The sequence below is a fragment of the Minwuia thermotolerans genome (assembly GCF_002924445.1).
GTDB classification, from domain to species: domain Bacteria; phylum Pseudomonadota; class Alphaproteobacteria; order Minwuiales; family Minwuiaceae; genus Minwuia; species Minwuia thermotolerans.
In genome coordinates, this window is the sequence record NZ_PIGG01000010.1 from 1 (window position 1) to 55,169 (window position 55,169).

At 67.4% G+C, this 55,169-nt stretch carries 55 protein-coding genes, 1 tRNA gene and 1 pseudogene (1 of these 57 running past the window's edge); 17 read left to right on the top strand and 40 right to left on the bottom strand.

The genetic code is table 11. From position 1 onward, the window contains the following. A pseudogene (locus CWC60_RS23430) lies at nt 1-915 on the top strand (hypothetical protein); the annotation flags it as partial. A 199-nt stretch (nt 916-1,114) separates the two neighbouring features. On the opposite strand, the gene CWC60_RS01125 reads toward CWC60_RS23430, so the two are convergent. Then, nucleotides 1,115-1,191 (bottom strand) — tRNA-Ile (locus CWC60_RS01125). 138 nt (nt 1,192-1,329) lie between these two features. On the opposite strand from CWC60_RS01125, the gene CWC60_RS01130 reads away from it, so the two are divergent. Both CWC60_RS01130 and CWC60_RS01135 read left to right on the top strand, forming a co-directional pair. Further along, nucleotides 1,330-3,129: a L,D-transpeptidase family protein gene (locus CWC60_RS01130; RefSeq protein ID WP_109792219.1), complete on the top strand. Its 1,800-nt coding sequence runs from the start codon at nt 1,330-1,332 to the stop codon at nt 3,127-3,129. Nucleotides 3,130-3,132: 3 nt separating this feature from the next. Further along, nucleotides 3,133-4,074, top strand: coding sequence for a D-Ala-D-Ala carboxypeptidase family metallohydrolase (locus tag CWC60_RS01135; protein ID WP_206419704.1), 942 nt, complete (start codon nt 3,133-3,135; stop codon nt 4,072-4,074). Between the two features lie 76 nt (nt 4,075-4,150). Here CWC60_RS01135 and CWC60_RS01140 read toward each other — a convergent pair whose 3' ends face one another. Next, the gene (locus CWC60_RS01140; protein WP_109792220.1) at nt 4,151-5,323 is read right to left on the bottom strand and encodes an acetyl-CoA C-acetyltransferase; all 1,173 of its coding nucleotides are present in this window, start codon (nt 5,321-5,323) and stop codon (nt 4,151-4,153) included. Between the two features lie 153 nt (nt 5,324-5,476). Between CWC60_RS01140 and CWC60_RS01145 the strand changes: the two genes are divergently transcribed. Continuing rightward, entirely contained in the window at nt 5,477-6,748 is a 1,272-nt protein-coding gene (locus CWC60_RS01145; protein ID WP_109792221.1) for an MFS transporter, read from the top strand. 52 nt (nt 6,749-6,800) lie between these two features. Beyond that, nucleotides 6,801-7,100, top strand: coding sequence for a putative quinol monooxygenase (locus CWC60_RS01150; RefSeq protein WP_164516305.1), 300 nt, complete (start codon nt 6,801-6,803; stop codon nt 7,098-7,100). 18 nt (nt 7,101-7,118) lie between these two features. Here CWC60_RS01150 and CWC60_RS01155 read toward each other — a convergent pair whose 3' ends face one another. Beyond that, nucleotides 7,119-7,631: a CinA family protein gene (locus CWC60_RS01155; RefSeq protein ID WP_241147882.1), complete on the bottom strand. Its 513-nt coding sequence runs from the start codon at nt 7,629-7,631 to the stop codon at nt 7,119-7,121. After that, nucleotides 7,628-8,230 (bottom strand): hypothetical protein, encoded by a 603-nt coding sequence (locus CWC60_RS01160; RefSeq protein ID WP_125182702.1) that lies wholly within the window; start codon nt 8,228-8,230, stop codon nt 7,628-7,630. Before CWC60_RS01160 ends, CWC60_RS01155 begins: the two co-directional genes overlap by 4 nt. A gap of 141 nt (nt 8,231-8,371) precedes the next feature. Between CWC60_RS01160 and CWC60_RS01165 the strand changes: the two genes are divergently transcribed. Both CWC60_RS01165 and CWC60_RS01170 read left to right on the top strand, forming a co-directional pair. Further along, nucleotides 8,372-8,650, top strand: coding sequence for an ElaB/YgaM/YqjD family protein (locus CWC60_RS01165; protein WP_109792224.1), 279 nt, complete (start codon nt 8,372-8,374; stop codon nt 8,648-8,650). 7 nt (nt 8,651-8,657) lie between these two features. Continuing rightward, nucleotides 8,658-9,116, top strand: coding sequence for a hypothetical protein (locus CWC60_RS01170; protein ID WP_109792225.1), 459 nt, complete (start codon nt 8,658-8,660; stop codon nt 9,114-9,116). Here CWC60_RS01170 and CWC60_RS01175 read toward each other — a convergent pair. Next, on the bottom strand, nt 9,110-9,493 hold the full coding sequence (locus CWC60_RS01175) for a DUF4112 domain-containing protein (RefSeq protein WP_109792226.1): 384 nt from the start codon (nt 9,491-9,493) through the stop codon (nt 9,110-9,112). The genes CWC60_RS01170 and CWC60_RS01175 overlap by 7 nt on opposite strands. Before the next feature lie 33 nt (nt 9,494-9,526). Between CWC60_RS01175 and CWC60_RS01180 the strand changes: the two genes are divergently transcribed. Continuing rightward, nucleotides 9,527-9,706: a hypothetical protein gene (locus CWC60_RS01180; RefSeq protein WP_109792227.1), complete on the top strand. Its 180-nt coding sequence runs from the start codon at nt 9,527-9,529 to the stop codon at nt 9,704-9,706. A gap of 136 nt (nt 9,707-9,842) precedes the next feature. Here the strand turns inward: CWC60_RS01180 and CWC60_RS01185 are convergent, their stop codons facing one another. From CWC60_RS01185 to CWC60_RS01195, 3 genes are all read right to left on the bottom strand, one after another. Further along, entirely contained in the window at nt 9,843-10,103 is a 261-nt protein-coding gene (locus CWC60_RS01185; RefSeq protein WP_109792228.1) for a hypothetical protein, read from the bottom strand. Further along, complete coding sequence (locus CWC60_RS01190) at nt 10,103-10,339, bottom strand: hypothetical protein (protein ID WP_109792229.1); 237 nt, start codon at nt 10,337-10,339, stop codon at nt 10,103-10,105. Before CWC60_RS01190 ends, CWC60_RS01185 begins: the two co-directional genes overlap by 1 nt. Nucleotides 10,340-10,420: 81 nt before the next feature. Then, nucleotides 10,421-11,488, bottom strand: a complete 1,068-nt coding sequence (locus CWC60_RS01195) for an MBL fold metallo-hydrolase (protein ID WP_109792230.1) — start codon at nt 11,486-11,488, stop codon at nt 10,421-10,423. Between the two features lie 170 nt (nt 11,489-11,658). On the opposite strand from CWC60_RS01195, the gene pqqB reads away from it, so the two are divergent. Next, nucleotides 11,659-12,585, top strand: a complete 927-nt coding sequence (gene pqqB, locus CWC60_RS01200; RefSeq protein WP_109792231.1) for a pyrroloquinoline quinone biosynthesis protein PqqB — start codon at nt 11,659-11,661, stop codon at nt 12,583-12,585. Continuing rightward, nucleotides 12,582-13,730 (top strand): cell division protein ZapE, encoded by a 1,149-nt coding sequence (gene zapE / locus CWC60_RS01205; protein WP_109792232.1) that lies wholly within the window; start codon nt 12,582-12,584, stop codon nt 13,728-13,730. Before pqqB ends, zapE begins: the two co-directional genes overlap by 4 nt. A gap of 14 nt (nt 13,731-13,744) precedes the next feature. Here the strand turns inward: zapE and CWC60_RS01210 are convergent, their stop codons facing one another. The 4 genes from CWC60_RS01210 to CWC60_RS01225 all read right to left on the bottom strand — a co-directional run bounded on the left by CWC60_RS01210 (nt 13,745) and on the right by CWC60_RS01225 (nt 16,372). Beyond that, nucleotides 13,745-14,176: a CBS domain-containing protein gene (locus CWC60_RS01210; RefSeq protein WP_109792395.1), complete on the bottom strand. Its 432-nt coding sequence runs from the start codon at nt 14,174-14,176 to the stop codon at nt 13,745-13,747. Nucleotides 14,177-14,387: 211 nt separating this feature from the next. Continuing rightward, entirely contained in the window at nt 14,388-14,771 is a 384-nt protein-coding gene (locus tag CWC60_RS01215) for an acyl-CoA thioesterase (protein WP_109792233.1), read from the bottom strand. Nucleotides 14,772-14,895: 124 nt separating this feature from the next. Further along, nucleotides 14,896-15,408 carry a peroxiredoxin-like family protein gene (locus CWC60_RS01220; RefSeq protein ID WP_109792234.1) on the bottom strand — a complete coding sequence of 171 codons (513 nt, stop codon included), beginning with the start codon at nt 15,406-15,408 and terminating at the stop codon, nt 14,896-14,898. A gap of 58 nt (nt 15,409-15,466) precedes the next feature. Continuing rightward, nucleotides 15,467-16,372, bottom strand: coding sequence for an RNA polymerase factor sigma-32 (locus CWC60_RS01225; RefSeq protein ID WP_109792235.1), 906 nt, complete (start codon nt 16,370-16,372; stop codon nt 15,467-15,469). A gap of 201 nt (nt 16,373-16,573) precedes the next feature. On the opposite strand from CWC60_RS01225, the gene CWC60_RS01230 reads away from it, so the two are divergent. From CWC60_RS01230 to pdeM, 3 genes are read left to right on the top strand one after another with little or no spacing between them, the layout of a single operon-like run. Continuing rightward, nucleotides 16,574-17,125 (top strand): MarR family winged helix-turn-helix transcriptional regulator, encoded by a 552-nt coding sequence (locus CWC60_RS01230; RefSeq protein WP_164516306.1) that lies wholly within the window; start codon nt 16,574-16,576, stop codon nt 17,123-17,125. Nucleotides 17,126-17,166: 41 nt separating this feature from the next. Continuing rightward, complete coding sequence (locus CWC60_RS01235) at nt 17,167-19,599, top strand: ligase-associated DNA damage response DEXH box helicase (RefSeq protein WP_206419705.1); 2,433 nt, start codon at nt 17,167-17,169, stop codon at nt 19,597-19,599. Between the two features lie 17 nt (nt 19,600-19,616). Next, the gene (gene pdeM / locus CWC60_RS01240) at nt 19,617-20,360 is read left to right on the top strand and encodes a ligase-associated DNA damage response endonuclease PdeM (protein WP_109792238.1); all 744 of its coding nucleotides are present in this window, start codon (nt 19,617-19,619) and stop codon (nt 20,358-20,360) included. Here the strand turns inward: pdeM and pelG are convergent. From pelG to CWC60_RS01285, 9 genes are all read right to left on the bottom strand, one after another. Continuing rightward, nucleotides 20,292-21,671, bottom strand: coding sequence for an exopolysaccharide Pel transporter PelG (gene pelG / locus CWC60_RS01245; RefSeq protein ID WP_109792239.1), 1,380 nt, complete (start codon nt 21,669-21,671; stop codon nt 20,292-20,294). The genes pdeM and pelG overlap by 69 nt on opposite strands. Then, on the bottom strand, nt 21,671-23,236 hold the full coding sequence (pelF, locus tag CWC60_RS01250) for a GT4 family glycosyltransferase PelF (RefSeq protein ID WP_164516307.1): 1,566 nt from the start codon (nt 23,234-23,236) through the stop codon (nt 21,671-21,673). Before pelF ends, pelG begins: the two co-directional genes overlap by 1 nt. After that, nucleotides 23,229-24,374: a tetratricopeptide repeat protein gene (locus tag CWC60_RS01255; protein ID WP_109792241.1), complete on the bottom strand. Its 1,146-nt coding sequence runs from the start codon at nt 24,372-24,374 to the stop codon at nt 23,229-23,231. The genes pelF and CWC60_RS01255 overlap by 8 nt, the downstream gene beginning before the upstream one ends. Continuing rightward, the gene (locus CWC60_RS01260) at nt 24,371-25,882 is read right to left on the bottom strand and encodes a GAF domain-containing protein (protein ID WP_109792242.1); all 1,512 of its coding nucleotides are present in this window, start codon (nt 25,880-25,882) and stop codon (nt 24,371-24,373) included. Before CWC60_RS01260 ends, CWC60_RS01255 begins: the two co-directional genes overlap by 4 nt. Continuing rightward, nucleotides 25,882-27,993 carry a tetratricopeptide repeat protein gene (locus tag CWC60_RS01265; protein ID WP_109792243.1) on the bottom strand — a complete coding sequence of 704 codons (2,112 nt, stop codon included), beginning with the start codon at nt 27,991-27,993 and terminating at the stop codon, nt 25,882-25,884. Before CWC60_RS01265 ends, CWC60_RS01260 begins: the two co-directional genes overlap by 1 nt. A gap of 199 nt (nt 27,994-28,192) precedes the next feature. Further along, a complete protein-coding gene (locus CWC60_RS01270; protein WP_109792244.1) occupies nt 28,193-29,119 on the bottom strand; it encodes a homoserine O-succinyltransferase in 927 nt (308 codons plus the stop codon). Between the two features lie 8 nt (nt 29,120-29,127). Beyond that, complete coding sequence (locus CWC60_RS01275; RefSeq protein ID WP_109792245.1) at nt 29,128-30,036, bottom strand: ATPase; 909 nt, start codon at nt 30,034-30,036, stop codon at nt 29,128-29,130. A 98-nt stretch (nt 30,037-30,134) separates the two neighbouring features. Next, nucleotides 30,135-34,091: a tetratricopeptide repeat protein gene (locus CWC60_RS01280; RefSeq protein ID WP_109792246.1), complete on the bottom strand. Its 3,957-nt coding sequence runs from the start codon at nt 34,089-34,091 to the stop codon at nt 30,135-30,137. A gap of 9 nt (nt 34,092-34,100) precedes the next feature. Continuing rightward, complete coding sequence (locus tag CWC60_RS01285) at nt 34,101-36,326, bottom strand: polysaccharide deacetylase family protein (protein ID WP_109792247.1); 2,226 nt, start codon at nt 36,324-36,326, stop codon at nt 34,101-34,103. Nucleotides 36,327-36,413: 87 nt separating this feature from the next. Here CWC60_RS01285 and CWC60_RS01290 point away from each other — a divergent pair, with 87 nt between their 5' ends. After that, on the top strand, nt 36,414-37,733 hold the full coding sequence (locus CWC60_RS01290; protein ID WP_109792248.1) for an MFS transporter: 1,320 nt from the start codon (nt 36,414-36,416) through the stop codon (nt 37,731-37,733). Here the strand turns inward: CWC60_RS01290 and CWC60_RS01295 are convergent. The 3 genes from CWC60_RS01295 to hppD all read right to left on the bottom strand — a co-directional run bounded on the left by CWC60_RS01295 (nt 37,721) and on the right by hppD (nt 41,048). Then, entirely contained in the window at nt 37,721-38,737 is a 1,017-nt protein-coding gene (locus CWC60_RS01295; RefSeq protein WP_109792249.1) for a fumarylacetoacetate hydrolase family protein, read from the bottom strand. The two genes, CWC60_RS01290 and CWC60_RS01295, sit on opposite strands and share 13 nt — an antisense overlap. Then, nucleotides 38,734-39,900, bottom strand: a complete 1,167-nt coding sequence (locus tag CWC60_RS01300) for a homogentisate 1,2-dioxygenase (RefSeq protein ID WP_109792250.1) — start codon at nt 39,898-39,900, stop codon at nt 38,734-38,736. Before CWC60_RS01300 ends, CWC60_RS01295 begins: the two co-directional genes overlap by 4 nt. Nucleotides 39,901-39,968: 68 nt before the next feature. Further along, nucleotides 39,969-41,048, bottom strand: coding sequence for a 4-hydroxyphenylpyruvate dioxygenase (gene hppD, locus CWC60_RS01305; RefSeq protein ID WP_109792251.1), 1,080 nt, complete (start codon nt 41,046-41,048; stop codon nt 39,969-39,971). A 70-nt stretch (nt 41,049-41,118) separates the two neighbouring features. Between hppD and CWC60_RS01310 the strand changes: the two genes are divergently transcribed. Further along, nucleotides 41,119-41,553, top strand: a complete 435-nt coding sequence (locus CWC60_RS01310; RefSeq protein WP_109792252.1) for a MarR family winged helix-turn-helix transcriptional regulator — start codon at nt 41,119-41,121, stop codon at nt 41,551-41,553. Between the two features lie 6 nt (nt 41,554-41,559). Here the strand turns inward: CWC60_RS01310 and CWC60_RS01315 are convergent, their stop codons facing one another. The 7 genes from CWC60_RS01315 to CWC60_RS01345 form a co-directional block, all read right to left on the bottom strand. Continuing rightward, nucleotides 41,560-42,030, bottom strand: a complete 471-nt coding sequence (locus CWC60_RS01315; protein WP_109792253.1) for a PAS domain-containing protein — start codon at nt 42,028-42,030, stop codon at nt 41,560-41,562. A 102-nt stretch (nt 42,031-42,132) separates the two neighbouring features. Continuing rightward, on the bottom strand, nt 42,133-42,516 hold the full coding sequence (locus tag CWC60_RS01320) for a DUF1499 domain-containing protein (RefSeq protein WP_164516308.1): 384 nt from the start codon (nt 42,514-42,516) through the stop codon (nt 42,133-42,135). A 16-nt stretch (nt 42,517-42,532) separates the two neighbouring features. Next, the gene (locus CWC60_RS01325) at nt 42,533-42,958 is read right to left on the bottom strand and encodes an HIT family protein (protein ID WP_109792255.1); all 426 of its coding nucleotides are present in this window, start codon (nt 42,956-42,958) and stop codon (nt 42,533-42,535) included. Continuing rightward, the gene (locus CWC60_RS01330) at nt 42,959-43,717 is read right to left on the bottom strand and encodes an HpcH/HpaI aldolase family protein (RefSeq protein ID WP_109792256.1); all 759 of its coding nucleotides are present in this window, start codon (nt 43,715-43,717) and stop codon (nt 42,959-42,961) included. Next, nucleotides 43,714-44,781 (bottom strand): Ldh family oxidoreductase, encoded by a 1,068-nt coding sequence (locus CWC60_RS01335; RefSeq protein ID WP_109792257.1) that lies wholly within the window; start codon nt 44,779-44,781, stop codon nt 43,714-43,716. Before CWC60_RS01335 ends, CWC60_RS01330 begins: the two co-directional genes overlap by 4 nt. A 14-nt stretch (nt 44,782-44,795) precedes the next feature. After that, complete coding sequence (locus CWC60_RS01340) at nt 44,796-45,257, bottom strand: DUF3237 domain-containing protein (RefSeq protein ID WP_109792258.1); 462 nt, start codon at nt 45,255-45,257, stop codon at nt 44,796-44,798. Between the two features lie 10 nt (nt 45,258-45,267). Next, entirely contained in the window at nt 45,268-45,729 is a 462-nt protein-coding gene (locus CWC60_RS01345; protein ID WP_109792259.1) for a DUF3237 domain-containing protein, read from the bottom strand. Nucleotides 45,730-45,805: 76 nt separating this feature from the next. Between CWC60_RS01345 and CWC60_RS01350 the strand changes: the two genes are divergently transcribed. After that, complete coding sequence (locus tag CWC60_RS01350; protein WP_109792260.1) at nt 45,806-46,177, top strand: EthD domain-containing protein; 372 nt, start codon at nt 45,806-45,808, stop codon at nt 46,175-46,177. Between the two features lie 206 nt (nt 46,178-46,383). On the opposite strand, the gene CWC60_RS01355 is transcribed toward CWC60_RS01350, so the two are convergent. Together CWC60_RS01355 and CWC60_RS01360 are read right to left on the bottom strand one after the other, a co-directional pair. Further along, on the bottom strand, nt 46,384-47,361 hold the full coding sequence (locus tag CWC60_RS01355; RefSeq protein WP_109792261.1) for an NADPH:quinone oxidoreductase family protein: 978 nt from the start codon (nt 47,359-47,361) through the stop codon (nt 46,384-46,386). 55 nt (nt 47,362-47,416) lie between these two features. Then, complete coding sequence (locus CWC60_RS01360; RefSeq protein ID WP_109792262.1) at nt 47,417-48,430, bottom strand: asparaginase; 1,014 nt, start codon at nt 48,428-48,430, stop codon at nt 47,417-47,419. Nucleotides 48,431-48,467: 37 nt separating this feature from the next. Here CWC60_RS01360 and CWC60_RS01365 point away from each other — a divergent pair, with 37 nt between their 5' ends. After that, nucleotides 48,468-49,019: an RNA methyltransferase gene (locus tag CWC60_RS01365; RefSeq protein WP_206419707.1), complete on the top strand. Its 552-nt coding sequence runs from the start codon at nt 48,468-48,470 to the stop codon at nt 49,017-49,019. A 75-nt stretch (nt 49,020-49,094) separates the two neighbouring features. On the opposite strand, the gene CWC60_RS01370 is transcribed toward CWC60_RS01365, so the two are convergent. From CWC60_RS01370 to CWC60_RS01400, 7 genes are all read right to left on the bottom strand, one after another. Then, nucleotides 49,095-49,736, bottom strand: a complete 642-nt coding sequence (locus tag CWC60_RS01370; RefSeq protein WP_109792263.1) for a class I SAM-dependent DNA methyltransferase — start codon at nt 49,734-49,736, stop codon at nt 49,095-49,097. A gap of 70 nt (nt 49,737-49,806) precedes the next feature. Further along, nucleotides 49,807-51,390, bottom strand: coding sequence for a lysine--tRNA ligase (locus CWC60_RS01375; protein ID WP_109792264.1), 1,584 nt, complete (start codon nt 51,388-51,390; stop codon nt 49,807-49,809). Between the two features lie 77 nt (nt 51,391-51,467). Then, nucleotides 51,468-52,322 carry a hypothetical protein gene (locus CWC60_RS01380; RefSeq protein WP_109792265.1) on the bottom strand — a complete coding sequence of 285 codons (855 nt, stop codon included), beginning with the start codon at nt 52,320-52,322 and terminating at the stop codon, nt 51,468-51,470. After that, entirely contained in the window at nt 52,319-52,681 is a 363-nt protein-coding gene (locus CWC60_RS01385; protein ID WP_109792266.1) for a DUF6285 domain-containing protein, read from the bottom strand. The genes CWC60_RS01380 and CWC60_RS01385 overlap by 4 nt, the downstream gene beginning before the upstream one ends. 20 nt (nt 52,682-52,701) lie before the next feature. Continuing rightward, complete coding sequence (locus CWC60_RS01390) at nt 52,702-53,640, bottom strand: TAXI family TRAP transporter solute-binding subunit (RefSeq protein WP_109792267.1); 939 nt, start codon at nt 53,638-53,640, stop codon at nt 52,702-52,704. Further along, complete coding sequence (locus CWC60_RS01395) at nt 53,637-54,974, bottom strand: aspartate aminotransferase family protein (protein WP_109792268.1); 1,338 nt, start codon at nt 54,972-54,974, stop codon at nt 53,637-53,639. Before CWC60_RS01395 ends, CWC60_RS01390 begins: the two co-directional genes overlap by 4 nt. Before the next feature lie 10 nt (nt 54,975-54,984). Next, nucleotides 54,985-55,169: the 3' end of a DSD1 family PLP-dependent enzyme gene (locus CWC60_RS01400; RefSeq protein ID WP_109792269.1), read on the bottom strand. 931 nt of this gene lie beyond the right edge of the window; 185 of the gene's 1,116 nt are visible here — the last part of the coding sequence; the start codon falls outside the window, past its right edge; the stop codon is at nt 54,985-54,987.

Consider the following 55,169-nt stretch of genomic DNA (forward strand, 5'->3'; position numbering starts at 1 on the left):
CAGCAGAAGCTGGATGCCAGCGCCCGGTTCCACATCGCGTCATCTGCCCCATCAGATACCCACCTCTTCAGGAAACGCTTCGTCGATGGCGCCGGTCGCCCTCTTCACGCCACGAAAACCAGCAAGAACGGCAGGCACTACTTCTATTACACATCACGAGGCCTCATGGTTCCCGGCGGCGAGAAGGAACGGGGCTGGCGGGTTCCGGCCGGGCAGCTCGATACCCTGATCATCCGGCAGCTGGCCAAAGCGCTGGGCGATCCCATCGAACTCGCCCGGCTGCTTGACCCAGAAGACATGCTGGGCCTGGAGCCAGCCGTCATCGCTGATCGATCGACCTGCATTCGTGACGTCTTGAGCAGGCCGAACGACGCCCCTGCACGGAACCTGCTGGCGTTGCTGGTCAGGCGCATCCGCCTGCTGGATGACGGTATCGAGATTGAACTCTGCCGCGACCAGCTTTGCTCAGGCGCGGGCGAGGCAGAGCGCTCACAACGTGGCGAAGCGTGGTCAGACCGCCAGGGCTCGGCAGAACAATCCCCCACAGTTCTCCTCCGCCTTCCGGTCCGGCTGGGCCGCCGTTCGTCCGGCGCGCGCCTGCTGGTTGATGCATCGCCCGAGCGGCAAGCGTGCCCGGACCAGGCGCTGATCGAACTGGTTGCCCGGGCCCACCGCTGGAACCGGATGCTCGGGACCGTTGAGGCCGCATCGATCCGGGATATCGCCGCCCGCGAACATGTCGAGGAAAGCGAGATCAGTCGCGTCATCGCCCTCTCCTGCCTCGCGCCTGACATCATCGATGCCATTCTGGACGGCCTTCATCCGCCGGACCTTACCGCGAACAGGCTGAAGCGGATGAGCAGGCTGCCGCTGGACTGGTCAGCGCAGAGGCGGCTTCTCGGCTTCGAGACCTGAGAGCTTCCCCCAGGGTTCCAATTAATGATGGTTTGGACGCCCAATTCGCGCCGGAGAGACCCGTGACCTTTTAGTGGCTCTACGGACCACGAGGATCGTCTCTGGCACCAATTCGTTCAGCGAGAGAACCCCGCAAAGGCCCGGAATTGGGGCGCCTTCGCGGCTCTGCAGTCTGGACGCGAGGGTGCGTGAGAAGAAATGGTGGGCCCGGCAGGACTCGAACCTGCAACCAGACCGTTATGAGCGGCCGGCTCTAACCAGTTGAGCTACAGGCCCGTTGGGGAACGTGCGAGCGGTTCAGTTACACCAGCGTCTTCCGGATCGTCAATCGGCGCGACAGATCGTCAATTGGCGCGGCCGGTGACCGTCCCCACCTGAGCAACAACGTCACCAACAAAAACAATACGAGTGACCATGTACAAGAACCGGATATCCGACACCGCCGCCCTGCGCGACGGAGGGCGCATGACGCCCTTGCGGCTGGCCTCCGCCGGCCTGCTCGTCCTGACCGCGGCGGCGCTTGCCGCCGGCCAGGCCCAGGGTCAGCACCGGCCGCCACCCGGCATGGAGATCACCGCCGCGCCGGCCGTCGAGGACAAGATGCTCGGCGCCCCGCCCTCCGAGCCGATCCGCAGAGAAATCGAGGATCTTGTCACTGCCGAAGGCGTCGAAGCGCGTCTGGAGGGCGAAGTCGGCCATGGCGCGATGACCGCCATTCGTCAGGCCTATGCGCGGCATGTCTTCGAACCGATCTGGACACGCAAGGGCGCCTTCGACTTCTACGACGCCGTCGCCAGCAATTTCGACCGCGGTCTGGTCGTGGAGGCAGTCACCCTGCAGGCGCTGGACGGAATGATCCGCGCGCGCTTCGGCGACGGGCCGGAACGGGCCGCCGAAGCCGACGTCGAACTGACCACCGCATTCGTGCGGCTGGCCGCGCTGGTCAGCGGCGGACTGAGCGACGAGGGCAAAGCGGTCCGGCCGCGCCGGCACGGACCCAACCGCGCCCTGCTGACCGAACTCATCATGCGCGCCGGCGCCGGCGACGCCGATGCGGCCCTTGGCGAGGTGGAACCCGGGCACAGTCAGTACGACCGGCTGAAAGATGCGATGAAGCACTACCGTGAAATCGCCGCGGCCGGCGGCTGGCCGGCCATCCCGCAGGGCGAACTCGTCTACCGAGGGCAGCGCGACCCGCGCATCCCGGCCCTGCGTGAACGTCTGGCGGCCGAGGGCTTCCATGCCCTTGGCCAAACCCCCGGGCACCGTCTGGATCGGCTCGACTGGCAACTTGCGGTCGACCTGAAGGAGTTCCAGCGCCGCCACGGACTGAAGCCGGACGGCGTGGTGGGTCCGAACACGCTCGAGGCGCTGAACGAAAGCGTTGAATCCAAGCTCGACCGCATCGCGGACGCCATGCACCGCTGGCGGCTGCAGGGCGACATGGGCCGCCGTCACCTCTGGGTGAATGTGCCCTCCTTCACTGCCGAAGGCTGGAACGACGGCCACCGCGAAATCAGCATGAAGACGATCGTCGGGCGACCCGACCGCCGGACGCCAGTCTTCAGCGACCAGGTCGAGTATGTCGTGACCAATCCCGAGTGGAACGTGCCCGTGAGCATCGCCCGCAAGGACAAGCTGCCCAGGCTGCAGCGCGATCCGGGCTATGCCCGACGCGGCAATTACAAGGTCTTCGACCGCGAAACAGGTGATCAGGTCAGCCCCTACAACGTGAACTGGCACGATCCGGAATCCGCCGAGCGCTACAAGATCGTCCAGGGACCGGGCGACGCCAACGCCCTCGGCCGGCTGAAGATCATCTTTCCCAACCAGTACTCGGTCTACATGCACGACACGCCCGACAAGCACCTGTTCGAGGAGGCGCAGCGCGCCTTCAGTTCGGGCTGCGTGCGGCTGCAACGGCCGGTCGCCATGGCGCGCTGGATTGCCGGCATCGACCCCCAGCTCTCCGATGAGGAGATTGAGGAGAAACTGGCGAGCCGTGAGAACGACTGGATGCCGGTCAAGGAGCCCGTTCCGGTGCACATCACCTACATCACCGTGACCGTGGACGACCAGGGCCGGGCCCATTTCTGGCGCGACATCTATGATCGGCAGGACGGAATCCGGGCAGCGACGCGCATGGCGCCGCTTCACGCCCCCCATTCCCGCAATATCTCCGAAGCCCCCGGAGACTTCCGAAACAACGGATAGGGCATGAAATTCAGGCTGATAACAACAACATTGGCGGTGTTGCTTCTGGCGGGCGGCATAGCTGCGGTCGCACAGAAGCAGCCCCCCTTTCTGTCATCGGGGAAGACAGTCGAAGCCGGCACGGCTGTCCGGGTTCAGGGGGCCATCCTGCCCCACGACCTCTGGTTCGCGACGACGATGCCCGGTGACGAAGTGGCCTTTCACCTCCCGCCCGGCTTCGCCATGCGCATAGACGGCCATTTCGTTCCCCGGGAGGGCCGGGTGACCGAATGGCTGGCGCCGCAGAAGGCCGGCGTCGCCTCCGTGGTCATCGAGCAGCCGAACGGCCGGACGGCCCAAGAGATCACGCTTTTCGTCCTGGAGCCGGCAGACAGGATCCGCAAGGGGCGGCTGAACGGCTACCGGATCGGCAGTTTCCCGGCCAACAGGCCGGAAGGCTTCATCGCGCTCGACGGACCGGGCGACATGGATGTCCCCGTTTCGCCGCACTTCACCATCGGGCAGTTTCTCTGCAAGCAGCAGCCGGACCACTGGCCGAAATACCTGCTGTTGACGCCGGACCTGATCACACGTCTGGAGACGGTGCTGGCCGGCTTGCATGAGACCGGGCGAACCGAGGCGGAAACGCTGTTCGTGATGTCGGGCTTCCGCACGCCGTTCTACAACACGGCCATCAACGGAGCCAAACGCTCGCGCCACATGTACGGCGACGCCGCCGACGTCTACATCGATCACGATCCGACGGACGGCATGATGGACGATCTCTCCGGCGACGGGCGGGTGACGAAGCAGGACGCCAACTGGCTCTACGACTTCTCCGCCAGCGCCATTTCCGACCGACCGGAACAGCCCAGCGGCGGACTCGGCGCCTACCGCGCCAATGCCGTGCATGGCCCGTTCGTCCATATCGACGGCCGCGGACAGGCAGCGCGCTGGGGCCGCTGAGGGCGGAGCACCTACGGATAAAGGGCGGAGCCTCGCGGCCCCGCCCTTTCCCGAACCCCGCAAAGGGGACTGCTGACTACTGCAGCGATTCGACGATGGTGACGTTCGCCAGGCCGCCGCCCTCGCACATGGTCTGCAGGCCGTACTTCGCCTTGCGGCCCTTCATGGCGTTGAGCAGCGTCGCCATCAGCTTGGTGCCGGAGGCGCCCAGCGGGTGGCCCAGCGCGATGGCGCCGCCATTGACGTTCAGCTTCTCGTGGTCCGCGCCGATCACCTTCATCCAGGCCAGAGGCACCGGCGCGAAGGCCTCGTTGACCTCGTAGAGATCGATATCCTCGATCTTCATGCCGGCCCGCTCCAGCGCGCGCTTCGTCGCGCCGATCGGCTCCTCCAGCATGATGACCGGGTCGCCGCCGGTGACCGTCAGGTTGTGGATGCGCGCGATCGGCGTCAGATTGTGGCGCTTCAGCGCCTCCTCCGAGACGATCAGCGCACCCGACGAGCCATCGCAGATCTGGCTGGCGTTGGCGGCGGTGATGCGCCCGCCCTCCTTCAGCAGCTTGACCGAGCCGATCGATTCCATCGACGCGTCGTAGCGGATGCCCTCGTCCCTGTCGTGGACCTCGCGGCCATCCTCGGTCTCGATCTCCAGCGGCACGATCTCGTTGCGGAAGTCGCCCGCGTCGGTCGCCCGCATGGCGCGCCTGTGACTCTCCAGCGCGAAGGTGTCGAGCTGTTCGCGGGTGAACTGGTACTTTTCGGCCATCATCTCGGCGCCCATGAACTGGCTGAAGTTGATGCCCGGATAGCGCTCTTCCATCTTTGGGCTCTTCGGCCCGCCGAGACCGGCCTCCATGGCCAGCTTCGTCGGACTGCCCATCGGCACGCGCGTCATGCTCTCGACGCCCGCGGCGATGACCACGTCCATGGTCCCCGACATCACCGCCTGGGCGGCGAAGTGCAGCGACTGCTGCGAGGAGCCGCACTGGCGGTCGATCGAGACCGCCGGCACGCTCTCGGGCAGCTTGGAGGCCAGCACGCAGTTGCGGCCGATGTGGAAGCTCTGCTCGCCGGCCTGGCCGACGCAACCCATGATCACGTCCTCGATCGCGGCCGGGTCGATGCCGGAGCGGTCGACCAGGGCGTCGAGGACGGCGCCGCCCAGATCCGCGGGGTGCCAGCCGGCAAGCCGGCCGCCGCGGCGGCCGCCCGCGGTGCGAACGGCGTCTACGATATAGGCGGTAGCCATAGTCTCTCTCCTTGTCCGCTCTATCTGTCTGCTGGCCCGACTTAAACACCAAGTCACGGGCGAGCGCCACATCGCCTGACGCTTGGGACATGCGAGTTTGCTTGCGGTCGCGCGCATCCTGACGTAACGGGCTTCGGGGGAGGATCAAGGGTCATGGCGAGGGGATTGGTTCTGGAAGGCGCGGACAGGGCCGACAGCCCGTACGCATGGTGGCGGCTGGCGCTGTCGATGACCTTCGCCACCATCGGCGGCGTCGGCCTCTGGTCGGTGGTCATCGCCCTGCCGACGGTCGAGGCAGCCTTCGGCGTCGACCGGGGCGGCGCCTCCCTGCCCTACATGGCGACCATGGCCGGCTTCGCCGTGGGCGGCGTGCTGATGGGCCGGATCGCCGACCGCCACGGCATCCAGCGCCCGCTGATGATCGCCGGCATCATGCTGGGCATCGGCTACTTCGCCGCCTCCCAGGCCCAGTCGATCTGGCAGTTCATCGCCGCCCAGGCGCTGATCATCGGCATGCTGGGCAGTTCCGCCACCTTCGGCCCGCTGGTCGCCGACATCACCTTCTGGTTCCGCCGCCGGCGCGGCCTGGCCGTCGCCATCGTGGCCAGCGGCAACTATCTGGCCGGGACGGTCTGGCCGCCGGTGCTGAGCTGGGCCATGGCCGAGTTCGGCTGGCGGGAAGCGCACATGATGGTCGGCGCCGTCTGCCTCGTTACCATGCTGCCGCTCAGCCTGCTGATGCGCCGCCGCGCGCCGCTCGACGCCGACGACCTGCAGGCCAACGCCGCGAAAGGCGGAGCCGGCCCCGTGGCCCGGCCCGAGCAGGCCGGTCTCAGTCCCCGCGCGCTGCAGATCCTGCTGGTCGCGGCGGGGCTGAGCTGCTGCATCGCCATGTCCATGCCCCAGGTCCACATCGTCGCCTATTGCGCCGACCTCGGCTACGGCGCGGCGCGCGGCGCGGAGATGCTGTCGCTGATGCTGGGCTTCGGCGTCGTCAGCCGGCTGATCTCCGGGCTCATCGCCGACCGCATCGGCGGTCTCGGCACGCTCCTGCTCGGCTCGACGCTGCAGTGCCTGGCGCTGATGTTCTACCTGCCCTTCGACGGTCTGGCCTCGCTCTACCTCGTCTCGGCGCTGTTCGGCCTTAGCCAGGGCGGCATCGTGCCCAGCTACGCGCTGATCGTGCGTGACTATTTCCGGCCCTCGGAAGCGGGCACCCGGGTCAGCCTGGTGCTGATGGCGACCGTCGTCGGCATGGCCATCGGCGGCTGGATGTCGGGCGAGATCCACGACCTCACCGGCTCCTACCAGGTCGCGTTCCTGAACGGCATCCTGTTCAATCTGGTCAACATGTCGCTGGCGCTCTGGCTGCTGCTCAACCGCCGCCGCTCCGGGCCGGTGACCGCGGAGTCGCCGGCGGGCTGACAGGAACAGACAGTCCGCTATGCTCTCCCGGAAGCATCAGGGAGGCAGCATCATGATCGTCGTCAGCGGCACCTTCGAACTGGGCCATGCAAGCGTCGAGACCGCCAGGGCCGCCATGGCCGAAATGGCCGAGGACACCCGCGGCGAGAAGGGCTGCATCACCTATGCGTTCTTCCAGTCGATCGAGAGCCCCACGACATTCCGCGTCTTCGAGGAATGGGAAAGCGACGGCGCGCTGAAGGCCCACTTCGACGCGCCGCACATGAAGGAATTCCGCGCCAAGCTCGGCAGCCTCGAAATCCTCAGCCGCGACGTGAAACGCTACGTCGTCAGCGAGACGACGGGACTTTGACCGGGCACGCCCGTCTCGTCACGTAACCACGGGCTTCTCGAGCTGGCCGGACAGCAGATTCAGGGCGTTGATCGCGAATCGGATCATGTTCTCGCCGCGGTCCTCCTTGCCGGTGCGGAGCGTGGTGACGATCGGGTTCGGACCCGCCACGGCCTGGCAGCTGTGGCCGGCCGGATCGCCATAGCCATTGCCGGGCCCTGCGGCGCCGGTCTCGCCCAGGCCCCAGACGGTCTCGTGAGTTTCCCGGATGCGTTCCGAAAGCAGCTGCGCGAAGGGTTCGGAGCTGGAGCGGATACCCTGTTCCTTCCACAGCTTCTTCATGTCCACGCCGGCGACCTCGCGGATCGAGGTGCGGGTGTAGATCACCGCGCCGCCCTCGTAGTAGCTGGAAGCGCCGGGCACGCGCAGCAGCGCCGCCGAAATCAGCCCGCCGGCCGAGCTTTCCACCACGGCGACCTTCTCGCCGCGCTGCTTCAGCAGTTCCCCGGCACGCTCCCCTGCGCGCCAGAGCTCGTCCATCAGTTCGCTCACTCTTCGCTCTCCATCAATCCGGGCCGGCCCTGGTCCGGCTTCGTCGTGTCGAATGCGGTCGTCTTCACCGCCTTCCCCATCCTCTCGATCAGACGCTCGGCCAGGATACGCACGATACGCTCCCGGTCCCGATCCGCCGAGACCGCCACGATCTTGGCCTTCCAGACCGGTCCTTCCGCATCGCTGAGCAGGCAGCCCACGGTGTAGGTTTCCTCGCCCTCGCCTGCTGACGGGCGGGTCAGCAGAATGCTGAGTCCCAGCGAAGTGTCGGAACTGCTGCCGCCTTTCGCCTCCGGCTGGAAGCGCGACTTGAAGCCGCCGCCCTCCAGCCGGCCATCCCAGCGCACCAGAAGTTCGTAGTCCGAGGCGGCGTCGATGCGATAGCCGAGGCGAACGAGAACATCGTGGAAGATCGCCCGCACCGTCTCGGCGCCATCGACCTGACGGTCCAGCCGGACATGGAGCCGCTCGGGCAGCGCCGCCTCGCGCACCACTTCGGCCTTCATCTCACCCGCGAGACGCTGCGCCACAGCAGAGCCCTGGGGAATGGCCAATGCCAGCAGCGACAGCGCCATGGCAGTTCGGCAGCCAAACATCATCCTGTGAATCCTCCCCGGCGTTCGGCGCAACCTAGAGCAATCCCCGGCCGGATTGAACCAATGCCGTCGGTTTGCGAACCGCGTGATCCTACCCATATGCCGCTCAGGGTCTGTTCAACGGCAAAGAAGAAGGGAAACCCCATGGCCACGCGAAGCAGTGAGAACAACGAAGTCACCGTCGACGATCTGAAAGCCGACCTGGATCAGATGCGCGCCGACATGGCCGCGCTCACCGGCCAGATGAAGGATCAGGCGCGAAGTTCCGCGCAGCGCACCTATGCCGACGCCCGCCGCTACAGCGAACAGAAGGTCCATGAGGGCCATGACTGGGTCAACGGCCAGGTGCAGGAGAAACCGCTGATGTCGCTCGGCATCGCCTTCGGCGTCGGCATGGTGCTGGGCCGGATGCTCAGCCGCTGATCTCCCGATGCTGAGCCAGTTCCTGCCGCCCGAACTGCTGGGCGATCTCCAGAAGCTGCTGGAGGCCGAGGGCAACCGGGTCCAGGTCAGGGCGCGCGGCGCGGCCATCCGCTCCGGCGTCGGGCTGTTCGCCGCGCTGCTCGGCTTCGCGGCGCTGATGTTCCTCGGCGTGGGCCTGTATGTCCATCTCACCGCCCATGTGTCACCGCTTTCGGCTGCCTCCATCGTGGCGGCGGGACTGGCCGGCGTCGCCTGCCTGTCGCTGGGGCTGGCCATGTATTTCGTGAACCGCCGAAAGGCGCTGCAGGCGAAGGCCCGGGCCGAAGCCGCCCGCGCCACCGTCAATGCCGACCTGCTGAAGCTGGTGGGCGGGATCCAGGCCACCGGCGTGCCGCCGCTGGCCCTGCTGGCCGGCGCGCTCGCCGTCGGCGTGGTCAGCGGCATGACCTCAAAGGACGATCAATAGCGCCGGCGCTGCAGATCGCGGCGCAGCAGATCGACATTGCGGCGGTTGCACTTGAAGCCGAAGTCGAAGATGTCGCCGACGAACGGAATCAGTCCGACCAGCCAGTCCAGCACGACATTGAACAGCATCCGCAGGATGGTCGCGAAGGACGCGCCGAGCCGCCGCGCCTCGGCCACCAGATAGAGCGCCATCAGCAGCGTCGCCGTGTCGCCCACGCCGGGCAGCAGGCCGAGCAGACCGTCCAGGCCGAACCGCAGGCCCGTGCCCGGCACGCGGAACTCCGAATCCAGCAGACGCGCCAGGCGCTCGACCCGCGCCATGTCCGCATCGCGCGACGCCCTTGCGGACCGGCGCGCAGGTTCCGACCTGTCGGTCATCGACGATCACTCCAAACGCTGACAGTGAGGTACATGGCGATGAGCGACGGTGAATCCAGACGCGACGAGGCTCGGGAGGCCAACCGGAAGATCCGCGAAAAACAACGGGGCGAGAAGGACTCACCGGCCGAGGAAGGCGCCGACAAGGCGATCCATCGGACGCCCGTGCCGAATTCGGAACGCCGCCGGGAGGGTAATCCCCGGGTAGATTGAATTCGTTGAAGTCTTCGGGCCTGGCGAGGCTGTCCCGGCCGTCCCGGGGAGGACCAGTGTTGAGGCGTCGACGGGTGCACCGGCCCTCGGATCGAGTCCGAGGGCAACGGGCGGTTCAAACAGGCACTGGAACGATCTAGCGTTCCTTGATCTCGGAGCCGGGCCGCCGAATGGTTATCCCGCCATCCCGGGTCCGCGGCCCTTCGCCCCGGCCGCCTGGCTTCGCAACCTTGGGCCAGTCCTTCGAGGCGGCGAGAATCCAGAGCATCAGCAGGCCGAGCGGCGGAAACAGCGCCGTCAGGCCCCAGAAGCCCGAATAGCCGGCCTTGGCGGCGATGCGCCAGCCGAACCAGGCGAGCAGGAAGACCAGCGGAGAGCCGGGCCAGAGATGTTCCATCAGCGCTCACCCTGCAGGCGTTCGAATTCCTTGAATGGGCCGCGCACCCGGCCCTCGCCGCTGGGCCAGGACTTGAACGCGAGCATGCCGAGCGCGATCGGCAGCCCGGCCACCGGAATCAGCGCGAACAGCGAGATTGCCGGATTCAGCCCCACCCGCTCGCAGATGCGCCAGATCGGCAGCACGAAAAGGATGCCGGCAACAACGGCCCAGCCGAAAAAGCCGATTTCAAGCAACGGGATACTCCGTGGTCGATTGTCGCAGGGATCAGATATGGGGACTGCCGCCGGCCTTGCCAGCCCCGGCGCCAATGGAATTCAGGCGGCCTTGTCCAGCCCGGCCGAGCGATAGCGGTAAACGCCGTCGTCGCCCATCCGCCGCTCCATCCGGCCGCGACCGATCAGCATGTGGATGTGGCTGATGGCCTCGGAGAAGGCGAGCGGCATGTCGTCGGGCCCGAGCTCGCGCCGGAACAGCGACGGCAGCAGTTCGCGGATCGAGGTCCATTCCGGCGCCGCGTGCCACAGCGCCTTCAGCCGGGCCCGGTGATGATCCTGCAGATAGTTGATGCGGGCGTGCAGGTTGCGGAACGGATCGCCGTGCGCCGGCAGGACGAGCACGTCGTCCGGCAGCGGCCGGAAGTTGTCCAGCGTCTCCAGGTAGAGCGCCAGCGGATTGGCGTCCGGTTCTGCCGGATAGACGCCGATATGCGGCGTGATCGCCGGCAGGATCTGGTCGCCCGATATCAGCACGTTCAGGTTCTCGCAGAACAGCGCCACATGCTCCGGCGAATGGCCCCGGCCGACGATGACGCGCCAGGTATGGGGGCCGATCTTGAAGCGCTGGTCGTGGGTCAGCCGGCGGAAGGCGCGCGGGATCGGCGTCATCATCTTGGAGACGCGATGGAACCCGCGCTCGCGCAGCGCTTCCAGCATTTCTTCCGAATAGCCGATGCGGCGATAGTGTTCGACCACGTCGTCAGGCACGCGTTCGGCAACATCCAGCGCCATGGTCCGTCCAAAGGCCCACTCGCCGAGCGACATCCACAGCATGCAGTTCCAGCGTTCGGTCAGCCAGCCCGCCTGCCCCACATGATCTGTGTGGAAGTGGGTGCAGATCACCCGCTTCACCGGCTTGCCGGCCAGCCTGGTCTCGAAGATCTCCTCCCACCAGGCTGCGATCTCGCGGCTCTTGAGCCCGGTGTCGACGATGGTCCAGCCATCGCCGTCCTGCAGCAGCCAGAGATTGATGTAGTCCAGCCCCGGGATCGGGATCGCCATGCGGATCCAGTGCACGCCCGGCGCGACCTCCATGGTTGCGGCGCCTTCGGGACGGGCGTCGCCGAAGACATAGTCGAGCTCGGGTTTGACGGGAAAACTGTTCAACAGGACGCTCCGCTCAGGATTTTCCGCAATGCAGCGAATCTCGGGCACGGTCGGGCAAAGGTCAATCGCGGATGCCGCGTGGCCCTCATGCCCCCTTGCCCGCAGCACCGCTTCACGTGATGTTGGGCGGCGTGCCAGAAGAGCGGCGGCAGAGGGATCGACGGGGCGGCATGGAGATACTCGTACTCGGCGCGGCGGCCGGCGGCGGCTTTCCGCAGTGGAACTGCAACTGCCGCAACTGCCGCGGATTCTGGGGGGGCGAGCCGGGGCTCGTCGCGCAGACCCAATCGTCCATCGCCGTCTCCGCCGACGGACGGCGCTTCTGTCTGTTCAACGCCTCGCCCGACCTGCGCCAGCAGATTGAGCGCAACCCTACGCTGCATCCACGGGATGGCCTGCGCGACAGCCCGATCCGCGCGGCTGTGCTCACCAATGGCGATGTCGACCATGTCGCTGGCCTGCTGAACCTGCGCGAGAGCCAGCCGCTGGCGCTCTACGCCACGGGCCGCATCCACGAGGTGCTGCGCGCCAACACCGTCTTCAACGTGCTCAACCCCGATTTCGTCGACCGGCGCGCCTTCCGCCTGGGCGAGGCCGTGGATCTGGCTGAAAGGGACGGCACGCCGCTGGGCCTGCGCCTCACGGTCTTTCCCGTGCCGGGCAAGGTGGCGCTCTGGCTTGAGGACAGTGCGGCAGGCGAGAACTTCGGCACCGTGGACGAGGACACCGTCGGACTGGAGATCGCCGATGGCGACGGCCGGCGGGTCTACTACATTCCCGGCTGCGCGCGGATGACCGACGACCTGGCGCACCGTCTCGACGGCGCCGACGCGGTCTTCTTCGACGGCACGCTCTGGACCGACGACGAGATGATCCGGCAGGGCGTCGGCGTGAAGACGGGCCGGCGCATGGGCCACATGTCGATTTCCGGACCCGAGGGCACGATGGCCGCCTTCCGGGACCTGAACATCGGCCGCCGGATCTTCATCCATCTCAACAACACCAATCCCGTCCTCCGCGCCGACGCGCCGGAGCGCCGCGAGATCGAGGCCGCGGGCTGGGAGGTGGCTCATGACGGCATGACGGTCCGCCCATGAGGGAGCATCTGTCGCCCGAGGGCCCGATCCACAGCTACCGCAACCTGGTCCGGGCCGGGGAAATCAACCATGACACGGCGCAGGAACTGGCGGCGGAAAAGCTGCAGGCCCTGCATCACCGGCTGAAGACCTATGATCCCAGGGCCGACACGGGACTGCGCAAGCTGTTCCAGTTCGGCGCGAAGAAGAAGCGCGGCGAGGTGCCGTCCGGGCTGTACATGTATGGCGGCGTGGGCCGCGGCAAGTCGATGCTGATGGACCTGTTCTACGACACCGCGCCCGTCGATCGGAAACGCCGCATCCACTTTCACCAGTTCATGCTGGAGGTGCATGCCGACGCCCACGCCTTCCGCCAGAAGACGAAGGGCGAGAAGGAAGCGACCGACCCCATTCCACCCATTGCCGACCGGGTGGCGGGCCAGGCCACGCTGCTCTGCTTCGACGAGTTCCAGGTCAGCGACGTGGCCGACGCCATGATCCTGGGGCGGCTGTTCACGGCGCTGTTCGAACGCGGCGTGGTGGTGGTCTCGACCTCCAACCGGCCGCCCGACGATCTCTACAAGGACGGGCTCAACCGCCAGCTCTTTCTGCCGTTCATCGAGTTGCTGAAGCAGAAGCTGGACGTGCTGCACCTCGACAGCCAGACCGACTACCGCATGGACCGGCTGAACCAGATGCCGGTCTACGTCACGCCGCTGGGGCCGGAAGCGGATGCGGCGCTGGAAAAGGACTTCCAGGCCCTGACCGAGGGCGAGGAGCCGGCGCCGGCGACGATCGAGGTGCAGGGACGTCGCACGACCGTTCCGCGGGCGGCCAAGGGCGTCGCCTTCATCGGCTTCCCGGATTTCTGCGGCCGGCCGCTGGGCGCCGCCGACTACCTGGCGCTGGCGGCCGAATTCCACACGGTGATCCTGGCCGACGTGCCGAAGATGACGCGCGAGAAGCGCAACGAGGCCAAGCGTTTCGTCACCCTGATCGACGCGCTCTACGAACATCGCACCAAGCTGATCTGCTCAGCCGGCGCGACCCCGGACGAGCTGTATCCGTCAGGCGACGGCAGCTTCGAGTTCCACCGCACGGCAAGCCGGCTGATGGAAATGCAGAGCCAGGAATATCTCCACGAACCTCACGCCCTGAGGGCGTAGCCAGGCAACCAGCCTCAGCCGGTCTGGATGTACTCCTGCATGGCCTGCGTCTCGTGCTCCAGCTCGTCGACGCGGTACTTGACCACGTCGCCGATGGAGACGAGACCGATCATCCGGCCCTGATTGACGACCGGCAGATGCCGGACGCGGTTCTCGGTCATCATCCGCATCAGATCGCCGATGTTGTCGCCCGGATCGCAGGTCACCACGTCGCCGGTCATGATCTCGGTCACACCCCGCTGCAAAGCGGCCGCGCCCTGGGCGGCAATGGCGCGGACGACGTCGCGTTCCGAGACGATGCCCTGAATCTTCTCGCCGTCCTCGCTGACGATCAGCGCACCGACCCTGAGTTCCTTCAGCCTGGCGCAGACCGCCATCACGTCGACATCCGGTCTGATGGTGCCGATCGTATTGCCCTTGGCCCGAAGCATCGAAGCAACAAGCATGGCGCTATCCTCCATCCAACTGGGGGACACGCGGATGCCCGGCCATCCGCCGGAAGCGCCTTGGTTCCTGTGTCGCCACGCGCTTCCCGCGCGGACCGGTCGGGGCGTCCGTCGCGCCCCGTTCTTCTTGGCTTTTCCCGTCCAGTATGACAGTTGCCCCGGCGTCAGGCGACCGAAAAGCGCTCCACCCGCTGCAACACAGGGTTGCGCCTCAGATCCCGGTATTCGGCCCGAAAGTGGTGGGACGGCCATCATCGTCGATGGCCACGAAGACGAAGTCGCCTTCGGTGACCTTCACGGATTCGGCGCCGAACTTGCGCTGCACGATGGTGTCAATATGCACGGTCACCGACGTACGGCCGGCACGGCTCACCCGGGTGTAGAGGGAGACCACATCGCCGACCCGGATCGGGGCCTCGAAGGTCATGGCCTCGATGGCGCGCGTCACGCAGCGCTTCTGCATGAAACGCGATGCGGCAATACCACCGGCGATGTCCATCTGCGCCAGCACCCAGCCGCCGAAGATGTCGCCATTGGCATTGCAGTCGGACGGCATCGGCGCCGCCCGCAAGGTGGGTTCGTTTCTGTCGGCCATGATTCTTCCCGCTTTCCCTCGCCCCGTGCGGATAGAACTACCCGCGGGCCGCGCAAAGCGAAAGCCGGGAACAGGCGGCGCCGGGACGCCGCCTGGAGCCGCCGGGCAGGCAAACGCGCGGCATTCAGCCGGCCGTGCCGCGGATCGGATAGCCCTTCGCCTGAATGAAGGCGATGCCGTTCAGCAGGTTGTCGATATCCGGGCGGGCGAACGGTGCGTTCGAGATGTCGACCACCTGGACATTGCCGTCCGGATTGATGACGAAAAGCCCGGGTTCGGGGAAATCGTGATCGGTCTCATTGGGCCGCGGCGACGAGATGTAGAGGCCGAGTTGTTTCATCTGCGCCGCGTTCAGGCCATAGCCCACGGGGACGTCCAGGCCGACCTCCGCCGCGAAGTCCGTGGCCTGTTCCGCCGTATCGGCGGAAAGCGCCACCACCTCGATGCCGGCATCCCTGATCTTTTCCTTCAGGGCGTCCAGACCGCCCAGGTACTTCTTGCAGAGCGGGCAGTGCTTGCCGCGATAGACGATGGCCATCTGCCACCGTCCGTCGCCGCCGATCTTCACATTGCCGCCGCCGACCTTCGGCAGGTCGATTTCGGGAAACCTGGCGCCGGCCGCAATCTTCGCACTCATGACATTCTCCCCGTTGGTCGTCGCAGTCGGCACGAAACTGGTCCGTGCGGCAGCCGGATCAAGCGGCCAGTTCGCCGCCCGCCTTGCCGGCGCCGCCGCCGGCGGCCTCCCGTGCGCGGCGCAACACCCCGTCGCTCAGCTTCTGCAGCGCCTTGTGCTCGATCTGGCGCACCCGCTCCTTGGTCACGCCGAGTTGTTCGCCCAGTTCCTCCAGGGTCACTTTTTCCTCATTGAGCTTGCGCTCGGTAACGATCAGGCGCTCGCGGTCCGTCAGGTCGTCCAGCGCGGCCTTCAGCCAGCGGCCGCGCGTGCCGCCGTCCAGAAAGCGCATCGAGACCTCTTCGGGGCTCGGCCGGTCGTCGACCAGGAAATCGCCCCATTCGTCGGTGCTTTCCTCGCCGGCCGGCGCGTTCAGCGACTGGTCGCGCGACGACAGCCGGTCGGACATGGCCGTCACCTCGCGCACCGAGACCTTGAGGCGCTGGGAGATCGTCTCACGTGCTTCCTCGGAGAGCACCGTGGCGCCCGCGCCGTCGATCTGGGCGCGCAGCCGGCGCAGATTGAAGAACAACGCCTTCTGCGCCGCGCTGGTGCCGGAGCGGACAATGGACCAGTTGCGCAGCACGTATTCCTGCATCGAGGAGCGGATCCACCAGGTGGCGTAGGTGGAGAAGCGCACGCCCCGTTCCGGCTCGAACCGGGCGGCCGCCTGCATCAGGCCGACGCAGCCCTCCTGCACCATGTCGGCGCGGGGCAGACCGTAGGCTCGGAACTTCGACGCTATGGAGACGACAAGGCGCATATAGGCCTGCACCAGCTCGTGCAGCGCCCGCTCGTCGCCATTGTCGCGCCAGCGGAAGGCAAGATCCTGTTCATGTTCGTGTGACAGAAGAGGCGTCGACATCGCGGTCGAGATGAACCGCTGCTCCTGCCGTGCGGAATGGATCGAATCATCATGAATCATGGCGCTTTCCCGTTCCCTTTACCGCCCCGCCGACCCATGTCTGCGGACTTCGGGGCAGCGTCCAGACGCCGACGGCGCTGGACATTTGGTTTCGCCTCGATACGTTAACGGGTGATGACAGGCTCACAAGTGAAAAATTTCGAGTCGAAACCATACGAAAACTTGACCGACCCGATGCCGGCGGTTGGCGCCGGGCCGCGTGTGGCCGAACTCATCGATCGTCTCAGCCGTCTGACGCGGGAACTGCAGTATGTGGACGGCCTCAACCCCGCCCAGTGGGAAGCGCTGCGTTTCCTCAGCCGGGCGAACAGGTATTCGCGGACGCCGGGCGCCGTGGCCCAGTTCCTCGGCTGCACCAAGGGCACCATTTCCCAGACCATCACGGCGCTCGAGAACAAGGGCCTGCTGGAGCGCCGCCCCAGCAACCGCGACAAGCGCGTCTGCCTGATCGACCTGACGGAGAAGGGCAAGGCCCTGATCGCCCGCGATCCGGTGCGCCGGATCGAGCAGGCCGTCGGCGCCATGGACGGCCCCACCGGCGCCGCCATGGTCCAGGGACTCAGCCGTCTGCTGGCCGCCGTACAGGCCGACGCCGACGCGCCGCTGTTCGGCGTCTGCGTCGCATGCTGCCGCCATCTGAGCCCCAACGAAGGCTGCGGCAAGGGCGAGGTCGGCCGCTGCGGCGTCACCGGCGAAGCGCTGGACAGCGACGACGCCGCGCGCATCTGCGTCAACTACAAGAATCCTGAATAAAATAGGAACATCGAGGCGCGGAATTGGGTAGGGTGCGCCATGTGAGCGTATCGACCGGATTGAGCGACACCGACCTTCTGCCCCCGCGTTTCGGGGACTGGTTCGCCGCGCGCGGCTGGCGCCCCCGGCCGCATCAGTTGCGCCTGCTGGCGCTTTCGCGGGCGCGGGAGAACGCGCTGCTGATCGCGCCCACCGGCGGCGGCAAGACCCTGGCCGGCTTCCTGCCAAGCCTGGTCGATCTGGCGGAGCGGCCGAAGCAGGGCCTGCACACGCTCTACATCTCGCCGCTGAAGGCGCTGACCTACGACATCCAGCGCAATCTGGAGATGCCGGTGAACGAGATGGGCCTCGGCCTGACGCTGGAGACCCGGACCGGCGACACGCCGCAGTCCAAGCGCGCCCGCCAGCGGCGCAACCCGCCCAACCTGCTGCTGACGACGCCGGAACAGCTCGCGCTGATGCTGGCCTCCCGGGAGACGCTGGAGATCTTCCGCCATCTGCGTGCCGTCATCGTCGACGAACTGCACGCCTTCGCCGATTCCAAACGCGGCGACCTGCTGGCGCTGGGGCTGGCGCGGCTGGCCGCCCTGGCGCCGGACCATCGCCGCGTCGGGCTGTCGGCAACCATCGCCGACCCGGACCGCCTCGCCCGCTTCATCGGCCTCGAAGGCGCGGAGGCGACGGTGGTCAGGGGACCGCCCGGCCCGAAGCCGGACGTCGGCATCCTGCGCGCGGAGGGCCGCATTCCCTGGGCCGGCCACAGCGCCCGCCACGCCATCCCCGACATCTACCGCGCCATCCAGGCGGCGCGCACGGTGCTGATCTTCGTCAACACCCGCAGCCAGGCTGAGCTCGTCTTCCAGGAACTCTGGCGCGCCAACGAGGCGGCGCTGCCCATCGCGCTGCACCATGGCAGCCTGGACGTGGAGCGCCGGCGCAAGGTGGAGACCGCCATGGCGCGCGGCCAGCTCCGCGCCGTGGTCTGCACCTCGACGCTCGACCTCGGCATCGACTGGGGCGATGTCGATCTGGTCATCCAGATCGGCGCGCCCAAGGGCGCGGCGCGCACCCTGCAGCGGATCGGCCGCGCCAATCACCGCCTCGACGACCCCAGCCGGGCCCTGTTCGCGCCGGCCAACCGTTTCGAGGAGATGGAATGTCTCGCGGCGCTGGAGGCGCTGGCCAGCGGCGAGGTTGACGGGCCGGACGGCCGCGAGGGCGGGCTCGACGTGCTGGCCCAGCACGTGCTCGGTGTGGCCTGCGGGGCGCCTTTCCACCCCGACGAGCTCTACGCCGAGGTGATCCGCACCGAACCCTATGCCAGCCTCGACCGCGCCACCTTCGACCGCGTGGTCGATTTCGTCGCCACCGGCGGCTACGCGCTGAAGCGATACGAACGTTACAACCGCCTGCGCGAGACCGGCGACGGGCGGCTGCGCGTCGCCCACCCCCGCATCGCCCAGCAGTACAGGCTGAACGTCGGCACCATCGTCGAGGCGCCGATGCTGAAGGTGCGGCTGCGCGGCGGCCGGCAACTGGGCGAGATCGAGGAATATTTCATCGAACAGCTCGCCCAGGGCGACACCTTCATCTTCGCCGGCGAGGTGCTGCGCTTCGAGGCCGTGCGCGAAACCACGGCCATCGTCACCCGCGCGCCGGGCGCGGAGGCGAGCGTGCCAAGCTACATGGGCGGCAAGTTCCCGCTGTCGACCTTCCTGGCCGAGAAGGTGCGCCGCATCCTGGCCGATCCGGGCGCGCATCCCGGCCTTTCCGACCAGACGCTGCAGTGGCTCCGCATCCAGAACTGGCGTTCGGTCCTGCCCCGGCCCGACGAATTGCTGGTCGAGATCTTCCCGCGGGCGGACAAGTTCTACCTCGTCGCCTACCCGTTCGAGGGCCGGCTGGCGCATCAGACGCTGGGCATGCTGCTGACCCGGCGTATGGAGCGGATGCGGCTGAGGCCGATGGGCTTCGTCGCCTCCGACTACGCGCTGGCGGTGTGGTCGCTCCGGCCCGTGAAGGACGTGGACGCGCTGTTCGACCGCGACATGCTCGGCGACGACCTGGAAAGCTGGCTGAATGAATCGGTGCTGCTGAAGCGGACCTTCCGCAACGTCGCGACCATCGCAGGTCTGATCGAGCGGCGCTTCCCCGGCAAGGAGAAGTCGGGGCGGCAGATGACAGTCTCCTCCGACCTGATCTATGACGTCCTGCGCGAGCACGAGCCCGACCACGTGCTGCTCCGCGCCACCTGGGCCGACGCGGCGACGGGCCTGCTGGACATCCGGCGTCTGGGCGACATGCTGGTCCGCGTCGCCGGTCATATCCGGGTGAAACGCCTGGAGCGGATCTCGCCGCTCGCCGTCCCGGTGATGCTGGAAATCGGCAAGGAACCGGTCTATGGCGAGGCGATGGAAGACCTCGTGCGCGAGGCCGCCGACGACCTGATGGCCGAGGCGAGCCTGCTGATCTGATGGGGGTAGCGTAGACTATGCTGGTGAACGGCGCACATCTGCAGGCGGACCCTTCCGGGGCGCTCTACTGGCCGGCGGAACGGCTGCTGGCTATCTCGGACCTGCACTTCGAGAAGGGCTCGGCCATGGCGGCCCGCGGCCACGGCCTGCTGCCGCCCTACGACACCGCCGAGACGGTCCGGCGGATCGAGTTGCTGGTGCAGCGCTACGCGCCGGCGACGCTGATCTGCCTGGGCGATTCCTTCCACGATCAGGGGGCCTGGTCCAGGCTCTCCCCCGCCGAGCGGGAACGCATCGCGAAGCTGAGCCGGGCGCAGGCGACGATCTGGATCGCCGGCAATCACGACCCCGAGCCGCCGGCGGAACTGGCGGGGACGGTCTGCGAGGAGATCGCCATCGGGCCGCTGGTATTCCGTCACGAACCGCGTCCGGGGCCCGCGCCGGGCGAGGTCGCCGGTCACCTGCACCCGAAGGCGCGCATCCGCCGCCGCGGCCGGAGCGTGACCGCGCGCTGCTTCGCGACCGACATGAGCCGGGTGGTCATGCCGGCCTTCGGCGCCTACACCGGCGGCCTGGACGTCACCGACCCGGCCTACCGGCCGCTGTTCCGGCGCGCCTTCCATGCCTGGATGCTGCTGCCCGAAAAGGTCTACGCCGTGCCGTCCGCCCGGCTGGCGCGGCGCGGCCCGGACCTACCGGACCGAGGTGTTGTTCTGCACGAAGGTGAGAAAGGGCAACCGCCCGACATACCAGGCGCATAGGCCGTAGCCGAGGACGAAGGTCACCAGCGAGGCCATGAAATAGCCGTACCCATACCAGGCGAAGCCCATCTCCATGGTGGCCCAGGTAAACAGGCCGTTGGTCAGCAGGAAGACCACCTGCACCAGCAGCATCACCCGCCTCAGGTCGAAATAGGCCAGGACGATCCCGACGAACATCAGCAGGACGTGAAACAGCGATCCCAGCACGCCGAAACGGAAGATGCCGAGCTGCAGGGGCGGTATCGACAGCACGTCGAACAGGCGGCCGGCCACCAGGATCACGGTGACGCAGATGCAGAACTGCAGGATCACCACATTGCGCGAAGCCATCAGCAGCGCTTGGATGATGTTGCGGTGGTTGCTGTCGATGCGGTGGTAGTTCGCGTGGTGCTCGATGTCCCGGTAGAAGCGCTGGTAGTGCTCGAAGAAGCGGGTTTCGATGTTGACGATGAAGATCGCCATGGCCGGCACGATGGTGAGATAGGCCAGGAACATGGCGCCGTCATATGCCGGATAGGTGACGAAGCCGGCTGCAGTGATCTCGCGTTCCGGCGCGCACCACATCACCCATTTGTCGACCCAGATCGCGAGATTGTAGATCAGTCCCGCCAGCGCCAGATCCCAGTACTTGCGGAAGTAGCGCATGAACCGCCAGGGCCGCATGATGCGGTAGGGATATTCGGCGAAGACCCGCGCGATCAGCCCGAAGAAGATGATGCCGAGGCCGATGTTGAAGCCGATGGTGATGCCCAGCGCGCCGATCACCCCGGCGAGCCAGAGGCTGGCGCCGCCTGCGGTGATCATGCCTACAAGAAACGCCAGCGTCACCGAACGGTAGTCCTTCAGCGCGGTCAGGAAGACGTTCACCAGCCAGATCGCGGCGACGAGGAAATAGTTGACGATGCCGGCGGCCGCGAGGTCGGGCGGCAGGTCGACCACGAACAGGTAGAACGGGACGACGATCATCGCCTGACTGCCCAGCAGCAGCACCATCGCCGCCAGCAGCATGCCCGGCGCCTCCTCCACCTCCTTGCGGAAGATCATGTCGGCCAGATAGCGCGTCGCCACCAGCAGCACGGGTCCGGAAAAGGCGAGGCTGAAGGCGAAGTTGTAGATCAGGATGACCCGGAAGGTGATCAACTCCGCGACTGTCGTCAGGTAGATGCCGAACAGGTTGATCGACCCCACCGCCAGAATGGTGAACAGCCACGGACCCGACGAAACGACGGCGGAATGGGTGTAGCCCTGGACAATGCCCAGCAGGTCGTCGCGGCTGGTCAGCCGCCGGAGCGCGAAGCCGATGCCCGCCATCAGGCCGCCTCCATCTCGCTCCCGCCGCCGCTTTCTCCCCCGGCAGGCGCAGGGAGCCTGTCCGCTTCCGGCCGATCGGGCAGCGCCATGTGCGTTTCGTAGAGGTCGCGGTAGATGCGGTCGATCTCGACCTTGTTGTAGTACAGCCGCACCCGTTCCCGGATCGCCTCGCGGGCCCGCGCCATCGTCTCCGGGTCCTTGAGCAGGGCGGCGAGTTGCCGGCCCGTTTCGGTCGGATTGGCCAGCGGCGTGATGGCCCCCCCGCGGCCGAGCGGCGGATCCTCAGTCGGCATGCCGAGCAGCATGTCGCGGCAGGAGCCCACATCGGTGGCGACCGTCGGGATGCCGGCGGCCCCGCCCTCCAGGATGACCAGGGGCTGCGCCTCCGAGATCGAGGTCAGCACCATGACGTCGACCCGGCCCAGCCATTCGTCCAGCTTGACCCGGCCCGTGAACTCGAAATTGTCCTGCAGTTCCAGATGTTCGACCATCTGGACGCATTCGCGGTAGTAGTCCTCGTCCTCCTCCGTCGGGCCCATCATCCAGGCCAGCACGTCGGGCACCTCCTGCTTCAGCACAGCGACCGAGCGGATGAAGGTCTTGATGTCCTTGATCGGCACCACGCGGCCGATCAGCGCCACCGTCGGCCGGTCGTGCGGCTCCCGCGGAATCTTCGAGAACCGCTCATAGTCGACGCCGTTGGGAATGATGCGCAGCTTGCCCGGATCGGCGCCGTCGCGGCGCTGCAGGTCCTGGTTGCCCGTGTAGAGCGTGATGATCTCGTCACAGGCCTGATAGCAGCAGCGGCTGTAGGCGACGAAGGTGTCGATCCACAGATCCTTGAGATCCCGCTTCGGCTTGTCGAGACCCAGGCTGCCCGAGGGGCCCTCGTAGAGCCAGTCCGCCATCGCGATCTCGATGCGGCGTTCATTGGTGTAGATGCCGTGCTCGGTCAGCAGCACCGGCCGGCCGGTCTCCAGCTTGGCGCGGGCAGCGAACAGGCCGGCATAGCCGGTCGATATGGTGTGGAAGACCTTCGCCTGTGGCATGGGCGAAAGCATGACGCTGAACAGGCCGCCGAGCAGAGACCTCCAGGTCCAGAAATAGTCCAGGAACGAGCCCTCCGGCATGTCCTTGCCATACATCCGCAGCAGCATCTCCCACGCCGGCCGGGAGTTCATGAGCAGCCGCCGGCCGTAGCGCCCTTCCCCCTTCGCCAGTTCGTCCATCAGCCGCTTCAGATCGAAGATGTCGCCCTCGGACTGGATCGCCCGCAGCGCCTCCTCCATCCCGGCCAGGCGCTTGCGAAGATCGATCATCCAGCGCGCGCCGGGCGGAAGCTGCTGCAGGAAGACGTGATTGAGACCGCGCACGTTGTCGGGCATCTCGTAGCGCCGCTCCGGCGGCTCGGTGCCGGGCAGCAGGCTGACGATGTGGAAGGTCAGTTCGCTCTGCGCATTGATCAGATCATGGACCCACGTCGAGACGCCGCCGGCGACGTAGGGATAGGTTCCTTCCAGCACCAGGCAGACGTCGACCGGCTCCAGGTTGCCGACCCTACGCATGCGCGGCTCCCGCGTCATTCTCCGCACCATGCCCCTGCCAGACGCGGATCACGTCGCGCATGCGGTCGCTGGCGCCGGGCCCGGCCAGGATGTCGTCGCCGAAGGCGGCGACGGCGTAGCGCAGCTTGTCGAAATCGCCCAGACGGTAGGCCGCCTCCATGTACCAGGACAGCTCGCTCGGCCCCAGCACGCCACGCCGGAATCCTTCCTCGAACCAGCTCTCCGCTTCCTCCAGCCGGTCGCCCCGGACCAGCAGACGTCCGACGCCCAGCGTCGCGTCATGGCGGGCTGGATCGAGTTCCAGCGCCTTGCGGTAGTAGGTCTGGGCCTTGTCCCTGTTCTCCCGCTGCCGGTCCTCGTCCAGAATGCCGCTGTAGGCGTAGTCGTCGAAGTGCCGCGCGGCGCGAACCTGCGCCTCTGCATCGCCGGGGTGACGCCGCGCGCGGGTTTCCAGCTCGATGGCGCGCTCCAGGAAATCGCCTTCGATATTGGCCGCCGCGGTCGCCGCCTGCACACGGACCGCCGGATTCGGATCGGACAGCGCCGACAGCAGCGCCGGGGCGAACTCCGGCCGGAAGTCGCGCGAAAGCAGAGAGATCACCGCCCGCTTCTGCTCGATCGAGCCATATTGCAGTACGTCGGTGAACGACGTGACGTTCTCCTGGCCGGCGGCGTCGGCGAGCCCTCGCGTCAGCATCTCGAACAGCCGCCGGGAAGGCATGTCCACCTCCTCCGGAAACAGGGACGCGTACCATTCCTCGAAAGGCGTCGCCCGCCGCCGGAACAGGGCGTGCAGGCCGAGCGCCAGCAGCGTGCCGAGCGGCCCGAATGGGCCGAGAAAGAAGGTCGACAGCGCCAGCAGCGTCAGCAGCCGGGAGGGCGAACCGGTGGGCCGGAAGCGCCACGCGGCGGCGGCGACAACGGCGACCGTCGCCAGGTGAATCGCGCCAGGAGTCCAGCGCGGCCGGTACTCGATCCACAGGAACCAGGACATGGCCGCCTCGCCGGCCATCGCGACAAGGCAGAAGGCCAGGATCATCAGCGTCGGGATCGGTCCCTGGCGCTCGGTCTGGCGATGGCGGCGCGCGTCGCTTTCGATGCGCTCCAGTTCCGCCTGGACTTCCCTCGGCGCGGTCATGCGCCCTCGGCCCGGCGGTTCTCGTCCGCAGCCTCGCGCGGCACGCGGTACAGGGGCATGACCTTTGCGGCCACCCGCACATCGTCCAATCCCGCGACCCGGAGATAGTGCTGGACGGCGCGAACGATCCCGGCGGACGCCTCATCGCCCATGGTCTCGGGATCGACGCCGGGCAGGATCAGTGCGAATTCACGGCCGTTCTGGCGATACTCGTAGGCCTGGACGACAGGCGACATGTGATGTTCGACCACGTCGTGGACGGCCTTCACCAGCCCGGCGCGGCGTTCGGGATGCAGGACGTCCAGCCCCTCGGCCTTGAGCGTCACTGCGGTCATGTCGATGCCGAAGCGCTCGCCGAACTGCCGCATCAGCTTGCTGTGACTCTTGAAGACCACATCGGTGAACATGTTGCGTTCCTCGTTGAACAACATGTTGGACTGGGCCTTGCGGAATCGCCGGGCGTTGGCGAAGGCCGTGCCCACCCAGTCGCTGAGGATGCGGAAATTCTCCAGCGACGAGATGTGCAGGTCCAGAAAGCCCAGCTTCTCGATCTTCAGCATCCCGACCACCTCGCCGGTATCGACCGATGTCAGCGGCCCGGCCATGATCCCCTCGCCCGCCAGCAGCTTCTCCTCATCGGTATTGACCGCGCTGAGGCAGCGCCGCCGCCCCACGACCTGCTGGAACACCGGCGAGCCGGAATCGAAGACGCGGGCATAGGCGTCGTCATCCTCCCAGCCGTCGTTGATCACGGCTTCCAGTACATTGCCGTTGAGCAGGTAGAGCGAGAACTTGGTCGGCTGCATGACCGCGCGCACCAGGTCGGCAATGCCGATCAGCACCTCGCCGGGGCCCAGCTTCTCGATCGCCTTGGCGGCCTGGTAGAGGGTGAACACCGTGCGGAGCTGGCCGGCCACGCGAATCTCGAGCTGCTCCTTGGTATCGAGCAGCTGGTTGTAGGCGGACGAGAGAACCTCCTCGCGATGGCTGGTCTGAGCCAGGTCGTGAGCCAGTTCCTGATTGCGCTGGCGCAGCCGCTCCCGGAGCAGGCCGATGAACAGGGCCGCAAGCACCCAAAGGATCGGCTGGGCGGCGTAGGTCCACGCGACGAAATAGTCCTCGTCGCTGAAGGTCGCGAAGCCGCCGCCGACGGACTGTTCCATGGCGGCCGCCGGCCCCTGTTCCAGAGCAATCCGGTAGAACTCCGGATCGACGCCGCTGAGCAGGGAGACCGCCGTGCACACCACGGCCGCGATCAGCCCCTCGAACACGCCGTACTGCACGGCCAGCAGGATGATCGGTATCCAGTAGGGGTTGGGATTGACCTCGGCGAAGCCGTCCACCGGCAGGAACAGGAAATCCAGCCCCACGAGCAGCGCCACCAGCAGCACGAGCTCCACATAGGCGATGCTGCGCCGGCCGCCGCGATAGGCGGTGGCCACTTCCGCCGGCGCAATGTCGCGGTCGGTGTGCTCCAGCACCTGCCGGGCGGGACCCTCCGGCGCCATCAGAAACGCACCAGCAAGTGACCGCCCACGGTGGTGAAGACGGCGTCGTCGCCCCGGCCTGACACCCGGGAATGGCCGGCGCGGAGACCGAGTTGCATGTCCTCGTCCGCGTCCCAGACCAGCTCGCCGCCGAGGCTCGGCCCAAAGCCGCCGAACCGGTCGACGGTCAGGCTGAGAAAGGCGTTGTAGCGCCAGTCCCCGCCGAGGGCCTGCCCGAGCGAAAGATCGAGCGAATGGAACTCGGTGTCGTTGAGCGGCAGCGGCTCGAAGACGTTGCCGTTCTGGTCGCGCCTGCGGGCCTGGGCGGCGACATACTGCCCGTCGAAGGAGTAGCCGACGGTGAGGTCGGCCGCTTCCCAGGGCACCAGATAGCGGATCGCGAACGCCGCATCCCAGGTCGTCGCCGCCGTGTCGATGCCGGCGATGCCAAAGCGGTTGAGTCCGATCTCGCCCTGGGCGCTCCAGCGGCGGTCGAGCTGGCGCTCGTAGCGCACGGCCAGGCGGTCCTGCACCGCGTCGTCGACAATGCCTTCCACCAGTTCCCAGTAGGCCCGGTGCCAGGTGCCCGACACCGTCGTCAGCGAAGCAGGCGTACGATGGCTGTAGCGCAGCGAACCGCCGGGCGTCCCGGCGCCGAACAACAACGCCCCCTCGACGCGGTGGCCGGGCGCAGGGCTGCCGCCCGCATAGACCTCGCCGCGCTGGAAATGCGCCGAGACGGAATCCAGGACGCCGTTTGCGCGCAGCACCTCGTCGTCGTCCAGGAAGCGGTTCTCCAGGCTGAAGCCGGCGTCGATCTCTTCGGCCGGCAGTACCCGGCCGCTCAGCACCGCGATGACCTGCGTATCGCCGTCCCGGACCTGCTGATAGTCGGTGTCGAGGCGAACATAGGGGCCGAACTCCCGTTCCAGCGCCCGACGCGCCGCGGCGATATCGCGCCGTTCGGGGTCAAGACCCACGGCGCGGTCGTAGAGATTGCCGGCCCGCCGCCAGGCGCCGACGCTCTGTTCCAGATTGGCGAGCTCGACCAGCACGTCGGGATTTTCGGGGTTCTCGGTCTGGAGTTCCTGCAGGGCCTCCCGGGCCTCACCGGTCTCGCCGGTGCGCGCCTTCAGCCGCGCCCGCAGCACATCCAGCCGCACATCGGCGGCGTCCCGCTCCTCCGCGGAGGCGTCGGCCGCTGCCAGGGTCACACGGGTTCGCCCTCCTTTGGTAAGTGCATCGAAGTCGACGGGACGCGCGGCAACGAAGAGCAGGCTGTCATAACCCGCGCTGGCGCTTTCCAGCCAGGCCGGCAGTCTCTCGGCCAGCCCCTCCACCATGTCGGGCGCCACCGGCCGGTCCAGCCTGAGCAGCAGCTCGCGCCCGGCCGCGCGGGCGTCCACACGAACCGGCCCGGCCCAGTCGATGACGATCTCCGCGCCCTCTTCGCCTCCCGTCGCGGTCACCTGCGGCGGGGCCGAGAGCTGTGCGACCCGGCTTTCCCGCTCGCTCCAGCTGCGGTTCACGGTTTCGGCGAACGGGTCGGAAGTGCGCCGCAGCCGGGACGCCGACGGCGACGCCGAAGGCTCCGCCGCCTGCGCTTCTTCCGGCCTCGCCGGCGGCGGCGGCGGCGGCGCAGGGCGTGCGGTCTTTCCGGCGACGGGACCGGGCGCAGCCGGAGCCCGGCCCCGAGGGCCAGGCGGCGTCAGGACAGGCGCAGCGCGCGCGGCCGGCGCGGCCGGTTCGGCGGCAGGTGCGGTCCCGGGCGCGATGGTCATCTCCACCGTCAGCTGGCGCAGGGATCTGTAGACGTCGAAATAGACATTCTCGGCGGCGGTCAGGGTTATCCGGTCGGCGCGCTTGTCGACGCCCGTGATCCAGTGTCCCAGACGCATGCGAAGCGCGCCCAGGTCGGGCGCGTTGAATGGCCGGTCGAAGACAAGGACGAGGCGCCGGGCCGAGGTGTCCGCCGAAACCTCGAACGGCACCGGCCAGTCGAGTTCGATCCGGGCCATGGCGCCGAGGTCGGCGGAAAGAACGCGGACGACAGGGGCCTGCAGCGGCGCCGACTGGGACAGCACGGGGAGCGGTGAGAGGAACAGCAGGACGCCGGCCAGCAGCCGCCGCAATTGACAGGACCACTCCCCATTCATCACATGTCGATCAGACGAAGACACTGATGGACCGCAAAACCGTTGCCCCCACGCCCGGACCGCAGCCGGACAGACCGGCCAACGGCCCATGAACTCGTACCAGCTATGCAATATGCTGGCCACGTTTGTAAGGCGTCAAGATAAACGAAAAGTCAAACGAAGGGGTGCAACCCACTCATTTTTCGGAATTTTTGTTCCGAGCGATGATCGCCAGCCAGTTCTGGTACATCCGCCTTCCGGCCTCTACCCAATCGGCGACGGGCGCTTGCGCCGGATCATCGTTCGGGAAATAGCCCACAGGCGGATCGATCGGCTGCCCCGCCTCCACATCGCGCTGATATTCGCGCGCCAGCGTGTCGGCATCGTATTCGAAGTGATTGAACATGTAGTGATGGCGCAGCCGCCGGTCCTCCAGCAGTCCGAGACCGGAGCCCTCGGAATCCGCGATGACGACAAGGTCGGGGGACTCTGGCAGATCCTCGCGATGGATCTCCGAATGCCGGGAGACAGGGATGCGGAAGCCTTCCCCGAAGCCGGCCAGTAGTTCGCTGTCGCTCTCGATACGGTGCTCGTAGACACCGAACTTCTTCCGCTCGAGAACATATTTCGGAACCTGATGGAAATGCCGGAGCGCCGCCTGCGCGGCCCAGCAGATGTTGAAGACGCCGGTCGAACGCGCCTCGGCCCAGGCGAAGACTTCCAGCAGTTCCTCCCAGTAGGGCACCGCCTCGAAGGGTTCCTTCTCCACCGGCGCGCCGGTGATGATGAGGCCGTCGATCTCCAGGTCCCGGACTTCCGAGAAACTTCGGTAGAAGGTCCGCAGATGCTCGACGGGCGTGTTGGCGGAGCTGTAGGCGGGGTCGCGCACCCGCGCCATGTAGCTGTCGGTGGCGAACAGTACGATCTCGACGCGGCGCGGCCCGCCCGCCAGCATGCGGATGAGTTGAAGCTCCGTGGCCAGCTTGTCGGGCATCAGGTTCAGGATCGCGACGACGATATCGGGATCGCGCGCACGGCCGGACGGCTCGAAGGTCTCGATGTCGAGGCCTTCCCGCGACAGGGCCTCGGCGGCCGGCAGGCCTTTCGGCAACAGTGCGCTCATCGTCAGCCTCAGGCCGCTTCGCGATTGCGGCGGTCGATGGCGCGGGCGACGAGATCCACGAAACCGGCCTCGTCCTGCACCTCGGCGACCTCGCCGGCCTCGACGACGTAGCCGTGGCGATCCACGATCGCCTGGTAGCGCGGAATGCGGTGCCGCCAGAGGCGCGGAAACACCCATTTCACGAAATCGTCGGGATCGATGTCGTCCACCTGGTCCACGTCGGCCGCCGGCAGCCCCGCATCCCGGCGGTACTCCGGAATGGCGTGGCGCAGGAAATCATCCCTGTAGAACAATGGTTTGGGATTCCGCATCGCTGCCGTTTCGACCCGCTTGTAGTCCGCTTCGCCTGCGCGGATATAGAGCAGCAACGTGCCCGCGGACAGGGCGGCCAGGACAGGGTCGTCATCCGCGCCAAAGGGATTGACGATCTCGCAGATACTGCCCGAGGCGTCGTTGATGAAGTTCGGGTAGCCGTAGATGTCCATCGCCTTGTTCTTGAACCGCTCCACGTCGAACATCGAGTTGATCTCGCCCTGTTCGTGGAGGTCCTGGCGGCGGCGGAACTCCGCATAGCTCAATCCGCCCTCCTCGCCGGCGGGAGAGGCCGGGTTGCCGATCTTGCCGAGAAAGGTCGAAATCGGGTCGAGGTTGTTCACGGTGATGTTGGAGCAGATGTAGATCGAGTCGCTCAGCAGCAGGTTGCGCAGGAACGGCACCTGCATCGCCTTGCGCTTGATGTTGTCGAGAATGTCTTCTTCCAGATACTTCGTGCCGATGCGGTAGTCGGCCGAGTAGTGGAACCATTCCAGCTTGGGCAGCTTGTTGGCCAGCATGGTCTTGCCAACGCCCGACATGCCGAGCAGCGTGATGGACTTGTGCGGATCCTGGCGGAACGCCTCGCCGGATTCGTAGAACATTCGGACCCCCGGTTTCCCCGCGTCTCAGTCAGCGGCGTGGGAACCTAGATCAACTCCGTGCCAGATGGAACACGGTTCCGCCCTGCCGGTCCGGGCGCTCAGTTCTCCCGCAGCAGACGATCGGCGCGTTCATAGGCGCCGGTCTCGATCAGCAGCGAGACGAAGTCGGCCAGCAGGGACCGGTCGCGCGGCCGCTCGGCGCGAAGCTGCTCGTAGAGCGCGATCGCGTCTTCCGTACGGCCCAGGGCCTCCAGGCCCGTGGCCCGCATGCGGCGGGACTCGAAGTCATTGGCGTCGCCGGCCTCGATGCGCGACAGCATTTCACGGTAAGCGCCGCGCGCCGCCTCCTGGCGATCCATCAGCGAGAGGGACTGGGCGTAGTAGTACCAGGGGCGGTGATCGGTCCGTCCCTTCGCGTCGGCGACGGCGAAATAGCGCTCCAGCGTCTGCACCGCCTTTTCCGCCCGGCCCTGGAAAGTAAAGGCCCTGCCGGCCCGGAGGAGCGCCGCCGGATCGTCGCCGATCATGCCCAGCGCACGGTCGTAGGCGGCCACCGCGACGCGGCCCTGGTCGGCCTGCTCCGCCCAGTCCGCGAGCCTGAGCAGCGTCTTCCCGTCGTCGGCGCGGGCGACGAGCGGCGAGAGAATTTGGCCGACGCGATCGAACCGCCGTTCCGTCACCAGGGCCCGGATCAGCGGCGCCAGCGTGGGATCATCCGGACGGCCGGGCGGCGGATCGGCGGCGATGGCGACAACGCGGCCCGGTGCGCCGGCATTGTTCAGAAACTGCAGCCATTCCGCCCGGTCATCGCCGGCGGCGGCCCTGGCGCGCTGCTCCAGCCAATCGACACCTGCCTCCGGCGGCCGCGGACCCCAGAGGTAGAGAAGCTGCTGCACGTCCGGGGAGGAAGGCGGTCGATCCTCCGCCAGCCGGCGGAACGAGGCCACCGCTTCGGGCTTCGCCTCCAGGTCGAGCAGCCTGAACGCGGCCTCCCGGCGCTGCTGCCGCGGCAGTTCGGGCAGACGGGCGCGGCGTTCCAGCCATTCCACCAGCTCGGGGCGGCGGCCCAGATCCGACAGCGCCGCCTCATAGGTGGAGGGCCATGTGCCCAAGGGATCGCCCGCGGCCGCCGTCTTCAGATAGGGCAACGCCTTCGCCGGTCCGCCGACCTCCAGCAGTTCGAACAGCAGCGGATCGCGCTGCGCCGGGGGAGGATCGCCGTCCAGCTTCGACATCAGCACCCGGGCGCGTTCCTCGTCGGACTGCGTCTGACGCAAGGCGTCCAGGTAGGCGGCTTCCCACTGCTTCGGATCCCCCTCCGCCAGGTCGCGCAGGATCGGCAGGGCGAAATCGGCCGCGCCGCCCTCGAGCAATGCGAACAGCAGCGCCGAGCGCACTTCCGGATCGAGATCGGGATCGTCGAGAGCAGTGCGTGCGAAGGCCTTCAGAGCCTCGGCATTGCCGCCCCGCCCGAGGGCCGCGACATAGGCCGACCGCACCTCCCTGTCGCCCGGCAGCAACGGACGGAGCACGGTCACGGCTTCTCCGGCCTGGCCGGCATCGGTCAGCGCCCGCCCCCAGATCAGCCGCGCCTCGTCGCCCGGATAGGCCTCGAACAGCCGTTCGGCGGCGGTGAAGGCCGTTGTCGCCGCGCCGCGCTCCTGCGCCAGATAATAGATATCGGCCAGCGCCTGGCGGCTGACGGTATCGGCGCCGCGCAACCAGTCCAGAACCCGCGCCGGCTCTCCCGCACGGGCCTCCAGCCTGGCCCAGCCTTCCAGCACCTGCGGCTCCCGGCGGCGCTCGATCAGGCGTCGGAACACCGGCAGACCCTGCTTCGCCTTGCCCAGTTCAAGGTACTGCGCCGCGAGGTCGGCGATGGCAAAGGCGGGTGTCGCCGAATCCTCCGCAAGGCTTTCCAGCAGGGCGAGGGAGCGCTCGTTCTCGCCCAGCAGCGACCACACCCGCGCCAGGTCGAGCCGGTCCGCATTGCGCAGATCGGGACGGGCCGCTGCCTTTTCCGCCCATTCCCGTGCGGCCGTTTCGTCGCCGCGGGCCAGCTCGACGCGCGCCGCCATCACCGGCCGCGCCGCCATGAACTGCGCCCCCACCTCGGCGACGATCTCGTCGACCAGGGCGAAATCGCCATCCACGGCGGCGTTCTCGGCCAGCGAGGCGATGGTGTCGTCATCGAACTTTCGCAGGTCCTGACGCCGGGCCTCGGCATAGGCGAGCTTCGGCTGGTCCAGCTCGATCGCCAGCGCCATGTAGTCGTCGGCGATCAGAACCGGCAGAGTGTCCTCCTCGGCTCGGGACCGCAGCCAGGCAAGGGCTTCGATCTTCCGGTCGGCCGCAACCAGCGCGGCGACATAACTCCCGGCGTCCTCCGCCGTGCCCGGCAGCAGTTCCTCCAGCACCGGCACGGCTTCGGCCGCGCGGCCATTGGCGATCAGCGCGTCGCCGTAGAGGCGGTGGGCCTCGCGGTCGGGGTGCTCCCTGTATAACCGCTCGGCCGCGGCCAGCGCCGATCTGGGCGCCAGTCCGGGCTGCGAGAGGAACACGATGTCGGCCAGCAGATCGCGATCCGCGATCGTGTTGGCTTGCAGCCAGTCGAGCAGCACGCTGTCCTGCCCTTCGCGCGCAGCCATACGGGCCCAGCCGGCCTCCGCCGCAGGCGACGGCCGTTCCCGGCGAAGACGTTCGAATGCGCGCAGCCCTGCCCGGGTCCGCTCGGTCGAAAGATAGAGTCCGGCGAGCGCGCGGACCGAGTCCTCGTCCAGGTCGCGGGCCGTCGCGATCCGTTCCAGCGTCCGTGCGGCTGCCTCGTCCTCTCCGAGCCGGAACTCCGCCCGGGCGAGGCGGATGAGCTGGCGGGCACGGAGATCGTCCGTCGCCCGCGCCCGCGCCACTTCCGCCCGCACTGCCTCCGGCATGCCGATGCCGAGCAGGACTTCCGCCATCAGCGCCGGATATCCGCGCCGGAAACTCTCGGAGGCCTGGGCATGGATCTGCTCCAGCAAAGCGTTGCGCCGCCAGGCCACGGCCGCGTCGCCGATCGCCGCAAGCCGGAAGTCGACGATGCCGGTCAGGTCGCGGTCCTTCAGCAGGCGTTCCAGAAGGTCAATGTCCTCGGCCAGCAGCGCCAGATCCAGCAGGACGGGCACGGCCAGGGAGGGCAGTTCGCCCCGCCTTTCCAGTTCCAGCAGCTTCTGCAGCGCCACCTGCTCCCGGTCGAGCGCCCGCTGCATGTCGGCCCAGGCGACCAGCAGCGGCGGCGTCAGATGCAGGTTCTCCTCGAAGCTCTCGAGCAGGCGGAGCCCGAAGGCCGCCTGACCCCGGTCCGCGATGCCGCGGATCACCGGCACAATGGCGGCGGGGCCATTGGTCTGGGCCATGCGCGCGACCACTTCCTGCGCCCGCGCCGTCTCGCCCGCCGCCGCGGCGGCCAGGACGTAGAGCCGGACCGACCGCGCCTCCAGCGAAGCCGGGTGAACGCGCCACATCGCCTCGAGTATCGCAAGCGCCTGGTCGAGGCTGCCGGACGAGGCGGCGAGCTCGGCGGCTTCCATGTAGTCGGCCGGTTTCGCCAGACCGCGGTCAACCAGCTCCGTCAGAGCGGGCAGCAGCCGCTCGTAGTCGCCGCGCGCCCGGTACAGGTCGACGAGTTGCCGGCGCTCCTGCGGCGTGCCCGCGCGGGCCACGATCTCTGCCAGCGCGGCGAGGAACTCGTCCCGGCGCTGATCGAACCGGTAGTATTCGGCCAGTCGCCGACGGGCCGCCACGTCGTTCGGATTGCGCGCCAGATAGTCCTCCAGCAGCGTGATCGCGTCATCGATCTCACCCAGGTTGAGGGCCAGATCGGCAAGCGGGGCGATGACCTGAACCGACCTGTCGCCTTCGCGGTAGCGCTGCAGCAGGGTCTCGCGGCCGGCGAGATCCGTGTCCTGACTGCTGAGCTGCAGCAGGGCCACGTCCTTTTCGCGCGGGATCAGCAGGAAGCTCAGACCGATTCCGAGCAGCACGACGACGGCCAGCAGGATCAGGTTGATGCGCATGGCCCGGAATCAGTTCCCGCCGAGACGCGAGAGGGTCACCGGCACCGGCTCGTAGACCTGGACCGGCAGAGTCACGTTCAGGACGCCATTTCGGCCGACGACGGCATCCGCGCGCACCGTCTCGCCGTCGGGCAGCACGGCCTCGGCGCGCCATCGCCCGGGCGCCATCCCGCCCCAGCGCATCTCGGCCGGACCGAAGCCTTCGCCGGTGAAGGCCAGCCGGTCAGCTGCCCGTTCCAGGCCGCGGATGCGCCAGCGGGCATCGATCAGCCATGGTGCGCCGGGGGCCGGCCCTGCGTCGGCCAGGGCGATCAACGGCTGCGCCACCTCGCCGTCCAGGGCGACGTAGAGGCTGCCCTGGTGACGGTTGAAGCCCAGCACCCCCTCGGAGCGGGAAAGATCGACGGCGATCGCGTCCGCCTTGTCGAAGCGCACGGTTTCCAGCGCCCCGCGGTCCAGCACCCGCCAGCGGCGCCCGCCCAGCGGCTCGAAACGCGTGGTGTAGAAACCTTCCGCCATCCGCGTGTAGTGAGAGGCGGTGACCGGCGCGATGCGCTGGCTGCGGGCGTATTCGATATTGGCGAGCAGTGCGTTCAGCGCCGCGTCCCGCTCACCGGAATACATGTGATAGTAGACGTTGATCGGCTTAAGCCGGCGCGGGTTCTCGGTGTTCTTCAGCGTGTGAACCAGGTCGCGGAAGCCGAAATAGCGGCCCGACCAGAGGTCCGTATAGGTGTTCTCATTGCTGTTGGCGGCGTAGATCTGGCGCTCGCCGCCGATCTCGAAACCGACGGGCGGCACATAACCCACCGAGGGATATTCGGGATCGAAGCGCGCATCGCCGCCATTGAGGTTGAGCAGACCGGCCTCGCGCGAGGCCCGGATCATCCGCGCGGACGGCGAGGTATCGCCCGACCATAGCACCAGCGCGACCTCCTTGCCCGGCGGGGTGAAACGGTTCACGACTTCGGAGGCGCCCTCGAACTCGAGGTCGATATCGAAGGGGACGTGCCCGAAGCCCCGCGGCTGGTCGTAGGCTTCCTTCAGGCTCACCACTCGGTTGGACGCTGTCTTCACCACCTCGGCGCCCCAGGCCTCGATGTCCGGATTGGGATAGAGACGGACGAAGGGCGCCTCCTTCTCCGGCGTATAGTCCTCGAAGAACCGCCATTCGAAGGGATGGCTGAAGGTGTGGTGTGCGCTTTCGACTTGCGGCAGGCGGAAGATTTCGCGGGCGATCTCCTGCGCCTTCTCGTCGCCCGACCATTCGGGATCCAGATCGGCGGCGATCGGCCCGACAGTGATCGGCAGATCGGGAAAGGGCTCGATCACCTTTTCCATCACCACCTGCGCCGAATAGGCTTCCTTGTCCCGGAAGGCGCGCACCAGACTGACATTTCGCCAGCCGTCCCCGTCAATATGGCTGAAATACATCCGCCGGCCCGACAATGTGGTCACGTCCGGCTTTGGCAAGGCGTCGGTGTCGAACACCTCGGCGAACAGGCGGAACGGATTGACGTACCACTGGGTGCGGAACAGGACCGGGTCCTTGTAGTACTCCCAGCCGCCCTCCACGAAGGCCCCGGCCGGCGAGATCATGAACAACGCGCTTTCGTCGCCGGACTGGCGGTTGCGCACCTTCAGAAGGACGCGGGTCTCGTCGGATACCGGCTCGTAGAGTTCGTAGGACGGCAGCCGCCCGCCCATGCGCCGTTCGAAATCGTAGAAGTCGGAGTCGCGGTGAACGATCTCGGTATCGAAGGTGACATCGATCCAGTCGCCGCCGAGCCGGAAGCCCAGGCGCCCGAGAAAGGCGTTGACCAGGCCCCGGTCGGTCTGGCGGCCCTGCTCGTTGGCGAGAAACCCGAGATCCCCCAGAAACACGAACTTCTTGCCCGCGTCGGCCATCCGGATGGCCCAGTCCAGAAACAGTTCCGGCTGGTTCATGCTGCCCTGCTCGAACCAGCTCACGACGCCGGCGACCGCCGGGTCGTCGACGGCGTCCTGCGGCAGCGGGTCCTCGAGTTCGTGATACTCGACGCGCAGCCCGAGCCAGTTGAGGGGCATCTCTGCCAGGCGGTGCAGGTTGTGCCGTTTCAGCGTGTCGTCATGCGGATGATGCAGGGCAATCACCTTGCGCGGCGCCTCCGCGGCAAGCGACGGCAATGCGCCCGCGGTCAACAGGACCACCGGCACGACGAGCAGACGCAGAAGGGATTTCACAAAACCGGTCATGGATGTCTATTGTCCAAGCAACTCTCCTGCCAAAGGGGAGTGTCATGATCCGCCGCCCGCAACAATAGCGATAACAGGGTTTCCGTCATGATCGCCGCCCTTGCGCCCGTCGCAGCGCTTCTGCTCAGCGTCGCCATGCTGCTGGTGGGCAATGGCCTGCAATCCACCCTGCTGCCGCTGCGCGCCGGAATCGAACAGTTCAGCTCGGTGCAGATCGGCGTCCTGGGCTCGGCCTATTTCGTCGGCTTCGCACTCGGCTGCTGGCGCGGTGCGACCGTCGTGCGTCGGGCAGGTCATATCCGCGCCTTCGCCGCCGTTGTCGCCATCGCCTCGACCTCGGCGCTCGTCCACTCTCTGATCCAGGAACCGGTGCTGTGGTGGTTCATCCGCTTCCTCACCGGCGCCTGCGTTGCGATCCTGTTCATGATCATCGAGAGTTGGCTGAACGAGAAGGCGACCAACGAGACCCGCGGCACGGTCTTCTCGGTCTACTCCGCGATCAACCTGGCGATGATCGCAGCCGGCCAGATGCTGCTGGCGACCGGCGATCCGGGCGGCTTCCCGCTTTTCCTCATGGCCTCCATCCTGGTTTCCCTCGCGGCGGTGCCGGTGGCGCTTTCCCGGTCAGAGAGCCCGGCGCCGATCGATCATGTCGAACTCCGCATCGGCAGGCTGTTCCAGCTCTCTCCGGTTGGCTTCTTCGGCTGTCTCGCCGTCGGCATGACGAACGGCGCCTTCTGGGCGCTGGCACCGCTGTTCGCGCAACAGAGCGGCGTCGACGTGGGCACCGGATTCATCGCGCTCTTCATCGGCATTTCCGTTGCGGCCGGCGCGCTGGGTCAGTGGCCGCTCGGCCTGCTCTCGGACCGCATCGACCGGCGCAAGGTGATCGTCGCCGCCGCCGCACTGGCCAGCCTGTCCGGCCTGGCGCTGGCCCTGTTCGGGGACATCTCGCCTACGGTGATGCTGCTGGCGGTTTTCGGCTTCGGCATGTTCGCGTTCCCGCTCTACGCCCTCTGCGTGGCCCACGCCAACGACTTCGTCGGCGCCGACAGCTTCGTCGAGGCGGCGAGCGGCCTGCTGCTGACCTGGGCGGCGGGCGCGGTGATCGGCCCCGTCATCGCCTCGGCGCTGATCGCGGGCGCGGGACAGGCGGGCCTGTTCTATTTCACGGCGGCGACGCATCTGATGCTTGTCGTCTTCGTGCTGATGAGAATGCGCCGGCGCAGCGCGCAGCCGGTCGAGGACAAGGGCAACTTCGTCGACGCCATCAACGCCAGCACCACGCTCGCGCCGGTGGATGTCACCACGACTGCGTCGCCGAACCCGGCAGACGCCGCGCCGGAAGCGACGCCCGAAGCACCCGCGGAGGACGCCGGGGCGAAGCCCGAGGATCAGCGCCCGTAGCGGACGACCTTCTGGTCGATGGCGCCGAAGATGGAATGGCCGTCTTCATCCTGCATGTCGATGCGGATACGGTCGCCGAATTTCATGAACGGAGTAGAGGGCTTGCCCTGGGCGATCGTCTCGATGGTGCGGATCTCGGCGATGCAGGAATAGCCAGACCCGCCCTCGCTCACCGGCCTGCCCGGCCCGCCATCGGCGCCGCGGTTGGAGACGGTGCCCGAGCCGACGATCGTGCCGGCCGAGAGCAGCCGGGTCTTCGCCGCGTGCGCCACCAGCTCGGGAAACGAGAAGGTCATGTCAACGCCGGCTTCGGGGCGGCCGAACGGCTTCTCGTTGAGCCATGACAGCAGCGGGCGATGAACCTTGCCGTCCACCCAGGCCCCGCCCAGCTCGTCCGGGGTCACCGCCACGGGGCTGAAGGCGCTGGACGGCTTGCCGTGGAAGAAGCCGAAGCCCTTGGCCAGTTCGGCCGGGATCAGACCGCGAAGGGAAACATCGTTCACCAGCATCAGGAGCTGGATGTGCTCCGCCGCCGCTTCCGTCACCGTCGCCATGGGCACATCGTCGGTGATCACCGCGATCTCGGCCTCGAAGTCGATGCCATGATCCTCGGAAATCGCCGGGATATCGTCGGTCGGGCCGAGAAAGCTGTCGGAGCCGCCCTGATACATCAGCGGATCGGTCCAGAAACTCTCCGGCATCTCAGCGCCGCGGGCCTGCCGGACCAGCTCGACGTGGTTCACATAGGCCGATCCGTCCGCCCATTGGTAGGCGCGCGGCAGCGGCGAGGCGCACCGGGCGGGATCGAAATCGAAGATCTCCCGTCCGCCGCCGACATTGAGCGAATGATACATGGCGTCCAGCAGCGGCCGGCAGTGGCCCCAGTCATCCAGCGCCGCCTGCAGCGTGGGCGCGACATCGGTGGCCGGCGCGGCCTTCGTCAGGTCCTTCGAGACGACGACCAGCCGGCCGTCGCGCCCGTCCTTCAGCGATGCGAGTTTCATCGGCCGGTCTGATCCGCTGCATCGCGGGCGGCGCGGTTGGCCATGCCCCAGCTCTTCACGTAGTCGGGGTTCTCGGTGGCCTCCGCCGCCTCGGCGACCTGCAGCGGATCGCGGGTGTCGATCATCACCGCGACCTCGTCGGTGGCCGCCTTCTTCGGCGTGAAGGCGTGTTTCAGCGCACCCGGCTGCGGCCCGTGGGGGAAGCCGCAGGGGTGCAGGGTAATCATGCCGGCATCGATATTGTCGCGGCTGAAGAAGTCGCCCGCGTGATAGAACAGCACCTCGTCATAGTCGTTGTTCGAATGGAAGAAGGGCACCTTCAGGGCTCCGGGATCGCTCTCGAAGGGCCGCGGGCAGAAGGTGCAGACGACGAAGCGTCCCGCCAGAAAGGTGGTGTGGGCGCTGGGCGGCACGTGGTAGCGCGCGCTCATCAGCGGGCGGATATCGCGCCAGTTGACCTTCACCGGGCAGAGGTCGCCCTTCCAGCCGGCGGCGTCCAGCGGGTTGAAGGGATAGGTCACCGTGGAGACGCCGCCGCGTGCCTTGATCTCCATGCGCCATTCGCCGTCGCCCTGCTGCGCGCGGAAGGCCTCGTCCAGCTTCGGCGTCTCCAGCATGGCCGGATCGAAGATGGCGTGGTTACCGACCAGGCCCTTGTCGGGGAGGACATAGGACTCGTTGGTCGCCTCCATCAGCAGCGCCTCGACGGGCTCCGAGGGCTCGATCCGCCAGGTCGTCGCCCGGGGCAGCATGATGTAGTCGCCGTCGCGGAAGCTCATGTGGCCGAAATCGCAGAACAGCTCGCCCGCGCCCTTGTGGACGAAGATCAGATCGTCGCCGTCGCCGTTCCGCGCCAGGGACTTCATGGCGGTGTCCTGACGCCAGAAACGCACCTTCACGGAGGCATTGTGGAGCAGCAGGTCCGCGTCCCAGGGGCCTTCATGGCCGCCATTGAGCTTCTGGGTGTCGAAGGCACGGGGCTTCAGCGGACCCTCCCAGTCGACCCAGCCCGTCGGCGGGTTGCGGTGATAGATATGGCTCGCGGGGCCGAAGAAGCCCTCCTTGCCGAACTCGCGCTCAAAGGTGCCCTCGGGCAGGTCGGCATGGGCCTGGCGGCTCACCTCGCCTTCCATCCTGGGGAACTGGATCCAGTTCTTCGCCATTCTCCGCTTCCTCCCATTCTGTCATTCCCGCGCAAGGCGGGGATGTCATCTCCGTCATTGCCCGGACGCTACTGCTTCTCCGCGCCGTCCTTGATGTAGCCGCGGCGGATCTGGTCGAGCTCGATACTCTCGAACAGCGCCTTGAAGTTGCCTTCGCCGAACCCCTCGTTGCCCTTGCGCTGGATGAGTTCGAAGAAGATCGGGCCGATCACCGTCTGGGTGAAGATCTGCAGCAGCAGGCCGCCGCCCTGGTCCGGGCCGCCGTCGATCAGGATCGAGTTCCGCTTCAGCCGCGCCAGATCCTCGCCATGATCGGGCACGCGGGCGTCGACGCCCTCGTAATAGGTCTCTGGCGTCTCCTGGAAGGGCATGCCGAGCGTCCTGAGATGTTCGACGGTCGCGTAGATGTCGTCGGTTCCCAGCGCCACGTGCTGGATGCCCTCGCCGCGGTACTGTTCCAGATATTCGTGGATCTGGGACTTGTCGTCGGAACTCTCGTTGATCGGGATGCGGATCTTGCCGCAGGGGCTGGTCATGGCCTTGGATTTCAGCCCCGTCACCTTGCCTTCGATGTCAAAGAAGCGGACCTCGCGAAAATTGAACAACCGCTCGTAGAAGTCCGCCCATTCGGCCATGCGGCCGCGGTGCACGTTATGGGTCAGGTGATCGATATAGGTCAGCCCCGCGCCCTTGGGCTTGCGCTCGGCGCCGGGAATGGGCTCGAAATCCACCTCGTAGATCGAACCCTTCTCGCCATAGCGGTCGACAAGATAGATCAGGCTGTCGCCGATGCCCTTGATCGCAGGAATGGAAAGCTCCATCGGCCCGACCTTCGTCTCGACGCCCCAGGCGCCGTTGTCGAGGGCGCGCCGATAGGCCTTCGCCGCATCCTTCACGCGGAAGGCGATGGCGCAGGCGCTGGGGCCGTGCAGGCGCGAGAAGGAGCGCGGGAAGCCAGTCTCCTCGGCGTTCAGGATCAGGTTGATGTCGCCCTGGCGGTACAGGGTCACGTTCTTGGAACGGTGGCGGCCGACGGCAGTGAAGCCCAGCTTCTCGAACAGGTCGCCCAGCGGTTCCGGCTCGGGCGCGGTGAATTCGATGAACTCGAAACCGTCGGTGCCCATCGGATTGTCCCAGAGATCGGGCATGGGGGAGATCCTTCCCTGGCTGGAGATTTTCCTTGCCCCGATAATAGTTTCAATTGAAACTATTATCAAGATGAATGAACCGACCCTCGACCTGCCCGCCTTCCTCCCCTACCAGCTTTCGGTTGCCGCAAACCGCGTGAGTAACCGTCTCGCCCGCATCTATGCCGACCGTTTCGATCTGACCATTCCCGAATGGCGGGTCATGGCGGTGCTGGGCCGTTTCCCCGGTCTCTCGGCGGTCGAAGTCGCCGAGCGCACGGCGATGGACAAGGTGCGTGTCAGCCGCGCCGTCTCGCGGCTGCTCAGCGCCGGGCGGCTGGAGCGGCGAACCGATCCGGAGGACCGGCGGCGGACGGAACTGAGGCTTTCGGAGGCAGGCCGGGCGATCTATGCGGAGATCGTGCCGCTGGCGCGGCGGTTCGAGCGCAGCGTGATGGCGGAGCTGGCGCCGGAGGAACTGGCGGCGCTGCGCCGCGCCCTCGGGAAACTGCTCGCGGACGGCTGAGTGCCCTCAGCGCTCCATCCGGCGGGCGCGGGCCTCGATGGCGGCGCTGGCGGAGATGACGAATTCCATCGCGATGAGAAATCTGACGGGCTGGCCGTCCTGGTCGACCAGCGGCGCGACGGTCGCCTCGATCGCCTCGTAGACGGCATTGTCGCCGAAATTGGGAATGCGGGTCTCGAGGCAATCGCACGTGTTCCCAGCGCGCCGCAGGAACGCCACCAGGTCGCGATAGCGTCCGCGCTCGCTGTCGCCGTCGAATGTCCTGCGCATGGCGATGTGACCGAGGCAGCGTTCGGCCGACGTGCCGATCAGCCTGAAACGGAAGTATCTCCCGCCTTCGAGGCTCTCCACCAAGGCAAGATCGGGCAACAGCCCCCGGATTTCACCGGGATCGATATCCTGGCGTTTCGGCAGCGCCCCTTCGCGCTGTTTCGAAAGCCAGTAGGCCCGCAGCATGGCGCCCACTCCGGATGACATTGTCCCACTCCCTATCTGGATTTCCAGATGGAGCCTGTCTCGCAACGGGCGAGCCAGAGCGGGCCGGATTCACGCCACGGTCATGATTTTTGCAATTTCGGTTCAGTTTTCCAGCTTTGCGAGCCAGTCGTGTACGCGCCGGCGGTTGACCCCGAAATCCCGGTATCCCAGGCGCGAGCGGCTGTAGACCGCGATGGTCGACCGGCCCTCCGGCATTTCAATGGCCAGGACATCGACATGGTCGGGAAAGCGGAAGACCTTGGATTTCTGAACAAACACCATCTGTCCCCGCCTGCGCTCGTCTTCCAGCACCCGCACCCGCGGCTCCGCCAGCGCCACCGTGCGGAAGCGGTTGATCAGCATATCGGCGGGCAAGTCGAAGCTCGGCGCGCGCTCATGCGGTGTCGCATTCTGACACAGACCATCCGGCGCCAGGAGGAACTGGTTCGGCTTCCGGTTGAGTTCGAAGGTCGCGAAATCGATCACGATTCGTGCTGCACTCTCAAAAGGTGAATCGGATATCAACCATATCGCGCAGCCGCTCCACCAGCTCGTGCGCGGCCTCGGGCTCCATGGGTTCCGGCTCGCCGGCGCCCCAGATCGGGCCGGGCCAGGCGGCGTCACCCTTCAGCCGTCCGATGACATGTACATGCATCTGCGGCACCTGGTTGCCCAGCGTGGCGACGTTGGTCTTGTCGGCTCCGATCAGTTCCCGGACCGCGCGCGCGGCCTCGGCCGCCTCCTCGATCAGCGCCGCCCGGTCCGCCTGAGACAGGTCGAACAGTTCCACCGCTCCCTCGCGGCGCGGAATCAGCAGCAGCCAAGGCCAGCGGCCATCGTCGACCAGCCGCACGTGACACAGCGGCCAGTCGCCGACCGCCAGGCTCATGTCGGCCAGCCGCGGATCGATCCGGAATCCCGCGGCCATCTACTTGCGCGCCAGCGCGATCTCGGCCGTCGCGGCCTTGCGCATCAGGGAGACGTCGTTGGCGATGGTGCAGAGGCGGAAGCCCTGCTCGAAGCAGCGCTTCGCGTGATCGCCGCCGGCGGTGTGGATGCAGGGCACCACCCCGGCGTCGACGGCCGTGCGGCGGACATGCTCGATCGCCTCCAGTACTTCCCTTTCGGTCGGATCCGGCGCCGGCGGATGGCCGATGCCGAGCGCCAGGTCGGACGGACCGATGTAGATGGCGTCCAGACCTTCGACCGAAACGATCTCGGCAATGTTGTCGAGTGCGGTCCTGGTCTCGATCATGGCGAAGGCGATGACCGTATCGTTGGCGTTCTTCGCGTAGTCCGGCCCCATGTAGAGCGGGCCGCGCACGCTGGCGAAGGAGCGGAAGCCGTGCGGCGGGTAGCGCATGGCCTGCACCAGGTGCTCGGCCTCGGCGGCGGTGTTGACCATCGGACAGATCAGCCCCAGCGCGCCGGCGTCGAGCACCTTCATGATCCAGACCGGGTCGTTCCAGGGGATGCGCGCCAGCGGCGTCGCCGGCTGTACCGATATGGCCTGCAGGATCGGCAGGGCCTGGTCGAAATCGATCATGCCGTGCTGCAGGTCCACGCCCACCGAATCGAAATCCAGCGAGGCCATGATCTCGGCCGAATAGCTGCTGGAACTGGCCAGCCAGCCGTTCACGACATTGCCGCCCGCGTTCCAGATCTCACGGACCCTGTTGGTTCTCATGTTTCGCTTCCCTTCCCTCGGATCGGATTCGGTGCTGGCACACGCAGGCGCTCCGCCCATTCGGCAAGCCGCGGCATGATGTCGGGATAGAGCTCGACACCCCGCTTTTCCTGCTCGCGCTTCAGTTTCAGCGCCCGTTCGCCCGGCAGGCGCACCGCCGGCGCGCCCTTCGGCCGGCGTGCGGCGCGGCAGGCATCGGCCAGGAAGCCGGTCTCGGCGGCGAAGGACTCCAGGCCGCCGGAGGCCTCCGGATCGATCAGCATGACCATCACCGAGGCGCCGTGCTGGCCAGGCTTCTCGCGCCGGCCGAAGCCGGCGAGGCCGGATGTCATCGCCTCCACCATCAGGCCGAGGCCGAAACCCTTGTGGCCACTGTCCAGCCCGCCCAGCGGAAGCAGCGCGCCGCCATCGCCGAAGACCGCCGGATCGTCGCTCGCCTGGCCGTCCGCGTCGACCAGCCACTTGCCGGCCAGCCTTTCGCCATCGGCGCCCGCGCGTCCGGTCAGGCCCATCGTGGTGATCGAGGCCGATATGTCGATCAGCACCGGGTCGCCCGGGGTCGGAATGCCGACGCCGATGGGGTTGGGCGTGTAGACCGGCTCCGTGGCGCCATGGGGTGCCACACCCCGGTTGGCGGGATCGGAGGAGAACAGCAGCATCATGAAGCCGCGCGCCGTCGCCACGGGCAGGAAGCTGGCCAGGCAGGCGATGTGGCCGGAGCGGCGGATGGAGAGCGCGCAGAGGCCGTACTCCCGCGCCCGCGCCATGGCCGTGTCCATGGCGTGCCGGACCAGCCAGACACCGGAGAGGTAGTTGCCGTCCCACAGCACCGCCGGGCCGGTATCGGAGAGCACCTTCGGCTCGCCGGTGCGCGGCATCTCCCGGCTGGCCAGCGCCTCGAGATATTGCGGCGCGAGGTTCAGGCCGTGGGTGTCGTGGCCCATCAGATCGGCGTCGACGAGCATCTCGGCCACGACCCCGGCGCGGTCGGCGGGCATGCCGGCCTTGCGGAGCAGATCCGCGGCGAAGCGTTTGAGCCGGGCGGCGTCGTAGCGTTCGCTCATCGCCGCCCGTCCCCTCAGAGTACCTGGTGGACGCTGTAACGCGGCCCCTTGGCGCGCGCCTCGCCCATGCCGACGGCGACGATGTTGTTCATCCAGTAATATCGCTCGTCGCCGGTCTCGAAGCTCGGTGCGATGCGCATGTAGTATTCCGACGGGTCCACCTTCTCGCCCGCATCGAGGCGCTTCAGCACCTCGCGGGGTCCGTGGCGGAAGCCGTGATACTTCATCAGGATCAGCGCGCCGTCATCGCTCTCGATCGTGATCCGGACGTCGAGAACGGACACCCCGCCCTTGCGGACGACGATCCAGTCGCCCGACGCCCCGGTCAGCACCGTGCCCTTCAGCCGGGGCCCTTCCACCGTGCCGCCGCCGACGTCGGCGATCAGCCGGTGGCCGTTGAAGGTCTGACCGATCAGGGTCAGCCCGGCGACGTCGATGGAGAGATCGAACAGGTGCTCGAACTGCAGTTCGCCCATGCCCGCCTCCTCAGAGTATCTTGTGAATCTGGTACACGGGCCCGCCCGGCGTGCGGTGCCCGGTGCCGATGTAGATATTGCGGTTCAGGAAATCGTACTTCTCCGCCGCCGTCTCGAAGCGCGGCGCGATGCGGAAATAGTAGAGCGAGGGGTCGACCTCCTCGCCCGCCGCCAGACGCTCCATCACCTCCTTAGGACCGTGCCGGCGGCCGCCATAGGTCATGTAGATCAGGCAGTCGTCGTCGGTCTTCAGCGTCACCCGCACATCGAGATGCGTCGAGCCGTCGTCGGTGAAGAGCAGCCAGTCGCCGCCGGGACTGGGCAGCGCCTCGCCCTTCATCGCCGGTCCCTCGAATCGCCCGCCGGTCACCGTCGCAATGCGCCGTCCGCCGAAGGGCCCGCGGCCCAGATCGCGGATCTGCGGTACGTCGAAGCGTACGGTGAACAGCGGTTCCGTCTTGATCTCGGACATTTTTCTGCCCCCTCCCCGCTTGTGTGCCGCCATTATAGGGACCGATCAGCGACGGGAAACAGGGGAGTGCCGACCGATGATCAAGATCACCTTCTGTCTGCGCCGCAAGCCGGGCATGAGCCTGGAGGAATTCCACGACTACTGGCTGAACCAGCACGGCCCGCTGGTGCGGAAACACCAGAAGGCGCTGCGCATGGTGCGCTACGTCCAGGTGCACACCATCCAGACGAAACTGTCCGCCGGTATGCAGGGCGCGCGCAAGGCGACCGAGGGTTTCGACGGGGTGGCCGAACTGTGGTGGGAATCGATCGGGGAACTGGAAAAGTCCCTCGACGATCCGGCTGCACGCGAGGCCGGCCGGATCCTGCTGGAGGACGAGGCGAAATTCATCGACCTGCCCAACTCGCCGCTCTGGTTCGGCGAGGAACACGTGGTGGTGGGGGAATGAAGCCAGCTTGAGGCCCCGGGACTTGATCCCGGGGCCCAGTCGGGCGTGTCCACCCTACCTACCGGCAGCCCCAATACGCCTACTCCGCCGCCGGCTGGATCCCGGGGTCAAGCCCCGGGCAGTACAGGAAGGCAGCGGCCGCGCAAGACCCGAGATTCAGAAGGCGCGCGAGCCGGCCGATCCAGCCCTCGCGCGCCAACCTGAATCTACCGCACGTTGACGATCACCTTGCCGGTGGCCTTGCGCGCGGCCAGCGCCTTCAGCGCGTCCGGCGATTTCTCCAGCGGGAAGCGCATGGAGACATGGGGGTTGAGCTTGCCCTGGGCGCACCAGTTGAGCAGCGTGTCGAACTGCTCGCGGCAGCGGTCGGGATAGCGCTCGGTCCAAGCGCCCCAGAAGACGCCGACGATCTGGCACTGCTTCAGCAGCACCAGATTGGCCTTGGCTTCCGGAATGCGGCCCGAGGCGAAACCGATGACCAGCAGCCGCCCGTCCCAGTTGATGCAGCGGAGCGATTCGTCGAAGGCATCGCCGCCGACGGGGTCGTAGATGACGTCCGCGCCCTTGCCGCCGGTCAGTTCCTTGACCGTGTCGCGGATCGACTGTTTCGAATAGTTGAAGACATGATCCGCGCCGTACTGGCGGACGATGTCCATCTTCTCGTCGGAGCCGACCGTGCCGATAACGGTCGCGCCCATCAGCTTGCCGAGTTCGACCGCGTTGAGGCCGACGCCGCCCGAGGCGCCATGCACCAGCAGCACCTCGCCGGGCTTGAGCTGCCCCCGGTCCTTCAGCGCGTGATAGGTGGTGCCGTAGGTGACCGGAAAGCCGGCCGCCTGCTCGAAGCTCACGCCGTCGGGCAGCTTGAAGGTCTTCTTGGCCGGGGCCGAGACCTTCTCCGCGAAACCGCCGTCGCCGCAGGCCGCCATGACCCGGTCGCCCACCGCCACGTCGGTCACGCCCTGGCCGATCTCGGCCACCACGCCGCCGACTTCCATGCCGGGCGAGAAGGGAAAATCGGGCTTGAACTGGTACTTGCCGCCGATCAGCAGGATGTCGGGGAAGTTCACCCCGCAGGCGTGCACGTCGATCACCACCTCGCCCGGTCCGGCTTTCGGGTCCGCCGTCTCCTCGAACACCAGGTCGTCCGGCCCGCCCCAGGCCTTGCAGAGCATTGCTTTCACGATCTCTCTCCCCTTCGCGTGAACTGCGCTTCGATAGCGCGCGGCCCGTGGCCGGTCAAACCTCGCTCGCCTCGGCGACCCGGCCGGTAACCAGGCCGTCCCAGTTGCGTATCTCGGGCCGGCAGTGGCGGCGCAGCGCCGCTTCCGCCTCGCCATCCAGCAGACCGAGTTCGGCCAAGATGTTCCAGACCGCCGCCGCCGACGCGCGCGGCGCGCCATCCTCCGCCTTCAGCACGGCGCCGAGACGCTTTTCCGTCATGTAGATGAAATAGACCCCTTCGGCCCCGGTCTTGCTGAACACCCGGCCCGCGAAAGCGCGGATCAGATCGGTGTCGACGCGGTCGGTGCCGCCGACCATCTCCGGCGCATCGGCCATCGCCGCCTGAAGCCGCCGGCAGGCGGCGGCGCGGACATCGCCCAGCCGCGCCGGATCGGCTTCGGCGAAGCGCGCCGCGGCGACCGCCATGACGCCCAGCGGCAGCGCCGGATTGGGCGCCGAACAGCCATCGATCCCCACCGGGGCGCCGGAAAGGTCCATGCCCGTCATGGCGCTCACGGCGTCGAAGACGCGGCGCTGCACCGGATGCTCGCGCCCGGCATAGCCCTCGATCGGCTCCCCCATGTGAAGCGCGGTAGCCAGCATGCCCGCATGCTTGCCGGAGCAGTTGTTGTGCACACGGCCCGGCTGACGGCCCTCGCGGATCATTCGCGCCATATCGGCCTCCCGCCTGGGCCATTGCGGGCCGCAGGCCAGCGCCGACGGATCGAGACCCATCCGCGCGAGCCAGGCGCTCACCGCGTCCGCGTGCATGTCCTCGCCCTCGTGGGAGGCGCAGGCCAGCGCCAGCTCGGCCGGCGAGCACGCGAAACGGTCGGCGGCGCCCGTCTCCACGAAGGGCAGCGCCTGCAGCGCCTTCAGCGATGAGCGCGGGAAGGCGACCAGACCGGCCTCGCCGTGGACGGAGACCAGGTCGCCGTCCGGCCCCGCCACCACCGCATGCACGCGGTGCCGGCTTTCGACGGCGCCGCCGCGGGTCGCGACGATCTCGATGGGGCCGCTGCTTGTCATTCCGCTACTCCCGGTCCATAGGTCTGGGGCGGCATATATGGAGCAAGATTTCGTGCGTGGCTATTTCGGTATCGGCGTCTGGCGGTTTTCCAAGCCGATGAACGCGGGCAACCTGTTCCGCACGGCGCACGCCTTCGGCGCCAGCTTCGTGTTCACCATCCAGGCGGATTACGACGTCCGCCGCGCCCGTTCCGACACCTCCGTCGCGCCCCGTAACATCCCCTGGTACGACTACGAAAGCCCGGAGGCCTTCCAGACGCCGAAGGGCTGCCGGCTGATCGGCATCGAACTGACCGACGAGGCCATCGACCTGCCGCGTTTCCATCATCCGGTCTCGGCGGCCTATATCCTGGGGCCGGAGCGCGGCTCCCTGACCGAACCGCTGCTGTCGCGCTGCGACCATGTGGTGCGCATCCCGACCAAGTTCTGCGTCAACGTCGCCACCGCGGGCGCCATTGTGATGTACGACCGCGTCCTGGTCCACGGGCAGTTCGGTCAGCGCGCCCTGACCAACGCCAGCGCCCCGCCCGAGCGCGAAGCCCATGTCCATGGCGGACCGGTGCAGCGGCCAAGGCGGGCGGAAAGCTGAGATCGTTGCGAGGTCACAGGTATTGACGCGCTCGCAGGACGCCGTACTCGGCCCGGTCCGGGATTCCTTCCGACCTCAGCCGATGCGGAAGACGCCGTAGATCACGCCGATCCTGTCGGCGAAATCCTCGTGCAGCGCGAGATAGGGAAGCGGCCTGGTGACCTCGATCTTCGCCCACTGCCCTTCCCGCTCCAGTCCTTCCATCAGCCCCGGATAGCCGCGCGGCTCGAAGAAGTCCTCCCGGCAGGTGAAGACCACGACCCCGCCCGGCCGGACCACGCGGGTCCATTCGCGGAACAGCGGCTCGGCCTCGACATAGGACAACACGCCGACGCAGAGCACGCCGTCGAAGCTGTTGGCCCCGAACGGCAGCGCCTTGTTCAGATCGACTTCCTGCGTGGCGTCATAGACGTCCTTCGACGCCGCCAGTTCCAGGCTGTGGGTGGAGACGTCGACGCCGGTCAGCGCCCCCTTCGCGCCCGCCGCGCGCAGCGCCTGACCGGTCATGCCCGTGCCGCAGCCGCAGTCGAGAATGCGCGCGCCGGCGAAGTCCTCGAGCTCCGCAGCCAGAAAGCCGGCCGCGCGTTCGGGCGCCTCGTAGCCCCATTCGCGGAGCTGGCGGTCGTAGTCGTCCGCCAGGGCATCATAGTGCTCGGCGTTCTCCGGCCCCTTCATGGAAACGGCCCCGTCGCCGCGGATGACCTTGTCGCTGGACATGTACTGCCTCCCCTTCACGCGAAAGGGACAAGCCTAGCGATCCGAGCCGGTTTGTCGAACCAGCGGCCCCTCAGGCGGCGTTGCGGGCCAGCGCGCCTTCGATCAGGTCGACGCTTTCCTTGATGCCGTAGAGCGCCACGAAGCTGCCGAAACGCGGCCCCTGGGACTGGCCGAACAGGACCTCGTAGAGGGCGCGGAACCAGTCGCGCAGGTTCTCGAAGCCGTGATCCTTGCCGACCTCGTAGACCTCGTTCTGGATCTCCTCGCCGGTGAGGCCGGGCCTCATGTTGCGAAGCCGCCCGGCAAGGTCGGCCATCGCCGCCCGCTCCTGATCGGTCGGGTCGCGATATGCCTTCTCCGGCTTCACGAAGTCGCGGTAATAGGCCAGCGCATAGCCGACGAGCCGGTCCAGCGTCGGATTGCTCTCCGGCGTGGCGTCGGGCGCGTAGCGGGTGATGAAACCCCACAGCACCGACTTGTCCTCGGTGTTGCAGACGCTGGCCAGGTTCAGCAGCATCCCGTAGCTGACCGGCATGTCGTGGGCCGGCACCTCCTCGTTGCCGTGGATGTGCCAGGCCGGATTCTGCAGTCGTTTCGCGGCGTCTTCCTCGGCGTATTTCGCACAGAAGGCCAGATACTCGTCGACGGCCTTGGGGATGACGTCGAAATAGAGCCGCTTTGCCCGGCGGGGCTGCTGGAACATGAACAATGCCAGGCTCTCCGGGCTGGCGTAGGTCAGCCAGTCCTCGATCGACAGGCCGTTGCCCCTGGTCTTGGAAATCTTCTCGCCGTTCTGGTCCAGGAACAGCTCGTAGGTGAAACCCTGCGGCGGCTGGCCGCCCAGAATGCGGCAGATCTGACCGGACAGGCGGACCGAATCGATCAGGTCCTTGCCCGACATTTCATAGTCCACGCCGAGGGCGACCCAGCGCATGGCCCAGTCGGCCTTCCACTGCATCTTCACCCGGCCGCCGGTGACCGGGGTCTCGATCTTCTTTCCGTCCTCGCGCTGATAGACGATCGTGCCCGCATCCACGTCGCGCTCGATCACGGGCGCCATCAGCACGCGGCCCGTCTCCGGGCAGACCGGCAGGAACGGGCTGTAGGTCGCGCGCCGTTCCGGGCCCAGCGTCGGCAGGATGACGTTCACGACCTTGTCGTAGTGAACCAGGAAAAGCTTCAGGACCTCGTCGAACTCGCCGGCGCGGTAGCAGTCGGTGGCCGAGCGGAATTCGTAGTCGAAGCCGAAGCGGTCGAGGAAGGCGCGCAGCCGGGCATTGTTGTGGCGGCCGAAGCTGTCATGGGTGCCGAAGGGATCCGGCACCTCGGTCAGCGGCTTGCCCAGATGCGGCTCCAGCAGTTCCGGGTTCGGGATGTTGCCCGGCACCTTGCGCAGGCCGTCCATGTCGTCGGAGAAGGCGATCAGCCGGGTCGGCACGTCGGGTGCGAGGATCTCGAAGGCGCGGCGCACCATGGTGGTCCGCGCCACTTCGCCGAAGGTGCCGATGTGCGGCAGACCCGACGGCCCGTAGCCGGTCTCGAACAGCACATGGCCCTTGTCGTTCGTCACCGTCTCGAGCCGTTTCAGCAGGTCGCGCGCCTCCTTGAACGGCCAGGCGTTCGATTCCAGGGCGAGGTCGCGCAGTTCGGACATGGTCAGACTTCTCTGTACAGGCGGGAAAACCGGCCCTTTCGGGGCGCGGCGGAAACTAGGCTCCGGTGACGTTCAGGTCAATCGACGCGCCCCAGATTGCCGTGCGCCATGGTGCGGAACGGCTGGCCCTGCTGCTGGCTTACCCGGATGCGGTAGTAGCCCGCGTTGTGCAGCTCGCAGAGAAACCGTTCGCCGCGCGCCGAATTGATGAAATAGGTGACGTAGAGGTCGTTGCGCTCCGGAATCGGATCGCCCTCGAAGCTCTGCCCCTTCAGCGGCGGCATGTTGTTCAGGATGTATATGCACTGCTCGTAGCCGGGCCGGGCACGTTCCGCCTCCGCCCCCGACAGGCGCTCGAAGTTCGCGTCGCGCAGATCGATGACCTGCTGACGGAAGCCGCCGCGCGGCAGGACGGCGAGAATGGCGATGAAGTCGCCTTCCGATACGAGGCCCGGCCTTGCGGCGGTGAAGAGTTCCATCAGTTGCTCGACATGACCGGGCATGTAGATCTCGCCGAGGCGCCGCACCGCCTGTCGGGCGGCCTCCCGGTCCGCATGCGCCGGTGCATCGTCACCGCGGGCGTTGCGGCGCTCGTTGTCCAGCCAGGTGAACTTGACACGCTTGACCAGACCCTCGAAGCCGACGGGCTCGTAGATCGTCACCCGCGCCGTGCGGTGTTCGCCGATCAGGCAGTGCCGCCGCCGGTCGTCGAATTCCGTGGCGCCGCGTTCGACCACGCTCTCGCATTCGAAGGAGTCCTCGATACGCGCGCTCTCCGCACCGAATTCGGCGAAACCCTGCCCCGGCGTGACATTCGCAGCATCGTCCGAGCCGAACAGCCTTTCCCAGAGGCTCATCGCCTCGACCGGCGCGGCGGCGGCCGATCCGAGCAACAGCACCGCCAGCAGGATGCGCGGGAGGCGAAGACTCATCCGCCGCTCCGCTCGAGATATTTCGGGTTGGCCACCTGCAGCTTCTCGCGAACGGTGCGGCGCAGATGCTCCAGCACGCGGCCGTCCTCGCCGTCGAAATCGCCGGCGGCGATGGCCCCGGCCAGCGCGGCGTTCAGGTCCGCGCGGCCGCCGGCCTGGCCCAGGATGTCCCTGAGCCTCGCCGTCTCCGCTTCCGCCAGCACCGCGTCCCCGGCCAGTTCCCGGCGCACGATGGCGATCGCGTTGGCGGCGACGCGGGCATGGAACCGCGGCTGCCCTTCCAGGCGCATGGCGGCATCGTCGCGCAGAAAGCCCTCCACCGCGTCCAGCAGTTCATCGACCGTGGGCCGGTCCTGCATCGTGCTTCTCCCTGGTCGTCTCAGCGCCAGCCCTGCTCCCGATAATAGCGCAGCGCGCCGGGGTGCAGGGGGGCCGTGTATCCGCGCGTCGCCATGTCCTCGGCACGCAGATGATAGAGCGTCGGGTGCAGTCGGTGGAAGCGGGCGAAATCGCCGAAGACGGAGCGGACCAGCGCGTGAACGGTCTCCTCCGGCATGGCGGCCGAGGCCATCAGCACGGCGCCCGGCCCCATGCTGGCGGCGTAGGCGGGATTTCCCGGATAGAGGCCGCCCGGAACCTCGGCCCTCCGGTAATAGGGATATTCCGCCAGAACCTGATCCACCGACCGTCCCGTCACCGGCAGGACGCGAAGGTCGCAGCGGAATGCCTGCTGCACTGCGGCCGAAGGGTGGGCGGCGGTGAAGGCCAGGGCGCTGACCCGCCCGTCGCAGAGCGGCCCCGCGCCGGTGTCCACGTCGTCCACCGCGGTCCAGCCGAACGCCGCCAGCACCGCCTGCGTCGACAGCCTCGCGCTGGACAGCGGATCGGCCAGGGCGATGCGGCGGTAGCGGAGGTCGGCGAAGCGGCGCACGGCCGAATCGGCGCGCACCAGAACGGTAAGCGGCTCGGAATGGAGCGCGAAGACCGCACGAAGCTCGGTGAAAGGGCTCTGGGCCTCGAAGCGCACCGCGCCGTTCTGCGCCTCGAAGGATCGGTCGGAACGAACGATACCGAAATCCAGTTCGCCGCTCCGGATGGTGTTGAGGTTGTAGACGGAGCCGCCGGTCGGCTCGACGGCGCAGCGCAGGCCGTGGCTCTCCCGGGCGCGGTTGACCATGCGGCAGACAGCGCCGCCGGCGGCGTAGTAGCTGCTGGTCACGCTGTCGGTGCCGATGGTGATGAAGCGCTGCTCGACGTCCGCAGCCCTTCCCGGCCAGGCGGCCAGCGCCAGCGCACAGGCGAGCAGCAGCCCTCTCACCCTCCGGCTCCGTCGATCGCGGCGTCGACCGCTTCACCCAATCGCCCGACGATCTCCGACAGGTCGGCGTCGCCTGCAATGAACGGCGGGGCCAGGATCACGTGGTCGCCCCGGACACCGTCGATGGTGCCGCCGCCGGGATAGCAGATCATGTCCCGCTCCAGCGCTGCGCGCTTGATCCGCTGATGCAGCTTCACGGACGGTTCGAAAGGCGCTTTCGTGGTGCGGTCGCGGACCAGTTCCAGTCCCAGAAAGAGTCCGCGTCCGCGGATCTCGCCGACATGGGGATGGTTGCCGAAGCGCTCCAGCAGCAGGCGTTCCAGAAGCGCGCCCTTTGCCGCCACGCCCTCGACCAGGCCGTCATCGACCAGGCGGCGATGGACCGCCAGCGCGCCGGCGGCGGCGACCGGGTGACCCAGATAGGTGTGCCCGTGCTGGAACGCGCCCGAACCCGCGGCAATGGCGTCGCGAATGCGCCGCGAGAGCAGCATCGCCCCGATCGAGACATAACTGGCGCCGAGGCCCTTGGCGCAGGTCAGGATATCGGGGACGACGTCTTCCTGCTCGCAGGCATAGAGCGACCCGCAGCGGCCCATGCCGCACATCACCTCGTCCAGAATCAGCAATACGCCGTGCCGGTCCAGCACTTCGCGGACCTTGCGGAAATAGCCGGGAACGGCCGGGGCGGCGCCGAGCGAGGCGCCGACCACGGGCTCGGCGATGAATCCGGCGACACTTTCGGGGCCGAGACGCCGTATCTCCGCGTCGAGTTCGGCGGCCAGCCGGTCGCCATAGGCCGCGTCGCTTTCGCCTTCCTCCTGGCCGCGATAGCCATAGCAGGGGCTGACATGGCTCCAGTCCATCAGGATCGGGCGATAGGGCTCGCGGCGGGCCATGTTGCCGCCGACCGAAAGCGCGCCGATGGTGTTGCCGTGATAGCTTTGACGCCGGGCGATGAAACGATGCCGCGCCGATTCACCCTTCTCGAGAAAGTACTGCCGCGCCAGCTTGAGCGCCGCCTCGTTGGCCTCGGAGCCGCCGGAGACGAGATAGGCGTAGTCCAGATCGCCCGGCGCCGCCGCCGTCAGCCGCAACGCCAGTTCCTCCGCCGCCTCGCTGGTGAAGAAGCCGGTATGGGCATAGGCCAGCCGCCGCGCCTGATCGGCCACCGCTTCGGCCACGGCGGCGTCGCTGTGGCCCAGGCAGGACACCGCCGGACCGCCCGAAGCGTCCAGATAGCGCCGGCCGTCGGCCGCCACGATGTAGAGACCGTCGCCGCGCACGGCGACCGGCAGGTCGCGGTCGGTCGTCCGATGCAGGATGTGGCTCGCCATTCCCGTTCCCTCAGAAGACGGCGCCGCGGGCGGTCACCGGCCAGATATCGGTCACGAAGCCATCGCGCGCACCGACGATCCAGTCATGCAGGTTCACCGTCGGGTCGCAATGGCCGGGTATCAGCCGGACATGATCGCCCGGGCGGAGAGCCGCGCCGCCGGGATCGACAACGCCGTGTTCATCGGACGCGCCGA

Excerpts from the sequence above, each read along its gene's own strand:
- CWC60_RS01175 (WP_109792226.1), bottom strand. The coding sequence starts at position 9,493 with ATGACCGACAGGTCGGAACCTGCGCGCCGGTCCGCAAGGGCGTCGCGC.
- CWC60_RS01130 (WP_109792219.1), top strand. The coding sequence starts at position 1,330 with ATGTACAAGAACCGGATATCCGACACCGCCGCCCTGCGCGACGGAGGG.
- CWC60_RS01285 (WP_109792247.1), bottom strand. The coding sequence starts at position 36,326 with ATGACCGGTTTTGTGAAATCCCTTCTGCGTCTGCTCGTCGTGCCGGTG.
- CWC60_RS01325 (WP_109792255.1), bottom strand. The coding sequence starts at position 42,958 with ATGGCCGCGGGATTCCGGATCGATCCGCGGCTGGCCGACATGAGCCTG.
- CWC60_RS01215 (WP_109792233.1), bottom strand. The coding sequence starts at position 14,771 with ATGGCCGACAGAAACGAACCCACCTTGCGGGCGGCGCCGATGCCGTCC.
- CWC60_RS01140 (WP_109792220.1), bottom strand. The coding sequence starts at position 5,323 with ATGGCTACCGCCTATATCGTAGACGCCGTTCGCACCGCGGGCGGCCGC.
- CWC60_RS01365 (WP_206419707.1), top strand. The coding sequence starts at position 48,468 with ATGGAGCAAGATTTCGTGCGTGGCTATTTCGGTATCGGCGTCTGGCGG.
- CWC60_RS01375 (WP_109792264.1), bottom strand. The coding sequence starts at position 51,390 with ATGTCCGAACTGCGCGACCTCGCCCTGGAATCGAACGCCTGGCCGTTC.
- CWC60_RS01275 (WP_109792245.1), bottom strand. The coding sequence starts at position 30,036 with ATGTTCTACGAATCCGGCGAGGCGTTCCGCCAGGATCCGCACAAGTCC.
- CWC60_RS01340 (WP_109792258.1), bottom strand. The coding sequence starts at position 45,257 with ATGGGCGAACTGCAGTTCGAGCACCTGTTCGATCTCTCCATCGACGTC.
- CWC60_RS01150 (WP_164516305.1), top strand. The coding sequence starts at position 6,801 with ATGATCGTCGTCAGCGGCACCTTCGAACTGGGCCATGCAAGCGTCGAG.
- CWC60_RS01370 (WP_109792263.1), bottom strand. The coding sequence starts at position 49,736 with ATGTCCAGCGACAAGGTCATCCGCGGCGACGGGGCCGTTTCCATGAAG.
- CWC60_RS01295 (WP_109792249.1), bottom strand. The coding sequence starts at position 38,737 with ATGAAACTCGCATCGCTGAAGGACGGGCGCGACGGCCGGCTGGTCGTC.
- CWC60_RS01210 (WP_109792395.1), bottom strand. The coding sequence starts at position 14,176 with ATGCTTGTTGCTTCGATGCTTCGGGCCAAGGGCAATACGATCGGCACC.
- CWC60_RS01145 (WP_109792221.1), top strand. The coding sequence starts at position 5,477 with ATGGCGAGGGGATTGGTTCTGGAAGGCGCGGACAGGGCCGACAGCCCG.
- CWC60_RS01160 (WP_125182702.1), bottom strand. The coding sequence starts at position 8,230 with ATGATGTTTGGCTGCCGAACTGCCATGGCGCTGTCGCTGCTGGCATTG.
- pqqB (WP_109792231.1), top strand. The coding sequence starts at position 11,659 with ATGGAGATACTCGTACTCGGCGCGGCGGCCGGCGGCGGCTTTCCGCAG.
- CWC60_RS01165 (WP_109792224.1), top strand. The coding sequence starts at position 8,372 with ATGGCCACGCGAAGCAGTGAGAACAACGAAGTCACCGTCGACGATCTG.
- CWC60_RS01225 (WP_109792235.1), bottom strand. The coding sequence starts at position 16,372 with ATGATTCATGATGATTCGATCCATTCCGCACGGCAGGAGCAGCGGTTC.
- CWC60_RS01270 (WP_109792244.1), bottom strand. The coding sequence starts at position 29,119 with ATGAGCGCACTGTTGCCGAAAGGCCTGCCGGCCGCCGAGGCCCTGTCG.
- CWC60_RS01330 (WP_109792256.1), bottom strand. The coding sequence starts at position 43,717 with ATGAGAACCAACAGGGTCCGTGAGATCTGGAACGCGGGCGGCAATGTC.
- CWC60_RS01185 (WP_109792228.1), bottom strand. The coding sequence starts at position 10,103 with ATGGAACATCTCTGGCCCGGCTCTCCGCTGGTCTTCCTGCTCGCCTGG.
- CWC60_RS01255 (WP_109792241.1), bottom strand. The coding sequence starts at position 24,374 with ATGACCGCGCCGAGGGAAGTCCAGGCGGAACTGGAGCGCATCGAAAGC.
- CWC60_RS01135 (WP_206419704.1), top strand. The coding sequence starts at position 3,133 with ATGAAATTCAGGCTGATAACAACAACATTGGCGGTGTTGCTTCTGGCG.
- CWC60_RS01380 (WP_109792265.1), bottom strand. The coding sequence starts at position 52,322 with ATGAGTCTTCGCCTCCCGCGCATCCTGCTGGCGGTGCTGTTGCTCGGA.
- CWC60_RS01360 (WP_109792262.1), bottom strand. The coding sequence starts at position 48,430 with ATGACAAGCAGCGGCCCCATCGAGATCGTCGCGACCCGCGGCGGCGCC.
- pdeM (WP_109792238.1), top strand. The coding sequence starts at position 19,617 with ATGCTGGTGAACGGCGCACATCTGCAGGCGGACCCTTCCGGGGCGCTC.
- hppD (WP_109792251.1), bottom strand. The coding sequence starts at position 41,048 with ATGCCCGATCTCTGGGACAATCCGATGGGCACCGACGGTTTCGAGTTC.
- CWC60_RS01300 (WP_109792250.1), bottom strand. The coding sequence starts at position 39,900 with ATGGCGAAGAACTGGATCCAGTTCCCCAGGATGGAAGGCGAGGTGAGC.
- CWC60_RS01290 (WP_109792248.1), top strand. The coding sequence starts at position 36,414 with ATGATCGCCGCCCTTGCGCCCGTCGCAGCGCTTCTGCTCAGCGTCGCC.
- CWC60_RS01315 (WP_109792253.1), bottom strand. The coding sequence starts at position 42,030 with ATGTCATCCGGAGTGGGCGCCATGCTGCGGGCCTACTGGCTTTCGAAA.
- CWC60_RS01385 (WP_109792266.1), bottom strand. The coding sequence starts at position 52,681 with ATGCAGGACCGGCCCACGGTCGATGAACTGCTGGACGCGGTGGAGGGC.
- CWC60_RS01280 (WP_109792246.1), bottom strand. The coding sequence starts at position 34,091 with ATGCGCATCAACCTGATCCTGCTGGCCGTCGTCGTGCTGCTCGGAATC.
- CWC60_RS01345 (WP_109792259.1), bottom strand. The coding sequence starts at position 45,729 with ATGTCCGAGATCAAGACGGAACCGCTGTTCACCGTACGCTTCGACGTA.
- CWC60_RS01395 (WP_109792268.1), bottom strand. The coding sequence starts at position 54,974 with ATGGCGAGCCACATCCTGCATCGGACGACCGACCGCGACCTGCCGGTC.
- CWC60_RS01180 (WP_109792227.1), top strand. The coding sequence starts at position 9,527 with ATGGCGATGAGCGACGGTGAATCCAGACGCGACGAGGCTCGGGAGGCC.
- CWC60_RS01310 (WP_109792252.1), top strand. The coding sequence starts at position 41,119 with ATGAATGAACCGACCCTCGACCTGCCCGCCTTCCTCCCCTACCAGCTT.
- pelG (WP_109792239.1), bottom strand. The coding sequence starts at position 21,671 with ATGGCGGGCATCGGCTTCGCGCTCCGGCGGCTGACCAGCCGCGACGAC.
- CWC60_RS01335 (WP_109792257.1), bottom strand. The coding sequence starts at position 44,781 with ATGAGCGAACGCTACGACGCCGCCCGGCTCAAACGCTTCGCCGCGGAT.
- CWC60_RS01260 (WP_109792242.1), bottom strand. The coding sequence starts at position 25,882 with ATGGCGCCGGAGGGTCCCGCCCGGCAGGTGCTGGAGCACACCGACCGC.
- CWC60_RS01170 (WP_109792225.1), top strand. The coding sequence starts at position 8,658 with ATGCTGAGCCAGTTCCTGCCGCCCGAACTGCTGGGCGATCTCCAGAAG.
- zapE (WP_109792232.1), top strand. The coding sequence starts at position 12,582 with ATGAGGGAGCATCTGTCGCCCGAGGGCCCGATCCACAGCTACCGCAAC.
- pelF (WP_164516307.1), bottom strand. The coding sequence starts at position 23,236 with ATGCGTAGGGTCGGCAACCTGGAGCCGGTCGACGTCTGCCTGGTGCTG.
- CWC60_RS01220 (WP_109792234.1), bottom strand. The coding sequence starts at position 15,408 with ATGAGTGCGAAGATTGCGGCCGGCGCCAGGTTTCCCGAAATCGACCTG.
- CWC60_RS01350 (WP_109792260.1), top strand. The coding sequence starts at position 45,806 with ATGATCAAGATCACCTTCTGTCTGCGCCGCAAGCCGGGCATGAGCCTG.